Raw genomic sequence first — 57,671 nt, 5'->3', positions numbered from 1 at the left:
GATCAACACCACAAACCCCGTCACCAAAGTGGCCAACGCCCCATATGTGACAGCGGCGGCCACCTGCCCCATCAGGCCAGAGATGCGGGTGATGGCGTCCCTTACCGAAATAAGCGTGATATTCGGGAAATTCCGGCCCAGATCACGCAAGATGGCGGGCTCGGCCTCCGGCTCCGCATAGATTGTCGCAAGCCAGGTATGGGGCGCGCCGGTCAATGCAGATGGGTTCATGGTCAGAACAAACCCCATACCTGCTTGTGAAAAATCCACTTCGCGCAGGCTGGTGATCTCTCCCGTGATGTCCCGGCCCAGAATATTCATGGTCACGCTGTCTCCCAGCCCAATCCCCATCTCCTCGGCCTCCTCTGCGGCAAAGGAAATCTGCGGCGGGCCCTGATACTCCTCAGGCCACCATTCACCTGCCACAACATGGGTGCGGGTGGGTTTGGCCGAATAGGTCAGCGCACGGTCCCCCTGCACCACCCAGTGATTGCCCGCCACCTCCTGCGCGGGCTGGCCATTGATCCTGGTCATCACCCCACGCAGCATCGGCGCGGTATCGACCCGCGACACGCCTTCATCCGAATTTAGTCGTGCCAGAACGCCCTCGATCTGATCAGGCTGGATATCAACCACAAAAAAGCTTGGCGCCACGGCGGGCAAATCACGCGCAATCGCGCCACGCAGATTGTTGTCGATCTGCCCCACAGCGGCGAGCACCGAAAGCCCCAGTCCAAGGGACAGCACAACCGCACCGGCTTCTCCACCCGGCCCCCCCACGGCGCTAAGGGCCATACGCGGGATCGGGCGCCCTCGCAGGCCTGGCAGATGCCCAAGCCAGCGGGCCAGATGCCGGATCCCCAGCCCGGTCAGGGCGAGCGCCGCAAAGGCCCCGGCAACACCGACAAACGTCCAGAGCGCCAGCTCAAACATGCCTGACAGGAGTGCGGCAAGAAAGACCAGGCTCACCAGCACGGCAAAGGTCATCAGGACATACACAAGACGGGGCCAGCGCGCGCGGCCAAGGGCGGCATCGCGAAACAGAGAGGCTGGCTGCACGTCTTCTGTCTGGGCCAGCGGCCAAAGCGTGAAGAGAAGCGTTGCCAGCGCGCCATAGATGGCGGCTTCGATCAGGGGGCTGGCATAAACGGAAACGGCTGCCTCAATGGGCAAGGCCGCTGCGATAACAGGGGCAAGCACAAGCGGAATGGCCGCCCCAATTGCGAGCCCGATCATCAGCCCCAGCATGGTCAGAACCGCAATCTGCATGAAGTAGCTGAAGAAAATAACTCGCCGCGTGGCGCCCAGCGCGCGCAGAATGGCAATGGTTTCTGTCTTGCCGTCAAGATAGGCCCTGACAGCTGCTGAAATCCCGACACCTCCAACCGCCAGGCCGGCAAGCCCGACCAGAACAAGGAACGAGGAGAGGCGCTCGATGAACCGGCTGATCCCGGGCGCACCATCACGCGCATCCTGCCAGCGCGCTCCGGTTTGTCCGAGCTGCGCCATGACGCTGGATTTGACCTCTGTCAGATCGCGCCCTTCAGGCAGACGCAACCGGTATTCGCTGTCAAACAAGGTGCCCTGCGCGAGCATTCCCAGGCGCGTCAGATCCTCGCGTGCAACCAGTGTGCGTGGCCCAAGACCAAACCCCCCGGTGGCATTGTCTGGCTCGCTGACCAGCTCTGCCATCAGAACAAACCGGTTGCCCCCCAGCACAAACTCCTGACCGACCCCCAGCCCCAATCGGTTCATCAGCAGGTCATCCATCACCGCGCCGGGCAGGCCACCCTTGCCCGAAAACGCCTGCGCAAGCGGGATCGGCGGATCCAAAATAACCTGTCCATAAAGGGGATAGTTTTCATCCACGGCCTTCACCTGTGTGAGGCCACGATCCTCCTCTACCACAGCCATGGAGCGAAAGTCGGCGATCACCGAAACAGCGTCCGCTGACTGCATCAGCACCGCCTGTTCGGCCTCATCTGCAAACCGGTATGTGAAGGAAACCGACGCATCACCGCCGAGAAGCACCGCCCCCTGATCCGCCAACCCCTGTTGCAGGCTTTCACGCACTGAGCCGATGGCCGCAATCGCGGCCACTCCCAAGATCAGGCAGGCCAGAAAAATGCGAAAGCCACGCAGACCACCCCGCATATCGCGCCGGGCGATCCGAGCGGCCTGCCTCATCTCACGGATCATACCAAGACCCCGTCCTGAAGGCACAGGGTCCGGTCGCAGCGGGCCGCAAGCTCAGGTGCGTGGGTGACCATGATCAGGGTCGCCCCATGGCGGTCCCGCAATCCAAACAGCAGGTCCATGATCACATCCCCGGTGGCACCATCAAGATTTCCGGTCGGTTCATCCGCAAGCAGGATATCCGGGCGCGGGGCCGCAGCCCGCGCAAGCGCCACACGTTGCTGTTCCCCCCCGGACATCTGGCTGGGATAATGGTGCAGCCGATGGCCAAGCCCCACCGCAGACAGCTCTTCCTCGGCCCGGACAAACGCCTCTGGGACGCCTGCAAGTTCTAGGGGGGTTGCAACATTTTCCAGCGCTGTCATGGTCGGGATAAGGTGGAAAGATTGAAACACCACCCCCATATGATCCCTGCGGAACCGGGCAAGCTGATCCTCGCCCATCTGCCCCAAATTCTGCCCCAAGGCGGTGATTGTGCCCCCGGTGGCGCGTTCCAACCCGCCCATCAGCATGAGGAGAGAGCTTTTGCCAGACCCCGATGGCCCCGTCAGCCCAAGCGTTTCCCCACGCTCAACAGCCAGATCGATACCTTTGAGGATCTCTGTCCGCCCCGCATTGCGCCCCAGCGTCAACCGGGCATCGGTCAGGGTCAGGACGGCGGATTGGGCAGCATCGGGCATCGGGCACCTGTCAGGAGAAAAGCAATGAGTTCCAACGGATATGGGGTGAAAAAAGCCATGAACAAGTCCTTTCCGAAAATTGCCGGCTGGCTGGCACAGCTGTCTTTCGTCTTAGCCCTGTCTGTTCCGAATCTCAGCCATGCCGACACGCCCGTCACCCTCCTGGCCCTTGGGGACAGCCTGACTGCGGGATACGGTCTGGACCAAGGCGACGGATTTGTTCCGCAATTGCAGACATGGCTGCACTCTCAGGGGCGCAACGTGACTGTCATCAATGCCGGGGTCTCGGGTGACACAACAGCAGGAGGCAGGGCGCGGCTGGGCTGGTCCCTGACAGATGAGGTGGATCTGGTGCTGGTCAATCTGGGGGGCAATGACATGCTGCGTGGCTTGCCTGCTACGGAAACGCGCAGAAACCTCGATGCGATCCTGACCGAAATCAATACCCGCAACTTGCCCTCTGTATTGATCCGTGTGCCCGCATCCCTGAATTTCGGCGCAGACGAGAAAGCGGCGTATGATCAGGCCTTTGCCGATCTCGCGTCAAAGCATGGGAGCACATTCATCCCCAACTTTTTCGCAGCCCTGGACCAGCCTGGAACAACGCAGGAAGACCGAAAGGCCGCGCTGCGGGACTACATGCAGCCGGATGGACTTCACCCGACCCGGCAAGGCGTGAAGCTGATCGTGGATCAGATCGGCCCGACAATTCTGATGGCCCTTCCAGCAGAGACCGGCAACAGCGCAGATGGGCAGCAATAAAGCATTTCTGGACAGGTTTGAGGCATGGGTTTACCCCGAACCACGCGAAACAATGATCTCTTTTTATTCACATTGTTTCCTCTTTGTCACAGTTCAAAACCGAAACGATTTTGCGTCCACGAAACCTTCCCAAAGGTCAGTTTTGCAAAATGGTTCTATTTTTACACGAACAACCTTTGGGTGTTGTCATTTTGCAATTGGTCAAAATCGCCCCCCAAAACCACCTATACTTATTGATAGGTGTTCCACAACACACCCATATGTCAGTGTTTTTTATTGTCACCTAGCATTTCAAACACTTAGGCGCATCATTGAAAATTCTCGTAGCAGTAGAAGATCCCACGCTGTCCAACTCTCTGAACACAGCTCTGGACACGCTGCCATTCCACGAGCGGTTGCTGGTTTCCACGTCACGACAGGCGCTTGAAGCGGTGACACATGGCCCATTTGATCTGATCATCCTGGACTATCAACTGCCTGACCTGCAGGGAATGAATACGGTGTCACGATTGTCCCGTGCCTTCGCGCAGACGAAGATGGCCCTTGCATTGCGAGGGGGATCGCTTGAACTGGCGCAACGAGCCCAACAGGCCGGCGCCAACGCCGTTTTATCCCGCGAACTGGACGCAACGGATCTGGCGCGTGTATTGCCCCTCGCCCTGAGGGGGAAGTATGTGACCTTGCTGAATGACCTGTTTCACGTCAACGGGCGACGCCCGCTGTCTCATCTGTCGGAGCGTGAAATTCAGGTGCTGCGCGGGCTCTGCGACGGGCTTCAGAACAAGGAAATCGCCCATTCCTTTTCCATTCAGGAAGTGACCGTCAAAATGCACATGCGCGCCGTGGTGCGCAAACTGGGCGCCAAGAACCGCACCCATGCAGCGATGATCGCCCGTGACCTCAACCTGATCTGAGCGCTCACTCTTCGGGAGGGGTGTCGTCCCAGCGATCTGACAGGATCCGTTGGCTGTTGCCATCCGGGTCGTCATATTGCTCGCTCCTGAGGGTCCAGAAAAAGGCCGCCAGCCCTGCCCCGCCCAACAGCAGCGAAATTGGGATGAGATACACAAGCACGTTCATGACGCAGCCTTTCAAATGGAAGTCACCGATTGCTTCGGTGCAATTTTGCCTCAGACCCGCGGGAAAGGCCAGCCATTCGGACAAACCGAAACGCTCCTGTTGGCTGAACCTTGGAGAATGCTACGGGGCGAATACTACGGATCTTTGAACGTGGTCAGGCGCAGCGCGTTCACGCTGACCGTGATGGAAGACAGGGACATGGCCAGAGCCGCCGCCAGCGGTGTCGCCAGCCCCACTAACGCAATCGGAATGGCAATCGCATTATAGCCCGCCGCAATCGCAAAATTCTCAATGATCCGGCGGGTTGCGGATTTCGCCAGCACGGTTGCGCGCCCCAGGGGGGCCATGGATTGCCCCAGCAACACGATGTCGGACACCACCCGCGCGGCCTCAAGCGCCGATGAGGGCGAGATCGACACATGCGCGGCAGCAAGCGCCGCCGTGTCGTTCAATCCATCCCCGACCATCAGAACCTTCTTACCGGATTTCCCCAGACGGGCCACGAACTCGGCCTTGTCCTCGGGCAGTGTATCCGCCTTCCAGTCAGAGATTCCAACCCGCCCGGCAAGCTCACCAACAGCCGCAGGCACATCGCCGGAGATCAGCGTGATCCCAAGCCCCTGCGCCTTGAACGCAGCAATGGCGTCTTCGGCGCCTTCGCGCAGATTATCGGTAAAGGTAAAGGCAACCGGGCGTGTGCCGGAGATGGACAGGTAAGTTGCCGTCTGCCCGACCGCATTTGCCCCCAGCCACTCGGCGCGACCAAGGCGCACAGTCTTGTCATTCCACTGCCCTTCGATCCCTTTGCCCGGCACCTCACGCAGGCCACTTACCTCGGCGGGCTGGATCCCGCGCGCGCGGGCGGCCTGTGTCAGTGAGATGGCCAGCGGGTGGCTGGATCCTTCGGCCAGGGCAAGGGCCACCTGCAGATCCTGTTCGCGATGGCGTTCAATCCCATCCATGACCGGCTTGCCCTGTGTCAGGGTGCCCGTCTTGTCAAACACGACATGGTCCACCTCTGCCAAACGCTCCATCGCCGTGGCGGATTTGAGCAGCATTCCCTGCTTGAACAGCGTCCCCGAGGAGGCGGTGGTCACCGCCGGCACGGCAAGGCCAAGCGCACAGGGGCAGGTGATGATCAGGGTCGCCACCGCAATATTCATCGCCATGCGCCAGTCACCACCGGAATACCAGACCCAGAACAGAAACGCCGCAAGCGCCAGCAGATGCACCACCGGCGCATAAACTGCGGCGGCCTTGTCAGCGAGCGAGGTATAGCGGTTGCGCGCGGTTTCCGCGATCGCAACAAGGTCCGCCATACGGTGCAGCGAGCTGTCCTTTCCAGCCGCGGTCACCCGCACGGTCAGCGGGCCGGTCAGGTTGACCTCCCCCGTTGAGACGATCGTGTCGGGGCCCGCTGCAACGGGCAGGCTTTCCCCGGTCAGAAGGGCTCGGTCCAGTTCACTTTCCCCGGTCAGGACGATCCCGTCCACCGGCACGCGGGCCCCGGGCACGACACGCACGATATCACCGGGTTGAAGCTCGGACACGGCCACCTGTTCGTCACCCGTATCGGTCACACGGGCGGCACGCGGCACCTCAAGGGCGGCCAGCTCTTCCGCGGCAGAGCGCGCCACCGACCGGGTGCGATAGTCAAGGTAACGTCCGGCAAGCAGGAAGAATGTCAGTGACAGGGCGGCGTCGAAATAGGCATGTGCCCCTGAATGCATCGTTTCATAAAGCGACATGCCAAGCGCGAGCAGGATCGCCAGAGAAATCGGCACATCCATATTGAGCCGCCCCACCCGCAACGCGGTCCAGGCGGACCGGAAAAACACCTGGCTGGAGAAGCCGACGGTTGGAATGGCAATGGCGGCGGATATCCAGTGAAACAGATCTCTGGTGGCATCTGCCGCCCCCGACCAGACCGCGACACTCAGCAGCATCACGTTCATCATCGCAAACCCTGCCACGCCGAGGCGCATCAGCAGATCCTTGCCCTTCTGATCGGTTGCCGTGGAGCGTAGCTGGCCGGGGTCGAGCTCATAGGCCTCAAACCCGATACCCGTCAGATAATCCGCCAGATCCTGCGCTTCGACCTCCGGATCCGCTTCAATCGTGGCACGTTTGAGGGTGAGGTTGACCCGCGCCTGACGAACACCGGGCTGTTTTGACAACCCGGCCTCAACACCGGCGATACAGGCCGCACAATAGATCTGCGGCAGCGACAACAGAATGCGTTTGCCTATCATTCCGTTGCCTGTTTGCCCCTTCCCTGCCTGTTCCTTGGCAAGGGGGGCGGCATCACAGGCGGGACAGGCAGAAATCGGCGTCGACATGGGAAAGCCTCAGCTGGTTTTCGGGATATAGATCTGAATGCGCTGCTGGAAGGGAACATCCTCCTTGGACAGGATGTTTACCCGCAGGTTCCAGTTGCCATAATCCAGCGCCCCCACCGCAGCGGTATAGGCCCCGGAGGAGGATTGGCTGAAACTGGGTTCCTGGTCGTCACGCACATGGGTGGCCCGACCGAAAATCGCATAGATGGATTTCACCTCAACCGCGCGGCCGTCCTCATCACGGATATCCAGAACCAGAGTTTCCCCCTCGACCTTGGCAGACACATCCCAGCCAAGCCCCAGTTGCCCCTCTTTCATGCGGTCAAACTGCTGACTGGCCACATAGGAGTTGTCGGTCTCCAGTCCGGGAAACGTATTGATCGCGGAATAGGCCATGTAGATATTCACGCCGATGATCACGGCAAAAGCTGACACGGTGATCGCGAGGACATGTTTGCCCGTCAGCTCGAATTCCTTCTTTTCGGTTGGTTCACTCATCTGTTCGCGCCTTTTTCGAGTGTGCCGGAAGCGCCTCGGCGCATCCGGCGGAGTTGTAGCATGATCCGGGGTTCACTGCCCAGACATGGGATGCAGATCAGCTGCCGCGCCCGTTGAAGACCGTATCCAGATAAGCACGGTCACCGGTCACGCCATCGACAATCCACAAACGGATTTCAGTGCGGTCCTTGCGGGCTGTTTCCGACCCGCGCGGGGCAATGACATACACCCGTTGCTTGGCTTCGGTATCCGGGTCTGCAACCACCACCAACTTGTCTGACCCTTCCAGTTCAAGTTTCAGGTCAGAGCCAAGCGGCAGGGCGAAATAGTAGGGCCATTCTTCCCCATGGCGGTTGCGCACCCCAACGTCATAGGTATTGCGGATCGACCCATCAGACAGGGTCACATAGGTCGGATTGCGCACAGGCCGCACGGTCACATCCACGGCGGGACGGACAAACAGGGCCACGGTCAGACCAACGCCAACCAGCGCCCATAGGGACGTATACAAGATGGTGCGCGGCCGAAGAAGGTGCTTGATCACCGGCACTTTCGCCTGTCCGGCACGTTCGTTGGCCTCGTCTTTCCATGCGAGATAGTCAATCAGCCCGCGTTCCTTGCCAACCTTGTCCATCATCTCGTCACAGGCGTCGATACACAGGCCACAGGTGATACATTCCATCTGCTGGCCATCGCGAATGTCGATGCCCATCGGGCACACGGCAACACAGGCGTTGCAGTCGATGCAATCCCCCAGATCATCCCGTTTCTTACCACGCCCGCGCGGCTCTCCGCGCCAGTCACGATAGGCGATGGTGATGGTGTCTTCATCCATCATCGCAGCCTGAATGCGCGGCCAGGGGCAGGCATAGATACAGACCTGTTCACGGGCGATGCCGCCGAAGAAGAACGTGGTTGCGGTCAGCACCATCAGGGTGGAATAGGCCATCGGATGGGCCTGCATGGTGATCAGGTCAATCAACAAGGTCGGGGCATCTGCAAAATAGAACACCCAGGCGCCCCCCGTGGCCACGGCAATCATGATCCAGAGAACGAACTTGGTCAGGCGTTTACGGACTTTTTCCCCGTTCCATTTCTGGCGATGCAGGCGCAGGCGCGCGTTCCGATCGCCCTCGACCCAACGCTCCACCAGAATGAACAGGTCAGTCCAGACCGTTTGGGGGCAGGCATAGCCACACCAGACCCGCCCGGCCGCAGAGGTGAACAGAAACAACCCGAGCCCCGCCATGATCAGCAGACCCGCAATGAAATAGAATTCATGCGGCCAGATTTCGATCCAGAAGAAATAGAACCGGCGATCCGCCATATCTATGAGGATGGCCTGGTTCGGCAGGTTGGGCCCGCGATCCCAACGGATCCAGGGGGCAAGGTAATAAATCCCGAGTGTGATCGCCATGATCCACCACTTGAGGCTGCGGAAAGTGCCTTTTACCCGTTTGGGAAAGACTGGCTCGCGTGGTGCGTAAAGCTGTTCCGGTGCGTCTGACATCGACAGAATCCTGTCCTGAGTAATCAAAAGTGTCTGTTTCCCAAGCGTGTCGCCTGTTTTCACCTGAGGGGCAATGCGGCAAAACGCTCGTAACGAGCGAGGGGCGAGAGCAAGGGGCGGGCGTTGCAAAACCATGCCGCTGCGCGACCCGGATCTGCTCCGATCTAAGAATTATTCTACATTTAAGCCTTGATGTGGATCAAAATCTTCTCGGATAGTTCACACATTAATATCCCATAAAGCATTATTAATAAAAGGATTTCGCATTTGACGCAGCGCCATCTCGTCGCACATAGTCAAAAGGCCGCACCTAAGGCGTTTCGGTTTCTCCCGCCTCTGGTCAATGCTGAAACGCTTTGAGCGACCGCTGTGCAGGACGCCCATTTTCCAATCACGTCTGTCCAAATCTCCCAGCCTCACGCCCGGGGGCTGCAAGACTCACCCGTCAGAATTCAGCGTTTTAAAGCGTTTCGAGATTAACTTGAGTCACAAGTTGATTTCGAAACGCTTTAGGGATTGCAATCCGGGATCGGTTTGCACATTTTCATCGTTACCCATGAAAAAGGCCCGGACCCATGGCCCGGACCTTTTGAATTTGGAGGCACCGATCCCGGAGAAACGCGCGAACAGGATCAGGGATCGGTGCCGAACCGGGGAGTGAGGCCCCGGATCTCTTCTGGCCGAAGGCTTATTCGCCGCCGCCCAGCTGGTGAACGTAAACTGCAACACCCTTGATTTGAGCATCGGTCAGTTTGGCCGACCATGCCGGCATCACACCGGTACGACCTTTGGCAACAGATTCCGTAATGGTCTCTTTGTCACCGCCATAAAGCCAGATGAAGTCGGTCAGGTTCGGGCCGCCCATATCGCGATCCCCAACACCACCTTCCGCGTGGCAGGATGAACAATTGTCTTCGAACACCACGGCACCGGCTTCCACATTGGCTGCATCGGCTTCGCCACCGCTCAGCGACAGAACATAGTCAACCACCTGGGTGATTTCCTCGGCCTCCAGCAGTTCGTCATGGGCAGGCATGTCGTTCAGACGGGTGTCATCATTAGATGCATCGCGGATACCGTGCTGAATGGTGGTGTGGATGGCTTCGATGTCCCCACCCCACAGCCAGTCATCGTCCAGCAGGTTCGGATAGCCAACGGCACCGTCCGCACCCGCACCGTGACACTGCGAACACCAGGTTGCAAAGGTGGCACGACCGGATTGCGAAGCGTAGTTATACAGTTCGGTCCCCGGCTGGATCTCGGTCAGGTCCGCCGCAGCCAGCTCTGCGTTGATCGAAGCGTTCATCTCATCAAAACGCTGGATCTCGGCAGCAACTTCACCGCGGGTCGAATAGCCCAGATACCCGGCGGTGGCGCCTTTGATCAGCGGCCATGCGGGATAGGCGATGGTGTACCAGACACCCCAGACAATGGTGACATAGAAGATCCAGACCCACCAACGCGGGAGGGGGTTGTTGAACTCCTGAATCCCATCCCATTCGTGACCGGTCGTTTCGATCTCTTTCTTCTCTACAGGTTTTTTACTCATTTGCCGCAACTCCTTGAGCTGAGCGTCAGGACATCAGTCCTGATCACCGGCAGGTTTGTCTTCGTGGCGGAAGGGGATGTTCGCGATGTCTTCGTGCACTTTGTTCACTCCGGGGCGAAACACAAAAATTGCGGCCCCGATGAAAAAGGCGAACATCGCGATCAGGAACCAGCTGTCTGCGAATGCGCGCATAATGCTATAGGTGTCCATCATCCCTGCTCCTTACCGGCTTGCGTCAGGTGTAAAGGTCGAGAAGTCGACCAGGGTACCCAACATCTGCAAATAGGCGACCAGCGCGTCCATTTCCGTGACAGCCGGCTGGCCGTCAAAGTTACGGATCTGTGCCTTCGGATAGCGTGCCTCGAGGGCATCCGGATCCGAGTTGTCGCCATCCGGGTTTGCCTGGGTCAACCAGTCAGCTTCGGCATTGGCCAGCTGCTCGTCGGTGTAAGGCACACCCACCAGCCTGTTGGTCTCCATGACTTCGCGGATATACTTCGGCTCGATCGGGCGATCCAGCAGGTAAGCATATTTCGGCATCACCGATTCCGGCACAACCGATTGCGGGTCCGCCAGGTGGTCCACATGCCACTCGTCCGAGTAACGGCCACCCACGCGCGCCAGGTCAGGACCTGTCCGCTTGGAGCCCCACTGGAACGGGTGGTCATACTGGCTTTCAGCTGCCAGCGAATAGTGACCATAACGCTCTACCTCGTCACGCATCGGACGGATCATCTGCGAGTGGCAGACATAGCAGCCTTCGCGGATATAGATGTTCCGACCTTGCAGTTCGAGCGGCGAGTAGGGGCGCACGCCTTCCACATCCTCAATGGTATTTTCGAGGTAGAAGAGCGGTGCGATTTCCACGATGCCACCGACGGTCACAACCAGAAGGCTGCCAACCAGGAGGAGCGTGGCGTTCTTTTCGAGAACGACGTGTTTGTCGAGAATTCCCATAGGTCCAGCCCTCCTTATTCGGCCGGTGCCGCTGCGGTGTCGTTGGCAGTTTCTGCTGCCGGCGACGCCTTAACGGTCATCCAGAGGTTATAGCACATGATCAGTGCGCCAGAGAGGAACATCACACCACCCAGAGCACGCACAACATACATCGGGAACTTGGCGCCAACAGTGTCGGCAAACGAGTTCACGAGGAAGCCTTGTGCGTCAACTTCGCGCCACATCAGGCCTTCGAGGATCCCGGTCACCCACATCGATGCGGCGTAAAGCACGATACCGATGGTGGCGAGCCAGAAGTGCCAGCTCACGAGTTTCAGGCTGTAAAGACCTGCGCGGCCCCACAGACGGGGAACCAGGAAGTAGAGCATCCCGAAGGTGATCATACCGTTCCAGCCAAGAGCACCCGAGTGCACGTGACCAATGGTCCAGTCAGTGTAGTGCGACAGCGAGTTCACGGCGCGGATCGACATCATCGGACCTTCAAAGGTCGACATGCCGTAAAAACCGATCGACACAACCATCATACGGATCACCGGGTCGGTGCGCAGCTTGTCCCATGCACCCGACAGGGTCATCAGGCCGTTGATCATGCCACCCCAGGACGGCATCCACAGGATCACCGAGAACACCATGCCAAGGGTCGATGCCCAATCCGGCAGCGCGGTGTAGTGCAGGTGGTGCGGACCAGCCCAGATATACAGGAAGATCAGCGCCCAGAAGTGGATGATCGACAGTTTGTACGAGAAGACCGGGCGTTCAGCCTGTTTCGGCACGAAGTAGTACATCATGCCCAGGAAGCCAGCGGTCAGGAAGAAGCCCACAGCGTTGTGGCCATACCACCACTGGGTCATCGCATCTTGCACACCAGCCATCACCTGCACCGAAGCCGAGCCGAAGATCGACACCGGAACAACAAGGTTGTTCACGACGTGCAGCATGGCGATGGTTACGATGAACGCCAGGTAGAACCAGTTGGCCACGTAGATATGCGGCTCTTTGCGCTTCATCAGCGTGCCCATGAAGACCAGAAGGTAAGCCACCCACACGATGGTCAGCCAAAGGTCAGTGTACCAGTTGGGTTCAGCGTATTCTTTACCTTGGGTCGACCCCAGCACATAGCCGGTTGCCGCCAGCAGGATCACGATCTGGTAACCCCAGAACACGAACCAACCCAGGTTGCCGCCCCAAAGGCGTGCGCCCGAGGTGCGCTGCACCACGTAAAACGAGCTGGTAATCAGCGCGGTTCCACCAAACGCAAAAATAACAGCCGAGGTGTGAAGCGGACGCAAACGCCCAAAGTTCATATACCCTTCGGCCCAGGAAAAGTTCAGCGACGGGAATGCCAGCTGGAACGCGATAAACGTCCCGACCAGGAACCCGACTGCGCCCCAGAACGCAGTCAGCGCGGCGCCCACACGCACCGGCCCATCCATATATCCAGTTTCTACGACCTTCGGTTCACCCACGCGCTTAAGCGAGTAGATGAAAAGGCCGACCGCGATGAGTGTCACCAGGATGGCATGCACCTGGTAGGCTACGTCGCGGGCATAGCTAGCGGCAATGGCGGCCAAAAGTGCAACAAGGCCATACACTACCAATTTGAGGTAATCCCACATTTTGCGTCCCTTCGTCTTTGTCACGCAATGCCCCCAGATCCCGAAATTGGATTCGGGGACACTTTTCGACTGTCGTCGGTGTCGCACCTATCCCCATTTGCCTACCTTGATCCATGTCAAAACTGTCGCAGTGGGGCAGATTTCCAGCCCCTTGACCCATGTCAAAGCGTCGCAGGGGGGCAAAAAGGCAGGCTGGACGCGAAATCAGACCTTTCCAGCCCCCGGAGCAATCCATGGACTACAAGACCATTACGACTGTCTTAACCGACAAAACCCTTTGCAAATCAGCATTTGACGCGGCTGCCGCCCTGTGTCGGTCCGAGGACGCACACCTGAATGCGATCTGCCTTGGGCTCGACCATTCCCAGCAAGGATTTTACTACGCGGGCGCCTCGGCAATGGTTATTCAGGACAATTTGGCGCAGGCCCGAGAAGACGCCAGAGAGACCGAGGAGTATTGCCGCTCACAACTTGGCGGCGCCGCACATTGCTGGTCGACATCATCCGTGACCGCCCAGATGGTGGCCCTGAACGGCCTGATCGCCCACCACACCCGGTTTTCCGACCTCGTGGTCCTGCCCCGCCCATATGGCGAGGGGCGCGGACATGAAATGGAAGCCATCGTTGAAGCCGCCCTGTTCGACGGCTCCGTTCCGGTAATGGTCATGCCTGATGGGGCGGAACTGCCGGAAACCATCGGCAATGTTGTGGTCGCCTGGAATGAAAGCACCGAAGCCCTGCGGGCAATCCGCCATGCAATGCCAATCCTGAGCCAGGCGCGCAATGTGTCCATCGCAATCATTGATCCACCAACCCACGGGCCGGAGCGCTCGGATCCGGGGGGATCCCTGACCCAGATGCTTTCACGTCATGGCGTGCGCGCCGAAGTGTCGGTCATGGCCAAGACCCTGCCACGGATTTCCGACATCCTGAACCGACACGCCCGCGACAAGGATGCCGACCTGATTGTGATGGGGGCCTACGGCCACAGCCGGTTCCGCGAGAGCATCCTTGGGGGGGCCACGCGTCACATGTTGGAGGTCGCCGAGAAACCGGTCTTTCTGGCGCATTGATGCCAGCCTGAAGCACCTGAAGCAATGGAGCGAAAGGGGCGCTGCCCCTCGCGCTTCGCGCTCACCCCGGGATATTTTCAACCAGAAAATGAGGTGGGGAAGCGCGCACGCGGCGCGCGCCCCGAAACCGGTCTTGGTTACGGGGTTAGGACAGCGATGTGCTTCTTAGATCAGACCCGCCACGAGTCGTTCAGAGCGGACCACCATCCACGTCATCGCCGGTCTCTGCCAAAAGTGCTTCGATGTCCGGGATGATCACGTGGCGCTTGCCTTCCAGGGTGATAATCCCGGCCTTTTTCAGTGCCGAAATCTGACGGCTGACCGTTTCCAGGGTCAGGCCAAGGTAATCCGCCATTGCCTCACGCGTGAGCGGCAGGTCCAGGCTCATACCTGAGCTGGGGGGGATTTTGTTCAGAGACGCGTCGCGGCGGGCGAGAATGGCGAGAAGGCTGGCGATCTTTTCGCGCGCAGTTTTGCGGCCCAGCACCAGCATCCATTCGCGCGCACTGTCCAGTTCGTCCAGGGTCATCTGCAACAGACGGGTGCCAATAGACGGTGTTGACGCCATCAGCTCCTCGAACGGTTTCTTGCGGAAACAGCAAACCGTGAGATCGGACACGGCAACCACGTCGAAGGGGGCAAAATCTCTCCCCGGACGGCCGATGAAATCGGACGGCAGCAGCAGCCCGACCATTTGGGTGCGGCCATCTTCCATGGTTTGACTGAGTGTCGCGATACCGCTGACGACAGAGGCCACGAATTCCATGGGATCCCCGGCCCAAAGCACTGGCTGCCCAGCCTCGTAGGAGCGGTAAAACTTGATATTTTCCAGCGCTTCAAGTTCATCCGGTTCGCAACGTGAACACACGGCACGGTGGCGAATTGGGCAGGAGCCGCAATCGCGAAGGTTGAAGGCGGCGTCTTTTATGGCTGTTGTCATGGCTAAAAATTTCGCAGATGAAGCATCTGCTTGATCCTGATCAAGGTTATGGGCGCGTTTCACTGTACACGCTACTGGAATGCAGACACTTACGCAACTCAGACGCCTCGGACTTTTTGACGCTCGTGTCCCCCGTTACACCAGCTATCCGACGGCCCCGCATTTCAAACCCGGCTTCGGGCCGGAGGTTGTTGCCGACTGGATCAAGGCGATCCCCTCAGGTGACACGGTTTCCCTTTACGTGCATATCCCGTTTTGCCGTCGTTTGTGCTGGTTTTGCGCATGTCGCACCCAGGGCACGGCCACGGCAGAGCCGGTGCGCGCCTATCTCGATACGCTGAAACAGGAGCTTGCCACCCTGAAGGGCATTGTGGCCCCTGGCGTCAAGATCGAGCACCTGCACTGGGGCGGCGGCACGCCCACCTTGCTGCAGCCTGAGATGATCACCGAACTGACGGCAGCGATTCTCGACACCATGCCCCTGGCGGATGAGGCGCAGTTCTCGGTCGAGATCGACCCCTCAGAGGTGGATGGTGCACGTCTGGATGCGCTGGCTGAGGCGGGCATGAACCGGGCCTCGATCGGGGTGCAGGATTTCGATCCGATGATCCAGGAGGTCATTGGCCGCCCGCAAAGCTATGAAATCACGAAGGACACCGTGGATGGCCTGCGTGAGCGCGGCATCACCAGCCTGAACATGGATATCCTTTACGGCCTGCCTCATCAGAACGAGGCCCGGATCACCGACTCGGTGAACAAACTGATCAGCCTTGCCCCTGACCGGGTGGCGTTGTTTGGCTATGCCCACGTGCCCTGGATGGCGCGCCGTCAGAACCTAATCCCAACCGATGCCCTGCCAACCCCCGAGGGGCGTCTGGAGCTGTTCAACACGGCCCGCAACCTGTTCCTTGAAGCAGGATTTGACGAGATTGGCATCGACCATTTCGCCAAACCCGGCGACGGGCTGGCCACCGCTCACAAGGCAGGCACGATGCGCCGCAACTTCCAGGGCTACACCGAAGACAGCTCGGAAGTGCTGATCGGGATTGGTGCCAGCTCGATTTCGCGTTACCCGCAGGGGTATGCGCAGAACGAACCGGCCACCTCGAAATACCAGGCCGCGGCGCGGGCGGGCACGCTGACCACTGCCAAGGGGCATGCCTTCGATCACGAAGACCGGGTGCGTGGCCGGATCATTGAACTGTTGCTGTGCGATTTCGAGGTTGATTTCGCGCAGGTGGCAGAAGAGTTGAACGACGACCCTGCACGCCTTGCCGCCATGGCCGACGGGCTGGACGAAGCAATGCCGGAGACGCTTGAATTTGAGGGCAGCAAGATGCTGATCCGCAAGGAAGCCTATCCGCTGGCCCGGATCATTGCGCGCTACTTCGATGCCTATGAGATGAACGAGGCGGGCCACAGTCAGGCGGTCTGAGGCCACTCATCCCGAAACATTTTAGGGCGCTCCTGCATCAGGGAGCGCCCTTTTCATTTGGCGTTTTCATTTGGCGAGTGCCATGGGCGCGGCCTACCCCATCAATCGGGCTTTCCCTCTTCCAGCACGATCGGGGTCAGTCGATGTAGCCGGACTCTCGGGCCACCTGTTCGATCACGGCCCCAAGGGTCAGACCATGCGCGAATGTGCCCTCTTTCAGGAACGCGAGCACCTGTGCAATCACCAGTGGATTGGTCATCATGAACGTATGGGTCACCGGCATGACGATGTGATCCGTCATGCCCTCTACCTTGGTGTTTTCAACCGACACTTTGCCATCATCTTCACCCGTGATCAGCGACGAATAAATCGGGTTGAGCGAGCGGTTGCCGGCAATGATCCCCAGCTCAAAATCCGGGGGGGCAGTCTGATTGGGTATTGAGCCCCGATCTGTCCCCAGTTCAAGCCCCGCCGGACCGTTGATCCACTCAAACGGTTCGAGATCCGCAAAGGCATCCACCAGTTCCGATCCCTGATTGGGAGGGGCCAGCATCACGACGCGCCCCAGATTGTCTGGGTGATTGTCCTGCAACCAGACCCGCACCAGAATGCCGCCCATGGAATGGGTTACGAAATTGATCTTCTGCGCTCCACAGGCCTGCACCGCCGGAGGGATCGCTTGCGCGACAAGGGTTTCAATTTTGGCCTCGGTCGACGGATAGCCCAAGTTGACCACCTGATACCCCTCAAGCTCCAGCGCCTCTTCCATCACCCAGAGGGAGGACGGACCGCGGGCAAGCCCATGCAACAGCACAACACACTCCGCACGTGCGGGCGGGGCAAAGGCGGTGAGAGCCATCAGGGACAGGGTCAGAACAGGTAGAAACGAACCAGACATGCTCACTATTTAGGGAGGAGGCGGCGTGATTGCGAGGGCGGGATGCGCAACTGCGCCAATTTGCGCCGCCAAACCTCAGAGGCCCCCCAGTTGGTTTCGGACGTCCTGTCTCCAGGGTGAGAACGAAATCAATTGGGGGGCCTTTCATCGCATTTGAGAAGGGCGCCGTGGGCCAGCGGCTCAGACTTCCGTGTAGAAGCCCGGCGCCACCCAGCGGATTACAAGGGCCCCTGCCCCGGCCAGCGTCACCGCCAGCACCAGCGGCCACCCGATCACCGGGATCATCGCCAGAATGGTGGTGACAGCCGCACCGGAAAGGGCCGCCACCGCGCGTTCTGCAAATGTCACCGGCAGAGGCTGGCCCGCCAGTTTGACCACCCAGACCCCCAGCAGGTAGGCGCCGATGACATAGCCAGCGGCGGCAAGCAGGCCCGCAGCAAGCAGCGTGAACGGCGCCAACAGGATCCCGTACCCTGTTGCCCCCAGCACAAACACGGTCCCGGTCAGGGCCGACACTGCCAAAAGCCCCATCCACATCGCGCGAAACGGGCTTTCAATTGTTCTGTCGCGCAGGGCCATCAGGAACCCAGGCGCGAAATAGGCCACGATGCCGGCCAGCACGGCCAGCACGAGGATGGACCCGACCGTGTTCATGACAGAAGCAAACCAGCCTGACCCGGAAGCGGGCTTTGCCTTGGCCCCACCTTTTGGATCTGCAGACCCATCAAACTCGGCTTCGGCATGGCGCTCAACGCGGTCGGCGGCAACCACATGCTCCGGCACCTGGATCACATCCGGATCTTCTGAAAAAAGGTAAAGCGTGCCATCAATCCGGGCACCTTCCCCGAAGGAGATATTGTCGGTGGCAAAGCTTGCATCCCCCGAGATCACCCCTGTGAGCAGGATGTTCTCCGCTGCGACAAGCGCGCTGTCGCCCACATTTGCGGTGATTTCGGCCCGCTGTGCTGCCACCCGCAGATCCCCGGCAACCGGGGCCGCAACGAGGACGGTATCCCCGGCAAGCTGTGCATCCCGACCAACCTCAGCCGAGACATTCACATTGATCCCGGCGGCATAGACATTCTGGCCAACCGGTGCCGAAATTGAGACGGAGCGCCCTCCGGCATGGGCCGAGCCCTGCACCGGGGCGGAAATAAGCACGGTGTTGCCGACGACAAAGGCATCGTCCACCGCCTCCCCCGACAGGGCTACATTGTCACCTGCAATATAGGCGTCATCTCCAAAGCGATAGACCTCCTGCGCGCGCGAGGGCAGTGCCGTGATCACGAGCAGTGAGGAAAGAAGGGTTATCAGAAAAGGTCGAAACATGGCTGTCCCCGCCAAAGTTGGATGTTATGCGCATTAACATAGGCTGCTAATAAGAAACTTGTAAGAGGGAATGTGAAATTTCTTGCCCGCTGAAACGCAAAAGAAAATGGCGGCCAAAAGACCGCCATTTCCCTATTTTTCTTGGCTCGGCAAACTGGCCTGACGACCACTTGCCTGCGGCACCTGAATTTCCAGAGGAAATTCAGATTACATCATGCCGCCCATGCCGCCCATGCCGCCCATATCGGGCATGCCAGCACCGGCGCCACCGTCTTTGGCCGGCTTGTCAGCAACCATGGCTTCGGTGGTGATCAGGAGGCCGGCAACCGATGCCGCATCTTCCAGAGCGGTCCGGGTCACTTTGGCCGGGTCGATCACGCCGAACGAGAACATGTCGCCATATTCTTCGGTCTGAGCGTTAAAGCCGAACGAGGTGTCATCCGACTCGCGCACTTTGCCAGCCACAACAGCGCCGTCGACGCCTGCGTTTTCAGCGATCTGACGCAGCGGGGCTTCGATAGCCTTGCGCACGATCACGATACCGGCGTTCTGGTCCGAGTTCGCGCCTTCCAGCCCTTCCAGAGCCTTACCAGCCTGAACCAGAGCAACACCGCCACCAACGATCACGCCTTCCTGCACAGCAGCGCGGGTTGCGTTCAGGGCATCGTCCACACGGTCTTTGCGCTCTTTCACTTCCACTTCGGTCATGCCGCCAACGCGGATCACGGCAACACCGCCAGCCAGTTTGGCCACGCGCTCTTGCAGTTTCTCACGGTCGTAATCCGACGAGGTTTCTTCAGCTTGAGCGCGGATCTGGGCAACGCGTGCTTCGATCTCGGCTTTCTCGCCGGCACCGTCAACGATGGTGGTTTCGTCTTTGGTGATTTCGATCTTCTTGGCGGTGCCCAGCATGTCCATGGTGACGGACTCAAGTTTCATGCCCAGATCTTCCGAGATCACCTGACCACCGGTCAGGATCGCGATGTCCTGCAGCATGGCTTTGCGACGATCGCCGAAGCCCGGAGCCTTAACGGCTGCGATTTTCAGGCCGCCACGCAGTTTGTTCACAACCAGAGTGGCCAGCGCTTCGCCTTCCACGTCTTCTGCAATGATCAGCAGCGGTTTTTGCGACTGGATCACTTGCTCCAGCAGCGGAACCATCGGCTGCAGCGACGAGAGTTTCTTCTCGTGCAGCAGGATCAGACAGTCGTCCAGATCAGCAATCATTTTGTCCGGGTTGGTCACGAAGTAGGGCGACAGGTAGCCGCGGTCGAACTGCATGCCTTCCACAACGGTGGTCTCGGTTTCCAGACCTTTGTTTTCTTCGACGGTGATCACGCCTTCGTTGCCAACTTTTTGCATCGCGTCTGCGATTTGCTGGCCGATTTCGGCTTCGCCGTTGGCCGAGATGGTGCCAACCTGCGCAACTTCGTCGCTGTCTTTCACGTCACGAGCCGAAGCTTTGATTGCTTCAACAACCTTGGCCGTCGCCAGATCGATGCCGCGCTTCAGGTCCATCGGGTTCAGGCCAGCTGCAACCTGCTTCAGGCCTTCGCGAACAATCGCCTGGGCCAGAACGGTTGCGGTGGTGGTGCCGTCGCCAGCTTCGTCATTGGTGCGCGAGGCGACTTCTTTCACCATTTGCGCGCCCATGTTTTCGAACTTGTCTTCCAGCTCGATTTCCTTGGCAACCGACACACCGTCTTTGGTGATGCGCGGGGCACCGAAGGATTTGTCCAGAACCACGTTGCGGCCTTTCGGGCCGAGGGTCACTTTTACAGCATCAGCGAGAATGTTCACGCCGCGCAGCATTGCGTTGCGGGCATCGGTATCGAACTTTACGTCCTTAGCAGCCATTATGCTTGCTCCTAGAATTCTTGGTAAATCTGGTCAGACGATCAGGACAGAATGCCCATGATGTCGTTTTCTTTCATGATCAGCAGTTCTTCACCATCGATGGTGATTTCGGTGCCGGACCATTTGCCGAACAGGACCTTGTCGCCAGCTTTCACGGCGGGTGCGATCAGCTCGCCGCTGTCCTTGCGTGCACCTTCACCCACGGCGATCACTTCACCTTCTGCGGGTTTTTCTTTGGCGCTGTCGGGGATGATCAGACCACCAGCGGTTTTTTCGTCGCTTTCAACACGGCGGACCAGAACGCGGTCATGCAGCGGAGTAAATGCCATTTCTGAGGCTCCCTAAGCTCAGTTTCGTTTCCGTTTTGCGCGCGGCCCATTATGACCGGCGCTTTGGCACTCACCTTCGGAGAGTGCTAACGGCGAAACAGTTAGGCATGGATATCCGGGCTGTCAACAGGGGGTCGCAAGAAAATTCAAGGTCACGCCGCCGCTGGCTTCAGAATGAAGCTTGGACATCCGGAGGGTCAGATATAGGGACGCGGCCCTCACTCTTCCAGAAGGGGCTCATACCTCTTATCCGTTAATGTTTTCAGGAAGGCCACCAAGGCATCAATGCGCTTGTCATCCAGTGCCGGCCCATCGGTCAGGATATCATTGGCCAGGTTCATCGGGATTTCCGGATTGCCAAAGGGTTTGCCGGTTTCCGGGTTGATCTGACGCGCGGGATCGGTGGTGTTGTAGCGATTGTAAAACAGCACCACGGTGCGCAGATCTTCAAACACGCTGTTATGCATGTAAGGTCCGGTGACAGCCACATTGCGCAGGGTTGGTGTTTTGAACCGGCCCGAGGCTTTGCCATCCACCACATCAGGGTTCTGGATCAACCCGCCATCGACACCGGTTGGCCCCAACAACCCCTTCAGGGCCGGGTTCTTTGGCGTGCCGATATTGTGGTATTCATAGTTCGAAAAGGTCTCATCCGCCGCAATCGGGGACGGGCGCAGCTGGTGGCATTGGTTGCAATTGGTAAATTGCTGCGAAAAGAACAAAACCCGTCCGAGTTCTTCCTGATCGGTCAATTTGGCCTCACCTCGCAGGAAACGATCATATTTGCTGTCGAACGGGGCGAACAGATCGGTCTTTTCAAACGCCGCGATGGATTGGGTCATCGCCCCATAGGCGGCGGCGTCATCAGCAAAGATTTCCTCGCCGAAGAGCGCCTTGAAGCTGCTGACGTAGGCGGCGTTTTCCCGTAGGCGCGCCACAACAGACGCCTTGTCGGGCATTCCCATTTCAATCGGGTTCAGCGGCGGGCCACCGGCCTGCTCGGCCAAATCCGCAGCCCGCCCATCCCAGAACATGCCACCAACCCAGGCCCCTTCGTCGAGCTGACTAAATTCTGGTGTCATCATCGCATAAGCCGCTGTCGGCGCGGTGCGCCCGCCCAGGCTTTCCCCATCATCGCCCAGCGACACCGGGCCGCGCGGATCGACAAATCCAACCTCGGGGTCATGGCAGGTGGCGCAGCTTTGCGTGCGGTTCTTCGACAGGTTAACGTCAAAAAACAACGCCTCCCCCAACGCTTCCAGCGTATCAAAGGCGGCGGCAGGTGTGGCGGCGATCAGACTGATCAGAAAGGCAAGGCGGCGCATGGAAAACTCCTGTTACATTCCTGTTCCCTACCTTGGAAACGGTAGGGAGGGAATTGATCCTGATCAAAATAGTCAACTTAATGCAACCCGCCCCGCATCGCTCAGCCCATAAACGCCCCGCTCAACCCGTTCAAACCAGCCATAATGGTTCGCCGCCATCATGGTCGTTGCTTTTTCCACGCCTGTCGCCTTGGCCAGATCCGCCCCTTTCATCGGCCCATGCTCAGCCAGATGAGCCGCTAGTTTCTCGGCATCCTGACGATAGGCCGTGACAATCTTGCCATTGGTCCCCCCCATATTGGGGTCCCCTTCACGACGGACAAATTCCCCCAACAGCCGCGCCGATTTCACTTTGGATTTACGGGGAAGAAAGGGCGCGGGATCACAATGAAGTTGCACAAACCCATCTGTCAGGCGCACCGAAAGAACCCCCAGCCCAAGTCGGCGGCACAGACCGATATTTCCCTTGAAAGCGCGCCACCCAGACCGCCCAGACCAGCGCGGCACCGCCACATAAACATGATCACTGATAGCCTGACGCGCCACAGCCTGCTGCAGAAGGGTCAGGGAAAACCCGGCTTTCAGCTCCACCACCATCGGGTCACTGCCATCGCGCAGCGCAACCACATCCGCCCCGGCAACTTCGGACTTCACCCCATATCCCATCCCTTCAAGCCAGGCCTTGACCGGCAGATAAAGATCGGTTTCGGATATCCTGCCCACCTGCCTTCCACCCCCAACAAAACCAGAAAACTAGTTTTCTGGTTTTCTAGGAAATGCCCATCCGGCCCAATCGTCAACCAAAATCACAATCCCTCGCCCTGTCAGCGCCAACACGGGTGACAAGCCCAGACAACGCCCGTATAAGGCCCGCAAATCCCTTATTGCAAAGACGGAATGAACACATGACCACGCTTGTTTTCGGCCACAAATCCCCCGACACCGACTCCACCGGTTCGCCCATCATCTGGTCTTGGTACCTGAACGAAGTGAAAGGCGTTGAGGCCAAACCCGTTCTTCTTGGCACCCCCAATACCGAAGCCCAGTTCATGGTTGAACGCTGGGGATTTGACCTGCCAGAGATCATCGAAGACGTGGCCGACGGCCAGCCCTGTGTGGTGGTTGATACCAACAACCCCGCCGAATTGCCCGCCAACATCAACGGCGCGGATGTGCAGGCCATTATCGACCACCACAAGCTGGTCGGCGGCCTGGAGACCAAAGGTCCGATCGACATCACCATCCGTCCGCTGGCCTGCACCGCCACCATCATGATCGACCTGATGGGCGATGACGCCGCCAAGATGCCCGACAATATCAAGGGCGCCGCGCTGACCTGCATCCTGTCGGACACGCTCGAATTCCGCTCCCCCACCACCACCGATCACGACCGTGAAGTGACCGAAAAACTGGCCGCCGATCTGGGCATCGACATCTCGGCCTATGCGTCTGAAATGTTCGAAGCGAAATCGGACGTCTCCGCCTTCACCGCAGCCGAGCTTTGCCGCCTCGATTCGAAAGAATACGAAGTGGACGGGGTGAAGTTCCGCGTAGGTGTGCTGGAAACAACCGCGCCGAAAATGATCCTCGACCGCAAAGAGGAACTGGTCGCCGCCATGCCGGAGGTCGCCAAGCAAGACGGGCTGGATCAGGTGCTGCTGTTTGTCGTCGACATCCTGAACGAAGAGGCCACCCTGTTCGTGCCGAACGACCTGGTGAAAGGCGTGGCCGAGAAAAGCTTTGGCGCCACCGTCGAGGGCGACACCGTGGTCCTGCCCGGCATCATGAGCCGCAAGAAACAGATCATCCCGAACCTGGCTGTGTAATCACTGCCCGTCGGAACACTCAAAAGGCCCGCGCCTGTCGCGGGCCTTTTTCTTTTGGGCCAGATCCGTTCGATCACCGCCCTGCCTTGATCCGTTCCACCTCGGCCAGAACGGTTTCCACGCGGCGACGATCTGCGGGGTGGGTGGACCAAAACCCTCCCTGCCCCTGAGCGCCCTGTGCTGAAGCGCGGGTAAAGAACTGCAGCCCTTTGACCGGGTCATAGCCCGCCGCATAGGCAATACGCGCGCCAAGGACGTCACTCTCCAGCTCATAATCCTGCGAATAGGCCCGCCCACCAATGGCGGCGCCAAGATCCATGCTGGCCTCAATCGCTGTGACATCTGCACCCACCGCAGCCGTCAGCGCACCCAGGATCAACGCGCCAGCCTGCGCCTGCTGCACCGACTTCTGGATATGTTGGCCGAGCATATGCCCATATTCATGCCCCAGCACAAAGGCGACTTCATCATCCGACCCGCTTTCCTGCAGCAGCGGCACAGACACACGCACAATGGGTCGCCCGTTGTCGAAAGTGAAATAGGCGTTGGGGTCTTTCAGCGTTGCATCAATCCCGAAATCAACATTGCAAAAGGCGGTGTTTCCGCCCGGGCGCACCTTCTGACAATATCGCACCCCCGCATGGCGCACCCGCGGCATCACCCGCTTGAACCGGGCCAGCGCGGCACTGCGTGACAGTTTGCCCACGTTTTCATATTGCGCCGCATGATAAAGCTCCTGCGCCTGCGTTTGATCGCTCTGCCGCGTCTTTGGGACTTCGGTTGTCGTCGTGCAACCCGCCAGAACCACCGCTGACACGATCACCAGTTTGCGCAGACAACACCCGAATGCAAAGCTGGACACCATGGCCACTCCCCTCTCAAAACTCAACGCAATGCACCAAACTCTGATATGATTTAGCGATTATTCATGGTCAAACCAGCTTTGTTTTGGCATATCCCGCCCATAAGCGAAAAGGATCCCCATGCCCCGTATCATCACCGCCCTGTCCGAGATTTCTGCAAACTACGACGCGATGTTCGTTGACCTCTGGGGGTGTGTGCATAATGGCATCACGGCCTTTGACGAGGCGGTGGCCGCGCTGCGCGCCTATCGTGCGGGCGGCGGTTTTGTGGTGCTGGTGACCAACTCTCCCAAACCGCGTGCGGGCGTCGCAGCACAATTGCCGGAATTCGGAGTGCCTTCGGATTGCTACGACACGATCGCCACCTCGGGCGACAGCGCGCGCGCCGCGATGTTCACCGGGGCTGTGGGCAACAAGGTGTTTTTCATGGGCGAATGGGAACGCGATGCCGGGTTCTTTGAGCCGATGCAGGTGATTGACACCCCGGTTGAGATCACCCGCGTTCCGGTGGCAGAGGCAGAGGGCATCGTCTGCTGTGGGCCGTTCGACCCGATGGCAGATCCGGACACATGGCGCGCGGATCTGATGATGGCGAAACAGATGGGGGCGAAGCTGCTTTGCGCCAACCCGGACATTATCGTCGACCGTGGCGAGGCGCGGGAATGGTGCGCGGGCGCCGTGGCGCGCATGTATACGGAAATGGGGGGGGAGAGCCTCTATTTCGGGAAACCCCACCCGCCCATCTACGACCTCGCCCGCCGCCGCATGCTGGCCGAAGGGCACGACATCTCCAATGCGCGCATTCTGGCCATTGGCGACGGCATCCACACCGATATTCGTGGTGCATTGGGAGAGGATATCGACTCTCTGTTCATCACCGGCGGGCTGGCCCGCGAGGAAACCGGCACCTTGACGCAGCCTGACCCGGTGAAGCTGGCGCAATTTGTTGCAGATGAACAAATCAGCCCCAGCTTTGCCATCGGGTATTTGCGCTGACAAAAATTCCCCCCTTGCTTTCTGCGGTCGCAAAGTAATATTGTTGCGCGCAGGGCGCAGGGCGCGTCCTTTTGTTACTCGCCGAATGGCAATCAAAGGACAGCAAAGGGAATTCCATGTCAGACACGATCACCCGTGGCACCATCCACGCAGACGAGCTTGAAGTCGGCATGTGCCGCACCCTCACCAAAGAAGTGACCGATCGCGATATCGAGCTATTTGCCGAAGTGTCCACCGACCGCAATCCGGTGCATCTGGATGACGACTATGCCAAGGACACCATGTTCAAGGGCCGCATTGCCCACGGGATGCTGACCGCCGGATTGATTTCGGCTGTGATTGGTGAGCAACTGCCCGGTCATGGCACAATTTACCTTGGTCAGAACCTTGCCTTCAAAGCGCCGGTGCGTCCCGGTGATGTGGTCACTGCAGAGGTAACGGTGATGGAGGTGGACCCGGCAAAAGGTCGTGCCACCCTCAAGACCGAATGCCTGGTGGACGGAAAGCCGGTTCTGACCGGCGAGGCCAAAGTGCTTGCCCCGAAGCGTGGATGACAGCAGGACCAACATCCGGAAAGCCCGGCAAAGAGGGGCTCTGCCCCTCGCCTCTCTGAGGCTCACCCCGGAGTATTTGCACCAAGAAGAAGCAGTGGTGCAGATTTGCTGACATCCGAGCTGATCACCGGGGTTGCACAGGCGCGGCGGGAGCGGTAATGCAGCCTCATGCGCATCGTTCGAGACTATCAGTTTATTGCCCCTGAAGACCGTGGTGCTTCCGCGGTGATTGGCAATTTTGATGGCGTCCATCTGGGCCATCAATATGTGATCGACATTGCCCGCAAGGCGGCAGCCCAGTCTGGTGCTCCGCTTGGGGTCATGACCTTTGAACCCCATCCGCGCGAGTATTTTGCCCCCAAGGCCCCGCCATTTCGGCTGATGGGATCGGAGGCGCGTGCGCACCGGCTGGAAAAGCTGGGGGTCGAGCGGCTTTATGAGCTCAGCTTCAACGACACGCTGTCCGCCCTCACACCGCGTGAATTTGCACAGGACGTGATTGTTGACGGTCTGGGGCTGGCCCATGTGGTTGTTGGCGCGGATTTCTGCTTTGGTCAGGGGCGCGCGGGTCATGCTGATGATCTGGTGGCCCTTGGGCAGGAGCTTGGCTTTGGTGTCACCATTGCGCCTTTGATGGAGGATGCCGGTCGGGAGGTCAGCTCCACCGCGATCCGTCAGGCACTGAGCGAGGGCCGCCCGCAGGATGCGGCACGGATGCTGGGACATTTGCACCGGATCGAGGGTGAGGTGATCCGGGGCGATCAGCGCGGTCGGGATCTGGGATATCCGACTGCAAACATGTCTATTGCGGGGCTACATCCGCCGAAATTCGGTGTCTACGTGGTTGAGGTCGATATTCTCACCGGTCCGCATCAGGGCACTTACGGGGGCGCCGCCTCAATGGGCACCCGCCCGATGTTCGGGGAAAACCTGCCCAATATCGAAAGTTTCCTGTTTGATTTCAAAGGCGACATCTATGGTGAGCACCTGTCGGTGGCGCTGATCGAATATCTGCGCCCGGAGCGGGTCTTTGACAATCTGGACGCGCTGATCACCCAGATGAACGCCGATTGTGATACCGCGCGTGACATTCTGGCTGCGCGCAAACGGAGGGATACATGATCCGGCATGTCGTGTTCTTCACTGCGCGCGAGGCGAAATATCGCGATCAGATCTTTGACGGGTTGAACCTGTTGCAGGGCATCCCGCACAAGCGCTTTCTTGAAGTCGGACGTAATCTGGCCACGGACCCGATCCCCGGCACACACCCGGACTTCGTGGTCTATGGCGAATTTGACAATGAAACGCAGCTGGCCGCCTTCAAGGCCCATCCCCTTTATCAGGCCAGCATCGACAAGGTCCGCCCGTTGCGGGATCTGCGCATGTCGGCTGATTTCCTGACCGGTCAGAGCTGACCGGATGGCTGCCGCTTTGCGCAAGAAATTCTGGGAGCGCCCGCTGCAGGATCTTACCCCTGACGAGTGGGAAGCCCTGTGTGACGGATGTGGGAAATGCTGCCTGAACAAGCTGGAAGATGAGGAAAGTGGCGAAGTGGTCTTTACCCGCATTGCCTGCCGCCTTCTGGACAATGACACCTGCCGTTGCGCCCAATATGACATCCGGTTGAATTTCGTTCCGGAATGCATTGTGCTGAGCCGCCGGAACATCGCCGAAATTGCCTATTTCATGCCCGCGTCCTGCGCCTATCGCTTGCGCCATGAAGGCAAGCCCCTTGCCGACTGGCATCCGCTGATTGCGGGCGGGGCGGAACGGATGCACGCGGAGGGCCGCTCGGTCAAAGGCTGGACCATCCCGGAATTCGACGTCCCGGAAGAAGAATGGGAAGATCACCTGATCGAGGAGCCACACTGATGTTTTTTGCCTCTGACAACACCGGCCCGGTTCATCCGGACATCCTTGCAGCCCTGACCGCCGCCAATGATGGCTACGCCATGCCCTATGGCGCGGATGACCTGAATGCACAGGTTACTGCGCGTATTCGTGACCTGTTCGAAGCCCCCGAGGCGGCCGTTTATCTGGTTGCCACCGGCACCGCGGCGAACTCATTGGCGCTGGCCACCCTGGCCCAGCCTTTTGAGACCATTTTCTGCACTGGTGAGGCGCATATCCACGAAGACGAATGCAACGCCCCAGAGTTCTATTCCGGTGGCGCGAAACTCACCCTTGTGCCCTCTGTGGACGCGAAAATGACGCCGGACAGCCTGCGCACCAGCATCGCCAAGGAAGAAACCCGTGGCGTGCATGGCCCGCAGCGCGGCCCGGTATCGCTGACCAATGTGACCGAGCGTGGCACCGTTTACTCCGTGGCCCAGATCGCGGCGCTGACATCCGTCGCAAAAGACTACGGCCTCGCCACCCACCTGGACGGTGCACGGTTTGCCAATGCGCTGGTGGCACTCGGCTGTTCACCCGCTGACATGACCTGGAAAGCAGGCATTGACGCAGTCAGCTTCGGCGGCACCAAGAACGGCTGCATGGGGGCGGAAGCGGTGATCTTCTTCGACCCCAAACATGCCTGGGAATTTGAATTGCGCCGCAAACGCGGAGCACATCTTTTCTCAAAACACCGGTTCCTGTCGGCACAGATGCTGGCCTATCTCGAAGACAATCTCTGGCTGGATCTGGCGGCGCACGCAAACGCTGCCAATGCGCGTCTGGCACGGGGGTTAAAACAGATCGACGGCACGTCCTACATCTATGAGCCTGAGGCAAATATCAGCTTTGCGCGCTGGTCACGCCGCGCCCACCAGACACTGCACAAGGCAGGGGCAGCCTACTATGTCTGGAATGACGACCTTGCCGGGGATGACCCAGATGAGGCGCTGGAGGCGCGCCTTGTCACCAACTGGGCCACAACGGATGAAAATGTCGACCAGTTTCTGTCGCTGATCCGGGGATAACACCCCCGGCGGACACGTCCTGATGGGGGATCAGCCCCCAACTGACGCACGCTCAAGATGTCGCCTGATCTCCTCAGAAACCTGTTGCGGGTGGGAAATTGGTGCCATATGCCCTGCCCCCTCGACAACGATCCGCCGAACGTCCGGCAGGCGGGCCTCGAAGACGTCGTGAATGGCTGCGACAATCGGCGGGGATTGCGCGCCTTCGATCAGCAGGCACGGCATTGTCAGCGCCTCAAGCGCACCGGGTGCTGCCTGACCATAAAGGTCGTCCCCGGTCACCGGGGCGCAGGCGACAATCAGATGGATCCGCGCCGCCATATCGTCGCGCAGAATGGTCGGCAGCCGCTCCCACGGGGTGCCACCACCCCAAAGCCCGTGGAACAGACGCGCCGCTTCGATCCGGTCTCCTGCATGGAACGCCGAGGCAAAAGCCCCGTTCATGAAGCCATCCAGCGTGTCAAACACCTCCTGTCCCCTTGCGGCCGCAAACAGGACCGGTTCGATCAGGGTCAGGCTGCGCACCTTTGCGGGGGCAATCTGTGCCACGCGCAACGCAATCACTGCGCCAAAGCTGTGCCCAACCAGATCAACGGGACCGGTGGCCGCACGGTCCAGAAGCGCCAGAACCGCATCTACCGCCTGCGCGGTATAGTCCCGCTGCGGATCCCAATCCCCGCTTTGCCCATGGCCCGGCAGATCCGGTGCCAGCATCGACAGGTCATCATCCAGCAGGCGGGCCACACCACGCCATGCGCCGGAATGGGCCAGCGAACAATGCAGCAAAAGCGCCTCGCGACTGCCCTGCCCCATGCGTGTCCAAAATGTTTGTGTGCCCGAAAAACTCTCTTTGCTCATGCCTCGCTTATGAGCGGGCGGCGAGATGGGCGTCAAGCTGGACCAGACGGTCCTGCCCCCAGAACCTTGCGTCATCATCGGTGACATAGAAGGGCGACCCGAACACGCCCGCTTTCACCGCATCCTCGGTGTTGGAGGCATAGGTTTCGGCCCCGTCAAGCATCCCGGTCATGGTCAACATGCGTGAAAAGCCATGGGCCTCCAGCGCATCCCCAATCACCTCATCTTGAGCGATGTCCTTTTCCTCGGCCCAGGTGGCCCGTAAAATGGCCTGCACCAGCGCCCCCACATCACCACCGCCCGCTTTCGCAGCCGCAATGATCGCGTAGGAGGCGGGGGCGGGATTGGTTGGCCAGAAAGCGGGCGTGTGGTTCATCTCCATCCCCAGCTCTGCCGACCAGCGTTTCAGCTCCTGCATCCGATAGTCCATTCGGCTGGGATGGCGGTCTGCCGGTTTCTGCCCGCCCATCCGCTCGAAAATCGCCATAATGTCCATCGGTTTGTAGGTGATGCCCGCCCCGTGCCGTGCTGCAATCTCCTCCAGCCGCGCCCCGGCCAGATAGGCCCAGGGTGACAGAACCGTGAAATAATAGTCGATATGGGCCAAAATAATCCCTCCTCTTTCCTGCAACCTGTTTAAAGGAATCTGTGCGGGTGGTAAGGGAGATCATCGTCACGATTCTGTCATACGGGCCACTTGGGGAAGCTACCATGCCGTCGATCACCGAACCGAAACTCATCTCTGGCAATGCCAACCAACCGCTGGCCAAGGCTGTTGCCAAACGCATGTCGCTTCATCGCGGCGAACGTGTGGGGCTGGTGGATGCCCGCGTCGAACGTTTCAACGATCAGGAGGTCTTTGTCGAGATCTACGAAAACGTTCGCGGCGAGGATATGTTCATCATCCAGCCGACCTCGAACCCGGCCAATGACAACCTGATGGAACTCTTGATCATCTCGGACACGCTGCGCCGCTCCTCCGCCGCCCGCATCACCGCCGTGATCCCCTATTTCGGCTATGCCCGTCAGGACCGCCGCACCAAGGCCCGCACACCGATTTCGGCCAAGCTGGTGGCAAACCTGATCGCCCAGTCGGGCATCGAGCGGGTGCTGACCATGGACCTGCACGCCACCCAGATCCAGGGTTTCTTTGATATTCCGGTGGACAACCTTTACGCCAGCCCGGTCTTTGCCCTCGACGTGAAACACCATTTCAAGGATTGCCTCGACGAGGTGATGGTCATCTCACCCGACGTGGGCGGTGTGGCCCGCGCCCGCGAATTGGCAAAACGCATCAACGCCCCGCTTGCCATCGTGGACAAGCGCCGCGAAAAGGCCGGGGAAGTGGCTGAAATGACCGTGATCGGGGATGTGACCGGCAAACGCTGCATCATTGTCGACGACATCTGTGACACCGCAGGCACCCTGTGCAAGGCGGCCGAGGTTCTGATCGAACAGGGCGCCAGCGAAGTGCATGCCTATATCACCCATGGCGTCATGTCCGGGCCGGCGGTGGAACGCGTGACCAAATCGGTAATGAAATCACTGGTGATCACGGATTCGATCCAACCCACCGAGGCCGTGCAGAACGCACCGAATATCCGCATCGTGCCCACCGCACCGATCTTTGCGCAAGCCATCCAGAACATCTGGGGCGGCATGTCGGTTTCGTCACTCTTTGACCATGACACGCTGGAACCGCTTTACGAAGGCATGTATACCTGAGCGTTTTCAAGGCGTTGAAAGAGTTTTGTTCAAACAGAAGGGCCCGTCAGGGCCCTTTTTTCATTCCACCGAAAGCCTTTCGTTTTCCCCCCACAAAGGGAAAATCGAATTGCGGCACGAGCTATCAATGATGCGGGCGTGTCGGGAATACCCTGTGTCTCCGGCTGGTCCCGTAATGCTTTACGCGGCAGGGGGCTACTCGACATCCCAATTGTCCGGATCCGGCATCGGCCCCATCGCCAGCCAGTCGGCACGGATGCGGGCGACCTTCGTGTCCCCCCAGGTCCGGAACACGATCTCAAACCCTTCATGGGTGACGTTTTCAGCACAGATATCCGCCCGGAGATTGGTGTTGCAGGACATGTCCCACATGGACATGCTCACCTGCACGATCGGCACTTCGGCAAAACGCCCATTGAAGCTGACCGACGCGCGGAACTCTCGCGGTCCCTCTCCGGTCCACATGTCGCCGTCATGTTCAAAATCGGAAAACAGAACGCGACTGCCCTGTTCGACGCCCAATAAGTTGCGATCAAATGTCCTCATGGTTGAACCTGAAAATTTCCTTTTCATGCCAATAAGCCAAAGAATTCAGGCGTTTTCAAGGCATTCTGCGCAATCTGAAGAAGAGGGGGAAGATTACGATCACAATCAGGCCCGAGAACAGAAACGGCGCACCGGGCAGGTAAAAAACCGCCTCTTCGGTGGCGAAAAACTGGAACATGCCGGTCATGACCATAGGGGCAATCACGGCGGAAATCGAGCCCAGAGAGGCGATGACCCCTTGCAGCAATCCCTGCCGGTCCTCGGCCACGCGATTGGCCATCAGCGCCGTCATGGTCGGTGGCGCCATATCCGAAAGGGCCGCGACCAGAAGGAAGGAAAACATCACCATCACACTTGCTGTCAGGCCAAAGGCAACAAAGGCAGTTATTGCACAACTTATTGAAAAGATGAGTGTTTTAAACTCCCCAAAGCGTGGAATCATGAACCGCATCACCACGCCCTGGGTAAAGGTGATCCCGATCCCATAGGCCGCCAGTGTCAGGCCGATCAGCGCCGTGCCCCAACCAAATACCTCGCGGGTCCAGAATGCCCAGAGGGTGGGATAGACCATATTGGCAAACTCAAACAGGAACAGAAGGATCAGCGGAAGCCCCAGCCCCGGCAGGCGGAACGCATCCAGAATAGAGCTGAACGGATTGAGGTCCCGGCGCACAAAGCTGCGTCGTTTTTCCTTGCTAAGGCTTTCTGGCAAAACGAAAATTCCAAACAGGACATTGATGCCAGCCATGGCCGCAGACAGCCAGAACGGGGCGGTGATATGCCAGCTGGCCACCACCCCACCGATGGCGGGCCCGATGACAAAACCGATGCCGAACGCTGCGCCAATCAGACCAAAATTCGCCGCGCGCTCCTCGGGTTTCGAAATGTCCGAAAGATAGGCCGTGGCGGTGATATAGGTCCCCCCGGCAATCCCCGCCATGGCACGACCAATCAAGAGCCAGATAAACGTGGTCGACAGCGCCATGATGACATAGTCCACACATAGGGCCACAAGGGCCAGCAGCAGCACCGGACGCCGCCCGTAACTGTCTGACAAACCACCGATAATCGGCGCAAACAGGAACTGCATCCCGGCATAGGACGCCATCAGAATGCCGCCCCAGAACGCCCCGTCCGCAGTGCTGCCCGCCCCCACCTTTTCCATCAGGTCCGGCATGATCGGAAACACGATCCCGACCCCGATCGCATCAAGGAACAGGGTGGCGAGGATAAACCAGAGGGCAGCGCGACTTTTCATTTGAGGGTCCAGCGGGAAATCTTAACCAATGGGTCAAGTTCTGACCGGAAGCCGCGCGGGTTGCAATCTTTAAAGTTTTGAGGGGCCGGGAAGGCGAAACTTTAAAGTTTTTAGGGGGGTGGAAGGGGAAAGTTTAAAGTTTTGCAGGGGGGCAAAATAGAAAAACTGTGACTCCGCCCAGTGTTTTTATAACCTCGCTCACCCTGCTTTGATCAAACGCTTGCCGGAGGTGTAATGTAATGCGACCCCATGCTCCCCATCCCAAGCACATTCAGCAAACAACGACACAATTGTCCCGGAAAAAGGCGCAGGGTCCGTTGATATTTCCACTTGAATGGTCGTAAATCTGACGAGCTTCCAAATGTCACGCCGCCTTCTAGGCACTTTCGGTGCATCAAATGCAGCCGTTTGTTCCGCCTCCCAATCCAACTGCTTCTGGGGCGTTTCAAAGTCTTCCTCGCAATCCTCAAACGACTGCATGCATAACCGAAACAGGGCTTTTTCTGCTTCTTTTTGCCGCCCGATACGGCGCGCAGAAATTGCACCAACGGCATCCGCTACTTCATTGATTGAGATATTGGATGGGTCAAACTGAACACTCATCTGTGAGCCGGGTATGAATGGTAGTTTTACTTGTCCATTGGTTCTGAGATGGACAAATTCCTGCCGGGTATCATTAAGCAGGTGCATAATTTCTTGCTTGTTCAAAATCAGGATCCTCACCTCAAAACGTGATCGATATTCAACTTAGCTTAAAGCCGAGATATCCGACGAACTGGGCCAATATATGGCGCGGAGAAAATGGAGTAGATTTCACGGGTGCGGCGTAAAATACACATTCGTGTAGGCCGCCCAACAAAAAACCCCGCCACTTGGGCGGGGTTTCTTTGTCTTTGCCGGGGTCTCCGGGGGCCGTTTGGCTTAGCGGGCGGAAAGGCCCAGTTCGCTGGCCATGGCGGCGATGTCGACGGTGCGTTTGGCCAGTTCGTCGAGGTTCTCGGCGGTGGCGTTTTCCGTCGCGTTGGCGGCGTCCTGCACAAAGCTGTCAACAACCTCTTGGGTCATTTCAGCCACCGGCACGGCGCGTTCGGCCAGAACCGAGGTGCCTTCTGCGGTGATTTCCGCAAAGCCGCCGGTCACGGCATATTCGGCGTTGCCCTCGGGGCTTTCCACCTTGACGATGCCGGGACGCAGCGTGGTGATGGTCGGCGCGTGCATCGGCATGGCCGTCATGTCGCCATCTGCCCCGGGCAGCTGAACGGCGGTTGCCTTGAGCGAAGCCAGGCTGCGCTCGGGCGACACCAGATCAAATTGCATCGTATCTGCCATTTAGGGTCTCCTTTCAGGATGGTCGGGGGTGGGTTGCCCCACCCCGTCGCGCATCCGATTAAGCGGCGTCAGCGGCCATTTTCTCGGCTTTGGCGATCACTTCGTCGATGCCGCCAACCATGTAGAAGGCGCCTTCGGGCAGGTGGTCATATTCGCCAGCCACAACAGCCTTGAACGAGCTGATCGTGTCTTCGAGCGGAACCTGCACACCGTCCGAGCCGGTGAACACTTTTGCCACGTCGAAGGGTTGCGAGAGGAAACGCTGGATCTTACGGGCACGGGCCACGGTCAGCTTGTCCTCTTCCGACAGTTCGTCCATGCCGAGGATGGCGATGATGTCCTGCAGCGACTTGTAGCGCTGGAGGATCTGCTGAACGTCGTTTGCAACCTTGTAGTGCTCTTCACCAACGATCTGCGGGTCGAGGATCCGCGACGACGAGTCGAGCGGGTCCACAGCCGGGTAGATGCCGAGCTCAGAGATCGCACGCGACAGAACGGTCGTGGCGTCGAGGTGAGCAAAGGTGGTGGCCGGAGCCGGGTCGGTAAGGTCATCCGCGGGAACGTAGACGGCCTGGATCGAGGTAATCGAGCCTTGCTTGGTCGAGGTAATGCGTTCCTGCATCGCACCCATGTCGGTGGCCAGCGTCGGCTGGTAACCCACAGCGGAGGGGATACGGCCGAGAAGGGCCGACACCTCGGAACCCGCCTGGGTAAAGCGGAAGATGTTGTCGACGAAGAACAGAACGTCGGTCCCGGACTGGTCGCGGAACTGCTCAGCCAGGGTCAGACCGGTCAGAGCAACACGGGCACGTGCCCCCGGAGGTTCGTTCATCTGACCGTAAACCAGGGCCACTTGGCTTTCTTCCAGGTTGTCCGGCTTGATAACGTTCGATTCGATCATCTCCCAGTAAAGGTCGTTGCCTTCACGGGTCCGTTCGCCAACACCCGCAAACACCGAGTAACCCGAGTGCACTTTTGCGATGTTGTTGATGAGTTCCATGATCAGAACGGTTTTGCCCACGCCGGCGCCGCCGAACAGACCAATTTTACCACCCTTGGAGTAGGGGGCGAGCAGGTCGATCACCTTGATGCCGGTGACGAGGATTTCCGATTCCGTGGCTTGCTCGTCAAATTCAGGAGCAGGCTGGTGGATGGCGCGGTATTCTTTGGCTTCAACCGGACCTTTTTCGTCCACGGGTTCGCCAACCACGTTCAGGATGCGGCCCAGGGTGGCGTTGCCAACCGGAACCGAGATCGGTGCGCCGGTGTCTTCCACGGCGGCGCCGCGAACCAGACCTTCGGTGGCGTCCATAGCGATACAGCGCACGGTGTTTTCACCGAGGTGCTGCGACACTTCCAGAACCAGTTTGTTGCCATTGTTGTCGGTGTTGAGTGCGTTCAGAATTTCGGGAAGGGCATCCTCGAACTGAACGTCTACAACGGCGCCGATCACCTGGGTGATCTTACCTTTTGCATTTGCCATTGTCGTTTCTCCGATTTCTTAGAGCGCCTCGGCGCCCGAAATGATTTCGATAAGTTCGTTGGTGATCACAGCCTGACGCGAGCGGTTGAACTCGATGGTCAGCTTGTCGATCATTTCGCCAGCGTTGCGGGTTGCGTTGTCCATGGCGGACATCCGCGCGCCCTGTTCTGACGCCGCGTTTTCCAGAAGCGCCGAGAAGATCTGGGTGGCCACGCCCGAGGGCAGCAGCGTTTTCAGAATGCCTTCTTCCGACGGTTCGTAATCATAGACCACCGATGCATCCGCACCCTCTTCAGGCGCGTCGAAGCTGGCCGGGATGACCTGCGTCGCGGTCGGGATCTGGCTGATCACGCTTTCGAACTTGTTGTAGAAGATCGTCGCCACGTCGAACTCACCTTCGTTGAAACGATGGATGAGGTCATGGGCGATGGATTGTGCGTTGGCATAGCCGACGTTGCGCACAGCCGAGAGATCCACATGGTCTACCATCTGGTCTTCGAAATCACGCTTCATCTGCTCGCGGCCTTTTTTGCCGACCGTCAGGATTTTCACCGTCTTGCCGTTGGCCGTCAGCTCAGCTGCCTTTGCACGCGCCATCTTTACGATCGACGAGTTGAAGCCACCGCAGAGGCCGCGTTCGGCGGTCATGACCACAAGCATGTGGACTTGATCGGAACCCGAGCCTGCCAGAAGCGCAGGGGCATTGCCCCCGGCCGAGGCGGCCGCCAGGCTACCCAGAACGGCGTTGAACCGTTCTGCATAGGGACGACCTGCTTCGGCAGCTTCCTGTGCCCGCCGCAGTTTTGCGGCGGCCACCATCTGCATGGCCTTCGTGATCTTCCGCGTGGATTTCACGCTTTCGATCCGGTTTTTGAGGTCCTTAAGGTTGGGCATCGTTTGAGCCCCCCTTAAGCGAAGTCAGCGGCGAACGCGTCCAGCGCAGCTTTGACTTTGTCTTCCAGCTCACCTTTAACCTTGCGGTCATTGTTGGTGATATCTGCCAGCAGGTCTGCGTGGTTCGAACGCAGGTGGTTCAGAAGACCAGCTTCGAAACGACCCACTTCCGACACGTCGATCTTGTCGAGGTAACCGTTGGTCCCGGCAAAGATCACGCAGACAATCTCTGCGTTGGTCAGCGGCGAGTACTGGGCCTGCTTCATCAGCTCGGTCAGGCGTGCACCACGGTTCAGGAGCTGCTGGGTTGCGGCATCGAGGTCCGAGCCGAACTGGGCAAAGGCTGCCATCTCGCGATACTGAGCCAGCGACAGTTTCACCGGGCCGGCAACCGAAGACATCGCTTTGGTCTGGGCCGAGGAGCCAACGCGCGACACCGACAGACCGGTGTTCACAGCGGGACGGATCCCCTGGTAGAACAGTTCGGTTTCCAGGAAGATCTGACCGTCGGTGATCGAGATCACGTTGGTCGGAATAAACGCGGACACGTCGCCGCCCTGGGTTTCGATGATCGGCAGAGCGGTCAGCGAACCGGCGCCGAAATCTTCGTTCAGCTTGGCCGAACGTTCCAGCAGGCGCGAGTGAAGGTAGAAAACGTCACCCGGATAGGCTTCACGTCCCGGCGGACGGCGCAGAAGCAGCGACATCTGACGATAGGACACAGCCTGTTTCGACAGGTCATCATAGATGATCAGCGCGTGGCGGCCATTGTCACGGAAGTGCTCGGCCATGGCGGTTGCGGCATAGGGTGCCAGGAACTGCATGGGGGCCGGGTCGGATGCGGTTGCAGCCACGACAATCGAATATTCAATCGCGCCGGTTTCTTCCAGTTTCTTCACCAGCTGGGCAACGGTCGACCGCTTTTGGCCAACGGCCACGTACACACAGTACAGCTTTTTCGATTCATCGTCGCCAGCGGCGTCGTTGTAGGATTTCTGGTTCAGGATCGCGTCCAGAGCAACGGCGGTTTTACCGGTCTGACGGTCACCAATGATCAGCTCGCGCTGGCCACGGCCGATCGGGATCATCGCGTCAACCGATTTCAGGCCGGTTGCCATCGGTTCATGAACCGATTTACGCGGGATGATGCCCGGTGCTTTCACGTCCGCCACGCCACGCTTTTTCGCGTTCAGCGGGCCTTTGCCGTCGATCGGGTTGCCCAGACCGTCCACAACGCGACCCAGAAGTTCGTCACCGGTGGGCACGTCCACAATGGCGTTCGTGCGTTTGACGGTGTCGCCTTCTTTAATGTCGCGGTCCGAACCGAAGATAACAACACCAACGTTGTCGGCTTCGAGGTTCAGGGCCATCCCGCGGATACCACCGGGGAATTCGACCATTTCACCGGCCTGGATGTTGTCCAGACCGTGCACGCGGGCAATACCGTCACCGACGGAGAGCACACGACCAACTTCAGCAACTTCGGCGTCTTGGCCAAAGTTCTTGATCTGGTCCTTAAGGATCGCAGAGATTTCTGCTGCTTGGATACCCATTATCCGACCTCTTTCATGGAATTCTGCAATGCATTGAGCTTGGCTTTGATCGACGTATCGATCATGCGCGAGCCCACTTTCACGACGAGGCCGCCGATGAGGCTTTCATCAACGGCCACATTCACTTTCACATCCTTGCCGATGGAGCCCGTGAGCGCCTTGGCAAGCTTGTCTTGTTGCGCCTTGGTCATGGCCTTGGCCGAAGTCACCTCAGCGGTCACCTCACCCTTGTCCTCGGCGATCAGCGCGCGCAGCGCGGCGACCAGTTGAGGCACAGCAAACAAACGACGCTTCTGGGCCATCAGACCCAGCGTGTTTGCCACCATTGGCGAAAGTTTCATTTTCTTGGCGATGGCGGCGATTGCGGCGCCCTGTTCTTCGCGGGTTACAACCGGCGAAGTGATCAGGTTGCGGAAATCGGCACTATCGGCGAGAGCTGCGTCCAGGGCGTCGATATCCCCTTCCACAGCTTTCAGGTCTTTGCCTTCCTTAGCCAGTTCGAAAACGGCCGTGGCATATCGCTGGGCAATTCCAGCAGAGATCGCGACTGGTTCGGACACGTCCACCCTTCCGATGTCTTGAGCCCCTTTGTGACGTGCCGTTAAGCACATCGGGGCGGCCTACAGATGCCGCGGTTTTCGCGTGTCATCTAAATCGGGTCGGGATGTAGCAAGGAATTCCCAATCTCGCAACAGGCTTGCACGGGTTTAACGCCAACATAATACCGTTCTGACGCCCTTAAACGCAATCTGTCGCGGTCAGACCCCTATGGGCATGGGGAAATCTGGAAAAACCGGGAAAAAGTCATAACGAGTCGTTTTCGGTATGCGATTGCATTCCGAAAAGCATTTCACAGGTTAAATCGTTCCCCAATTGCCACAGTAAGACCCCTCCACACCCTATTCCGGCGACTGTTCAGCATGTGATTCTCGCCATTTTCAGGACGATTTGCGACCCCCACACAGAGCTGCCCCACCAACCGGAGGCCTGAACTCCTGCCCCATCCAACAGGTGCCGCGCAGTGAGTTTTGTCCAAAGATCATCCGGAATTCACCCGGAGGTCGTCGGCGCCGTGGGTTCCGGCACCCCCATCCCTTCCAGCACCTTCAGCGGCTTGCGCACCCGCTGCGCCAGGCCCGGACGGCGCGGGGCGGGGATCTGTTTGGACACCTCCACCATCAACACCCCCCCGCCCATCACAATCGGCAACTGCTGCCCGGCGCGTTCCCAGAAATTCCCGGTCTTGAGCCAGAATCGGCGCGACGAGGGGGGCTGGTAAAGCGCCGACAGATGCCGCTCTACGTTAAAGCCATATGTCTTGAGCTGCCCCTCAAGCTGACCCGCCGAATAGGGCCGGCCATAACCAAAGGGCGTCTTGTCAGAGCGTGCCCAAAGCCCGGCCCGGTTCGGCACCACAAACAGCGCGCGACCACCGGGGCCCAGCACCCGATAACATTCATCCAGCAGGAAGGCCGGGTTTTCGCTTGTCTCCAGCCCGTGCATCAGGACCAGCCGATCCACCACCCCGTTCTCGAGCGGCCAGATCGTATCCTCAACCAGCGCGGCCACATTGGCCATCCCCGCAGGCCAGGGCATCACCCCCTGCGGGGCAGGCATCAACCCCATCACCCGGCGCGCGGTCTTCAGATAGGGGCGCAGCAACGGCACCGCAAAACCGAACCCCGCCACGGTCTGCCCCTTGCAGCGTTCGGGTGGCCACAACGCCACCACCTTGTCACGCACCGCCTTCTGCGCCGAACGGCCCAGCGTGCTGCGGTAATAAAAATTGCGAAGGTCTTGCACATCAAGATGCATGGGCGGCCTTTGACTGGCGGATCTTCCCCGCACGATAGCGCACCCGGCGAGAAATGCCAGCACTCACAATCCGTTCGACAAAAGCTGTGTCGGTAAAACCGATCTGCCCCGCCCCCGCCCCGGCTTGGAAACCCAAAGACCGGCTCAGCTTATTTTCTTGTCAGAAATATCCCGGGGTGAGGACGAAGTCCGAGGGGCAGCGCCCCTTTTCCAACCGCCCTTTTCCAACCGCCCAGCCTCAGGACCGCCCAACCTCAGGACTGGCGAGGGGGGGGGCAGTTCACGCCGTCTTCTCGAACACACAAAGGAGGTTGTTGGCCGGCATTTCGATCAGGGCAAGCTGCGTGAGGCCGCCCCGCTCAGCCAGCCGGGTCACATCTTCGACGGCCTTATAGCCAATCGCGGCATCGCTGCCACGCAGGCGGGCGTCAAAGGTGCGATCCCCGTCGGACCGGAACTGTCCACCCATCCGAAACGGGCCATAAAGGCACCACCGCCCGCCTTTTTCCAACGAGCGCGCCACCCCGGCCACCACTTCGCGCAGGGCGTCCTCGCTGATCAGGTGCAACAGGTTTACCGTCATCAGCACGTCAAACCCCTCCACCTTCCAGCCCGGTGCGCTGGCATCCAGAAACTGCGCGATCCGCATATTGCGATGGCCCGCCCGGGCCCGCCAGGCGTCGATACTGTCAAGCCGCTCTGGCGCGATATCGGTGGGTTGCCAGACGATGCCGGGAAAGGCCCCGGCATAGGCGATGGCATGTTCACCGGTCCCGGAGGCCAGTTCCAGCCCATAGCCACGTTCCGGCAGATAGGGGGCAATGGCGTCAAGGATCGGGGGGATATTGCGTGCCGCAGACGGGGCTGACAGGCGCACATCATCGCGCGCCGCTGCCCCTTCCGGGCCAACGGGATGGGCCGTGGAATGGGGCACCTCTCCGACCATGCGCCGCTCCGTTCTGCATCCTGTCACATATTGTCCTGTGTCTCAGTATTGTGTCCCGGCGGCAATTGCGCAAGACTGGTTGTCCACGTGATGAAAGGCCCTCCATGCTGACCCTTGTGACCTTGCCCTGCCTGACCGACAATTACGCCTATCTTTTGCATGATGATGAAACCGGAGCGACCGCGGCGATTGATGTGCCGGAGGCGGCCCCGATCCTGCGCGAACTGAAAATGCGCGGCTGGCACCTGAGCGAGATCTGGCTGACCCATCACCACTGGGACCACATTGATGGCGTGGCTGAACTTGTGGCCGCCACCGGTGCCCCGGTTCTGGGGGCGGCTGCGGACGCCCACCGCCTGCCCCCGCTGGCCCGGGCTGTCTCGCCCGGTGAGACGTTCTTTTTCGGGTCCCATACGGTCGACATCCTTGACGTGCCCGGCCATACGATTGGTCATATCGCCTTTCACGTCCCGGCCGCCCGCGCCGCCTTTACCGGCGACAGCCTGATGGTGATGGGCTGTGGTCGCCTGTTCGAAGGCAGCCCCGAGCAGATGTGGCACAGCCTGTCTGCCCTTGCAAAACTGCCCGCCGATACCAATATCTGTTCCGGCCATGAATACACGGCCTCCAACGCCGCCTTCGCGGTCACCATCGAACCAGACAACGCCGCCCTTGCCGCCCGCCGGCAGGATATCGACAAGGCGCGCGCGCAGCGCCTGCCCACCGTTCCGGCCCCGCTGTCGCTTGAACTCGCCACCAACCCGTTCCTGCGTGCCCATCTGCCCGAGGTGAAAGCCGCCCTTGGCATGACAGGTGCCGCTGATGTCGATGTGTTTGCCGAAATTCGGCACCGAAAAGACACGTTTTGACGTTTTCAACAATTCACGAGTTCAGTTTTCCCAAAAAATCGCGTATCATATCAATGTCTTGAGCAGCTTGCGCAGCACTTGGGATGAGGGGTTTCGCTGTTGCCTCCGCCTGTCGGGGCCAATAGAAGACCGTTAATCTTCACGGTAAATTCCCAGAAAATTGACATAAAACCCCTTGAAGAAGCGCCGGGAAAACCGAAACTTAAACATATGAGGCCAATCTGGGGGAAATTGACCCCAAGCAGGGAAGCCTGTGCAGATTACGAGGAGAATGCCACGTGCCGTCCTTTTCTAAACCGCTGGAAGACGCCATTCACCACGCGCTTGCGCTTGCCAATGAGCGAAAACATGAACTGGCCACGCTGGAGCATCTGCTGCTGGCCCTGATTGACGAACCTGACGCCGCACGGGTGATGCAGGCCTGTTCGGTCGATCTGAACGCCCTGCGCAAAGATCTGCTGGAATTCATCGAAACCGAGCTTGCGACCCTGATCACCGATGTCGACGGCAATGAGGCCGTGCCGACCGCCGCCTTCCAGCGGGTGATCCAGCGGGCCGCCATCCATGTGCAAAGCTCGGGCCGCACCGAAGTGACCGGGGCAAATGTGCTGGTTGCGATCTTTGCCGAACGCGAATCCAACGCCGCCTTCTTCCTGCAAGAACAGGACATGACCCGCTATGACGCGGTGAATTACATCGCCCATGGCGTGGCAAAAGATCCCGAATTCGGAGAGCCCCGGCCAATCACCGGCACCCCCGATTTCGACGAAGAAATGTCCGAAGCGCAGCCGGTCGAGGAAAAGGAAACCGCCCTGGGCAAATATTGTGTCGATCTCAATGCAAAGGCCCGCGAAGGCGAGATTGACCCGCTGATCGGGCGCGACCACGAAGTCGAACGTGCCATTCAGGTCCTGTGTCGCCGCCGCAAGAACAACCCGCTTCTGGTGGGCGATCCCGGCGTGGGCAAGACCGCCATTGCCGAAGGGCTGGCCACCAAGATCGTTGGCGGGCAAACCCCTGAAATCCTGTCAGAAACCACGATCTACTCGCTCGACATGGGCGCGCTTCTGGCAGGCACCCGCTATCGCGGCGACTTTGAAGAGCGGCTGAAGGCGGTGATGAAAGAGCTGGAAGACCATCCCGACGCGGTGCTGTTCATCGACGAGATCCATACGGTGATCGGTGCCGGTGCCACCTCGGGTGGGGCGATGGATGCCTCGAACCTGCTCAAACCCGCCCTTCAGGGCGGCAAGCTGCGCTGCATGGGCTCCACCACCTACAAGGAATTCCGCCAGCATTTCGAAAAAGACCGCGCCCTGTCGCGCCGGTTCCAGAAAATCGACGTGAACGAACCGTCGGTCGAAGATGCGGTGAAGATCCTCAAAGGGCTGAAACCCTATTTCGAAGAACATCACGGCGTCAGCTTCACCGCGGATGCCATCAAATCAGCCGTGGAACTGTCCGACCGCTATGTGAATGACCGCAAATTGCCGGACAAGGCGATTGATGTGATTGACGAAGCTGGCGCGGCCCAGCACCTCCTGCCCAAGGACAAGCGCAAGACCTCGATCGGCGTGACCGAAATTGAAGCCGTGGTCGCCAAGATCGCCCGGATCCCGCCGAAAACCGTGTCCAAGGATGATGCGGAAACCCTGCGTGATCTGGAAAAATCGCTCAAGCGGGTGGTGTTTGGACAGGACAAGGCGATTGAGGCGCTGTCCTCGGCCATCAAACTGGCCCGTGCCGGGCTGCGCGAGCCGGAAAAACCCATCGGCAACTACCTGTTTGCCGGCCCCACCGGCGTCGGCAAGACCGAGGTCGCCAAACAGCTTGCCGACAATCTCGGCGTGGAGCTTCTGCGCTTCGACATGTCGGAATATATGGAAAAACACGCCGTTTCCCGCCTGATCGGGGCCCCTCCCGGCTATGTCGGGTTTGATCAGGGCGGCCTTCTGACCGATGGCGTGGATCAGCATCCGCATTGCGTGCTACTTCTGGATGAGATGGAAAAGGCCCATCCGGATGTCTACAACATTCTGCTGCAGGTCATGGACAATGGCGAACTGACCGATCACAACGGCCGCACCGTCAGCTTCCGCAACGTGGTGCTGATCATGACCTCAAACGCGGGGGCGTCGGAACAGGCCAAGGCGGCCGTGGGCTTTGGCCGTGAGCGGCGCGAAGGCGAAGACACCGCCGCGATTGAACGCACCTTCACGCCGGAATTCCGCAACCGTCTGGACGCGGTGATCAGCTTTGCGCCGCTGGGCAAAGAAGTGATCCTGCAAGTGGTCGAGAAATTCGTGCTGCAACTGGAGGCCCAGCTTCTGGATCGCGGTGTGACCATCGAACTGACCCGCGCGGCGGCAGAATGGATCGCCGACAAGGGTTATGACGACCGAATGGGCGCCCGCCCGCTGGGTCGGGTGATCCAGGAACATATCAAGAAGCCGCTGGCGGAAGAGCTTCTGTTCGGCAAGCTGTCCAAGGGCGGCATGGTGCAGGTCGGCATCAAGGGCGGCGAATTGGAGCTGCGTATCGAGAAGCCGAAAAAGCCGCAGCTGGGATCCCGTAAAAAGCCCCCGCTGCTCACCGCGGACTGATGCGGAAAACCGGATGTCTAATGATCCTTGCCCTGGCCGCAGCCCCCGCTGCGGCCTTTGCAGATATAGGGGGCACAGATATCGGGCGCACAGATATCGGGCGGACGGAGCTAAGAGGACCAAAATTTGCCCAGCCGGTTGATTGTGTTCTGGGCGAAAGCTGTTTCATCCTGAACCTCACAGACGCGGACCCCGGCAAGGGTGTGGCCGATTACACCTGCGGCCCGCACAGCTACGACGGGCATAATGGCACGGATTTCGCCCTGCCCTCTTACGCGGCAATGCGAAGGGGTGTGACTGTGCTGGCCACGGCGCCCGGCCGGGTCAAGGGGCGGCGGGACGGCATGAAGGATGCGCTTTACGGATCCGAAGGCGCCCCAGATGTGAGCGGGCGGGACTGCGGCAACGGGGTTGTGATCGACCATGGCGGTGGTTGGGAAAGCCAATATTGCCATATGGCCCGGGGCTCGGTGACTGTGCAAATCGGCGACAAGGTCCGGATGGGTCAGGAGCTCGGCCGGGTTGGCCTGTCCGGCAAGACGCAATATCCACATCTGCACCTGTCCCTGCGCAAGGATGGGAAAGTGCTGGATCCGTTTCACCCCGACGCAGCTTTTGCAGCACCGACCAAATGCCTCTCACCTGACCTGTCAGACGGGCAGCTCTGGCTGACCCCGATCCCCTACCCGAGCGGCGGCATTGCCAGCACCGGGTTTGCCACCGATATCCCCCAATTTGACGAGATCAAGCAGGGCAACACACCTATCCCCCCTCTTCCCGCAGACGGCCCAGCTTTGGTGGGTTGGAGCATGATTTACGGCCCACGTCAGGGGGACATTCTGCACCTGCGCATTGAAGGTCCCACGGGGATGGTGGGCGAGCAGAAGATCGAGATCACCAAATCGCAGGTTCTGGCCTTTCACGCCTTTGGCAAAAAGACCCGCATGGCATGGCCGGAGGGGATGTATCGGCTGGACAGCTGGATGATCCGGGCGGGCAAGGTGATTGATGCCACCTCAACCGAGGTTGCTGTCCGCTGAAACGGGCAGACCAGACGCGACGGGACGCGTCATGATCGTGGGGGCGGCATAAGGTGAGCCGCGAAATAAACGAAGGCCGCCCCCTTCCGAAACACCATCGCAAGCCCCCCAAAACCACTGGCGGCGGACCCTCTTACCGCTCTGTCAGTTTCAGCTCAATCCGCCGGTTCTGCGCGCGCGCGGCATCGGTATCTGCGGGGTTCACCGGGCGGTATTCCCCAAAACCGGTGGCGGCCAGCCGGTTCGGCGGGAAGCCCAGATCGTCAATCATGTATTCCACCACCGACAGGGCACGGGCCTGGCTGAGCGCCCAGTTATTGCGAAACTCCCCCGTCCCGGACAAGGGCTGATTGTCGGTATGCCCATCAACGCGGATCACCCAATCCACTTCGGGCGGGATCAGATCCGCCACCTCGGACAACAGCGCAGCCACCTTGGCCACCTGCGCCTGTCCCGCAGGTTTCAGCACCGCATCACCCGACGAAAACAGCACTTCAGAGGAGAACACAAATCGGTCCCCAACAATCTGCACCCCTTCCCGATCCCCAAGAACCTGACGCAGTTTTCCAAAGAATTCAGATCGATAGGCGGCAAGCTCCTTGGCTTCCTCTTCCAAACGTCGACGTTCCGCCTCTTCCAACGCGGCCCGTTTGCGCTCCTCGGCGGCGACCCGCGCCAGTGCCGCATTCAGCTCGGTGCCCAGTTTCTGGATCTGCACCTGCGCGCGTTCATCGCGTTCATTTCCCGCATCCAGTATCGCCTGCAAGGAGCCAAGCTGCGCGCGCAATGCCGCCACCTGTTCATTGAGCAGGGCCACCTGACGCTGCGCCTCGGCAGAGCTGGCCTCTTCTTCGGACAGGGCCAAATTGGCCACCGCCAGCAGGCGCTTTTGCGCATCCGCTTCCGACAGGGCCACCTCGGCGCGGGTTTCTGCGGCGAGCCGCTCGGCAAGGGCTGCGCGCAGTTCTTCGCCCAGCCGTTTGGCGTCCGCCCCTTCGGATTTCAGCGCCTCAAGCTCCAGCATCGCGGCCGCCAGACGGGCATCCAGATCCACCCCGGCCGCTTTTGCCGCCGCCAGCAGCGTCAGCGTTTCCTCGGCCTCTTTGCGGCTTGCTTCCAGCGCGAGGGTCATCGCGGTCAGCTCCGCATCGGCATTTTCAAGCTGCGCGCGAAGCGCCTCGGCGGCGGCGGCTTCGGCAAGGCGCCCGGCCTCTTCTTCGCTTAACGCCTTTTGCCCCTCTGCCACATCAGCCTCAAGGCGGGCCACCAGCGCCTCCAGTGCTTCGCGCTTGGCCGCTGCCAGCCGTGCGGCTTCGACGCCGGCGTCAATCTCATCGCGGGCCTGGGCCAGCGCGAGTTGCAACGCCTCCTGATCTGAAATCAGCGCGGCTTTGGCGGCCTCAAGATCTTCAATCGTTGCGGCCATTTGCGTGCCCGCGGCAAGGGCCTCATCGCGTTGCGACAGGAGGGCGGCGACCTGCGCCTCGAAGCTGGTGATCTGGGCGGACTGGGCGGCGATCTGCTCTTCCTGTGCGGTGGTCTGCGCGGTGAGCTGGGCAATCAGCGCGGTCTGGGCATCGGCAATATTGCGCGCCTCGGACAAGGTCGCGCTGAGCCGCCCGACCTGCCCTTCCAGATCCGCAGACCGGGTGCGTTCCAGCCCCAGCGCATCAGCAAGTTCGGCCACCTGAAGGCTCAGCTCATCCAGTTCATGCGCCTGACCTGAGATGGTTTCGCGCAGGACAAACTGCACCACCATAAAGATGGTCAGCACAAAAAACAGCACCAGAAGCAGCGCGGTCATCGCGTCGACAAAGCCGGGCCAGATTGACCCGCTGACCCGATTGGTGGAGCGCCGCGACATGGCCATGGGTTACACCTGACCCTCTGTTTCGTCCTGCCCTGCCGCCACGCGGATCACCTGGATCAGGGTCCCCAGATCCTGGCGCAGTTCCGCCATGCTTTCCTGACGCCCGGCCTGCATTTCCTCAAGCAGGCGCAGCATCTGCACGTCGATCGAGCGCAGGCGCATCCGGCTTTCAGCGTCGGGATGGGTGCCCACTTCGCCCTGCCCTTCGAGCGCGTTGATCACCCGGCTCTGCCCGTCGATCATCTGTTTCATGGCAAGGTTGAGGTCGGTCAACTGTGCAAGATGCGGGGTCAGGTCGGGGGCGGGCATCGGGGCGGGTTCATGCTGTGTGGCGTCGATTTTTTCCGTCAACGCATGGACCTGGCCCGCAAGATCCCCCAGCCGCGCATCCAGTTTCGCCCGGTTCACATCGGTCTGCAGGAACATTGCCTGCATTGCCTCGACCTGTTCGGCCATGGCGGAAAGATAGGCAACCGCGGCGCTGTCCCCGTCCCCCTCTGCGGGGGCGATGGACAATTTGGTGATGGTGGACAGCCATTCCTCAAGCTCGCGGTAAAACCGGTTCTGACCATGGCCTGCAAACAGCTCCATCAGCCCCACAACCAGCGACCCGGCCAGGCCGAGAAGGGAGGAGGAAAAGGCCGTTCCCATGCCGCCCAGCTGCTCTTCCAGCCCGCTCATCAGGCGGTTGAACACCTCAACCCCGCCTTCATCGCCAGACGGCGCGAGCGAGCCGATGGTCTTCACAACCGCGGGCACGGTGGTGGCGAGGCCGAAAAATGTCCCCAGAAGTCCAAGGAAAATCAGCAGGTTGACAATGTAACGCGTGATATCACGGGCCTCGTCAATGCGGGTGGCCACACTGTCGAGGATGGAGCGCGATGACGAGGCCCCGATCTGCAGCCGCGCCCCTCGGGTCGACAGCAGCTTGGCCAGGGCCGCGAGCAGACGTGGCGCGCGATCCGGGTTGGTCCCTTCACGCTCGCCCACAAATCCTTCGATCCAGATCACCGAGGCCGCCACCTGCCAGACCTGCCAGAAACAGGCCAGAAGGCCAACCACGAAGACCAGAGCGATAAAGGCGTTGAGATAAAGATTGGCAAGGAAGACCGGCAGCACCTGCGGCAGGGCGACAAAGCCCCCGAAGCCCACAAGGCCCAACACCACCAGCATCACAAAGATCTGGCGGAAAGGTTGAGAAAATTGCGGCTCGGCCCCTTTGCGGCGCGTCACGGACGGCCTGCTATCTGGCTCTTTCATCGGGTATTTTCCCTATCGCCTGAATGTTTTGCGGTCAGGATAGGGGGGATTGGGCGCCCTGCCAAGCGCGAATGCGGTTCGGGAAAACAGGGGGCCGATCAGGGGGCAGATGCGGTCAGAGGGCTTCGGTGATTTCGCGCACGCGGGCCGCAAGCCAGCTGAGATCCGGGTCTTCGATCCCCAGCGTCGCCAGATGGTCAGCGGTGTTGTAAAGATAATCGGTATTGGGGCCGCGCCCACCAACGGCAGTGGCGATGATATGGGCCTGCTCCAACAGGTCGATATGGCAATATTGCACATGATCGGGGTCGATCACATAGGTCACGGCCTCGACCTCGCGCCCATCAGCCAGGGTGATTTTCAGGTTTTTTTCAAGATAGGCAGAGGAGACCAGCTCGCGCTCGCGCAACTCTGCCATGGTCTTGTCCTCGCATCCGGGGGTGACGCGAAAGGCCACGCCCTGGCAGGACGCCCCCGCCTCCTCGTCAAGCGCCAGCACAAGACCGGGCTTTTCCTCGGTGCCGCGATGATGGATCGAGCGCATGCAGAAAGACCGGTGATACCCCGCAAGGGTCGCGATCACGGTTTCATCATGATCAAAACCCGGATGCCAGATCAGAGATCCGTAACCAAAGACCCACAATTCGGAATTGCCCATGCCCATACCCTTTCCGTCCAGCGCGCGCTCCCCATATAAGGGGGCAGGTGTTAAGAGGGAAGCGGTATGCGCAAACTGATTGTGATTGCAGTGGTTCTGGCTGGGCTCTGGTCCGGGTATTGGTGGGTTGGGGCCGGAGCGGCCGAGCGCGCCTATCAGGGCTGGTTTGCCGAACGGCGGGCTGATGGCTGGGTGTCCGACTACGAGGCATTGCGCGTGCAGGGGTTTCCGAACCGGTTCGATATGGTGGCTGAAGGCGTTCATCTCGCAGACCCGGAGACCGGGCTGGCGTGGTCGGCAGATCTGTTCCAGCTTCTCACCCTCAGCTACAAGCCCAACCACCTGATCGCGGTCTGGCCCGGCACCCAGCGCCTGTCGACCCCGTTGCAGAATATCGACATCACAGCGCAGGATTTCAAAGCGTCACTTGTCGTGGATCCCGCGCCCTCCCTGCCCCTGAACCGCTCCTCATTCGTGATCGAAGACATGTCCCTGACCTCCTCTCTGGGTTGGACCGCCACGCTGGGGTCCGCCAATATCGCCACCCGGCAAGTGGACGGGAAATCGACCGAACATGAAGTCCATCTGGAGGTAAAGGAGTTCATCCCCCCCTCTGAACTTGTGCAAAGTTTTGATACCAACAGCCTGCTGCCCCCGTCTTTTGAAGGCGTTACAGTGCAGGGCAAAGTGGCGTTTGACGCCCCCTGGGATCTGGCCGCCCTGGAACAGGAACGCCCGCAACCCACCGAGATCAAACTGGACATGCTGCGGGCCAAATGGGGCGAAATGGTATTGCAGGCCGCGGGCACCCTCACCGTGAACAGCGCCGGTCAGCCCAATGGGAAAATCACCGTGAAAGCGCGGAACTGGCGCGAAATGGTGGCGCTGGCCAAAGCCTCAGGGCTGATTGATCCCGCCTTTGAAAGCACTGTCATTGGCGCGCTTCAGCTCTTGTCCAGCCTCTCGGGGGACCCTGACACGCTGGATGTGCCTTTGGGATTTTCTGGCGGTTTCATGTCCCTGGGGCCGCTCCCAATTGGCCGCGCGCCAAGCTTTCATCTGCGCTGACGCAGCGGGACGGCGGCCCGCCCAAAGGGCCGTATCTCCATCCTCATGTCTCATTTTTCTTGCCGAAAATACCTCGGGGTGAGGACGCAGTCCGAGGGGCAGCGCCCCTGCCCCGCCCTCGACACTGCGCAAACTAGAAAACTAGAAAACTAGAAAACTAGAAAACTAGAAAACTAGAAAACTAGAAAACTAGAAAACTAGAATCCTGCCCCTCCCGGCCGTCAAACCCTCAATAGCCGCGCGTTTTGTCCACCAGATGTAACAGCGCCTCTCCCGCCTCGGATCTGCGTATATTCTCCGCAATCACCTGGCTGGCCGTGTCTGGTCGGGTTTCAGAGGCGATATGCGGGGTCACGGTTACATTGGGGTGCGCCCAGTAGGGGTGATCTTTGGGCAGGGGCTCCACCCGGAACACGTCCAGCGTGGCATGGCCCACCTGCCCGCTGTCGAGCGCTGCGAGCAGGGCGTTATCCTCAATCAACGGCCCACGCCCGGGGTTCAGGATCCGCGCGCCTTTGGGCAGCAGTGCCAGCGTGTCAGCGTTGAGGGTGTTTTCCGTGGCCAGTGTGTCGGGCAGAAGCAGCACAAGGATCTCTGCCTGGGTCAGGACATCGCGCAACCCGTCTTCCGCACTATGACAGCTCACCCCCGGCAGGGATTTTGCGCTCCGGCTCCACCCATGCACGTTGAAATTCAGCGCCGACAGGGCCTGCGCACAGGCAGCACCCAAATTCCCCAATCCCAGCACCCCCACGGTCCGGTGCCGTGCAAGCGGCGGGATATGGACCTCCCACGCTTGATCCTGCCGACAGATATCCAGATCCATATCAAGGTGATAGCGCAGGGTATGGCCCACCACCCATTCCACCATCCCTTCGGTCAACCCCCGGTCCACCATCCTGGTATAAGGCTGGGTCAGGGTCGGGTTGGTGACGATGCTTTCCACCCCGGCCCAGAGACCCAGCACGGCCTTGCACCGGGTATAGGGGCTGAGGTCAGACAGGGGACCAAACGGGGCGTAGATGATGTAATCCACCTCCTCCGGAGCAAAGGCCTGACGCAGATCCGCCACCACGCCCGCCTCGCAAAAAGCGGCTTCCAGCGCGGGCTTATACACTGGCCAAAGCGCATCACGCCCGGCAAACAGCACATTGACACTCCTGTGGGCAGCGGTCGGGGCAACAATCGAGACTGGGGTCATCAGGGATCCTTTTCACATTCTCAGACGCGCCGCAGATGCCTAACGCTTCTGTCGCGCCCTGTGCACATGGGCAGACTGCACCAGACCAAAGCCGATGAGAAGCACCAGCATGGACGAGCCCCCATAACTGACCATCGGCAGCGGCACGCCCACCACCGGCGCCATCCCCATCACCATCGACATATTCACCGCAAAAAACAGGAAAAAGGTGACCGCGATCCCAAGGATCAGAAGGGACGAGAACCGGTCCCGGTTCTGCACGGCGGAAATCACGCAGAACACAAGGATCAGCACGTAAAGCCCAAGCAGGCCCGCTCCGCCAAGAAAGCCAAACTCCTCAGCCAGCGTGGTAAAGATGAAATCCGTATGCTTTTCCGGCAGGAAGTTCAGCCGCGACTGCGTGCCCTGCATGAACCCCCGCCCGGTCCAGCCACCGGACCCCAATGCAATCTTTGACTGGGTGATGTGATAACCCGCCCCAAGCGGGTCCGAAGAGGGGTCAAGGAAGGTGTCGATGCGGCGATACTGATAGTCTTTCAGAAGCTGCCAGGGCGTGCCGCGCGACAGGAACACACCGGTAACCAGCCCCACGCCGCTCAGGATCACCGCCGCAAAATACCACAGGCTGACCCCGGCCAGAAACATCACCACCCCACCACCGGTCACCAGCAGGATCGACGTGCCCAGATCCGGCTGTTTCAGCACCAGCATGGTCGGCAGGGCAATCAACACCAGCGGCAAAAGCACCCAAAGCGGGCGCGAAACCTTTTTCACATCCAGCCAGTCATAATAGGCGGCGAGGATCATGATCAGGCTGATCTTCATCAGCTCCGAAGGCTGCAGCCGCATGAAGCCAAGGTCAATCCAACGCTGTGCCCCCATGCCGGTTGTGCCGATCAGCTCCACCAGCACCAAAAGCACCAGAGAGACGAGATAGCCAAGCCCCGCCATATTGCGCCAGAACCAGATCGGCACCATTGCCGTGATGAACATCAGGACCATCCCCAGCGCAAACCGTTTCATCTGCGCCGCCGACCAGGGATCAAGGCTGCCTCCGGCCACGGAATACAGCATCAGGAACCCAACCCCGGCCACCGCGCTCAGCAGCAGCACCAGAAACCAGTTCAGATACAGCACCTTGCGCAGCCCGGTGGGCACGTATTTGACGTTGTATTCAAGATAGCTCATGCGCGCCCACTCCCCTGCGCACCGTCGTCAGAGGGCAGTTGCATCATGTCCTCGATCTCTTTTTGCCGCGACCGGATGGTGCCGCGCTGCGAGGACGGGTAGGCACTCAGCGGGGGGGTGCCGCCGTAAAGCGTCTGCAACATGATGTCCCGCGCAATCGGGGCCGCAGCTTTTGAGCCGCCGCCGCCATGCTCCACCACAACCGACACCGCATAGCGCGGGTTTTCCGCAGGCGCATAGGCAACAAACAGCGCGTGGTCACGCCGCTCCCAGGGCAGGTCTTCGTTGCGGGTCACGCCGCGTGCGCGCTCTGCCTTGGTGATGTTGCGCACCTGGCTGGTGCCGGTCTTGCCCGCCATCCGAAACTCATCCCCGGTGATTTTCGACCGGCCCGCCGTGCCACGGCGTGCATTGACCACCGCATACATGCCCTGGCGCACCGCGGCGAGGTTCGATGAACTGATCCCAAGCGGCGCCTGCTCTGCAATCGGCTGATCCACCCCGTTGATGGAGCGCACCAAGCGCGGCACCACCGCACGCCCGGTGGCGAGCCGGGAGGTCATCACCGCCAGTTGCAGCGGAGAGGCCAGCACAAAGCCCTGCCCGATGCCCGCATTCAGGCTGTCCCCGACAACCCAATCCGCACCGCGGTTTTCCAGCTTCCACGCCTTGTTCGGGATCAACCCCTGCGCCACCGCAGACAATGGCAGGTCGTGTTTTTCCCCAAGCCCAAGGCGGCGCGCCATCTCGGCAATCTTGTCGATCCCAACCCGCTGGGCGATCTCATAATAATAGATGTCACAGCTCTGCTCGAGGCTCTTGAGCAGATCAACCTTGCCGTGGCCCGCCCGTTTCCAGCAATGGAAATTGCGGTTATAGACCTCGATCTTGCCCCAGCAGGTCACGGTTTCGCCGGGGCCGATCACCCCTTCTTCCAACGCCGCCAGCGCCGTGACCATCTTGAAGGTTGACCCCGGCGGATAGGTGCCCTGCGCCGTTTTTGCCGCCAATGGACGATAGGGGTCTTCCAACAGCGCCTTGTAATCCGCGCTGGAGATCCCGTGCACAAATTTATTGGCATCAAAGGTGGGGGCCGATCCCAGCGCGAGGATATCCCCGCTTACCGTGTCCATCACCACCGCAGCCGCACTTTCCCCCGCCATGCGCGCCTGCACATAGCTTTGCAGCTTGGCATCAATGGTCAGCTGCACCGCCGCCCCGGCCTGCCCTTCTTCGCGCGACAGTTCGCGCATCTCACGGCCCACCGCGTTCACCTCGATCTCGCGGGACCCGGCAGAGCCGCGCAACGCATGCTCCATCTTCGCCTCGACGCCGGATTTGCCGATCTGGAACCGGGGGATCTGCAACAGGGGATCCGGGTCTTCAAGCTTGGACAGGTCGTAATCCGAAACAGGCCCCACATAGCCCAGGATATGGGCGAAATCGCCGCGTTGCGGATAGATCCGCGACAGGCCCACCTCGGGGGTGATGCCGGGCAGGGCCGGCGCATTCACCGCCACTTCGGCCACCTCGTCCCAACTGACCCGATCCGCGACGGCAACCGGGACAAAGGGACTGCGCCGCTTGATTTCTTTCAGCGCGTTGGCGATGTCCTCCTCCGACATCCAGACAATATGGGACAGTTTGCGCAGCACCGCTTCGGGGTCGCCTGCGTCCTCGCGCACCAAAACGATGCGGTAATTCTGTTCATTGCCGGCGATCAGCACGCCATTGCGGTCATGGATCAAGCCGCGTGAGGGGGGGATCAGTCGGATATTGATACGGTTTTCTTCGGCCAGCAGGCGGTATTCGTCGCCCTGATCCACCTGCATATAGCGCATCCGCCCAACCAGAAGGGCCGCAAAAGACACTTGCAACCCACCCAGAAACAGGCCCCGCCGGGTGATTATGCGGGCGCTTTTATCCGTATCCACACCGGTGCGTTTCATGCGTAATGCCCCGAAATCTCGTCCTCACCCGGCTGCAATTTATGGATGCCGAACCCATAGACCGTGACCAGCGCGGCCAGCGGATAGGCGGCGATCGTGGCCAGAAGGTAAAGGATCTCGCGCCCGAACGAAACCTGCTCAACCAGGAACACGCCCAGCAGCAATCTTTGGCCGATCAGCATGGCCACAAGCGTGGCGGCCACCAACCCGAACTCGATCAGAAAGCTTTGTTCGCGCAGGCGCGTTTCGCGACGGCGCAGGAATTCCGTGCCAAACACCACCATCAGGGTCCAGACCGCAGGAGGTTTCAAAAGCAGCATGTCGGTCAGGAAGAACACCGGCGCGATCAGGAAGACCGGCGCATAATCCGGTCGGCGCACCACCCAGGCCATCACCAGAACCAGCAAAAGATCCGGGCCGGGAAGGCGCCCGGCGCCAAGCTCCAGCGGCAACAGGCGCCCGAACAGAAGCACGATGGCAACCACCACCAGCAACAGGCGATAATATCCACGGCTGAGGGCGATGCGGTCAATCATTGCCCGCTCTCCGCGCTGGCCCCGGACGTCGCGGTCGCTTCGCCTTCACGAAGGATGTCTTCCACCGGCGGCTGCGCCGGGGTCGAGACAATCAGCGCATCACTGTCCAGCACCCGTTCGCCGGGATGGCTGCGCAGCACACGCAGGAATTCAAGCCGCTCGTAATCCGCCGAGAGGCGCACGCGCAACCGGCGATCCGTGCCCATGGCCACATGCCCAACCAGCAACCCCGCCGGGAACACCCCGCCGTCACCGGATGAAATCACCCGATCCCCCGGGCGCACCTTGTCCGGGCTTTCCAGAAATTCCAGCGGCGGTGACGCCGTGTTGTCGCCATGCAAAAGTGCGGTCTGCCCCGAGGGCTGCACCGTAATCGGAATGCGCGAGTTGCTGTCGGTCAAAAGCATCACGCGGCTGGTCTGACGCCCCACACCAGAGATCCGCCCCACCAGCCCCAGCCCGTCCGTGGCCGCCCAGCCATCAACGATGCCATCGCGGGTGCCGACATTCAGCAGGACCGACTGGCGAAACGGCGAGCCGCTATCGGCCAGCACGACCCCGGTCACATAGCTGAGCTGCGCATCCAGCCGCACATTGTTCAGGTTCAGAAGCCGTGCGTTTTCCTGTTCCAGCTGCAGCGCGGCTTCTTTCCAGGCTTTCATCTGGCGCAGCTCGCGGCGCAGTTCCTGGTTTTGCTGGTAGATCCGCTGGTAGCTTTGGAAATCTTCGACCATGCCCACCACATGGGTGACCGGCACCAGGGCCCATTCGAAACTGGGCACCACCGTATCAATCAACTGGGCACGGAACCGTTCCACCCGCGGGCTGTCGATCCGCCAGATCAGGAACACCAGCGCCAGAAACAGCACAAGCATCGCCATGAAGAGCCGCCGCAGCGGCCCCGCATATTCGACATTTTGCTGTTTGTTTGTCGCCAATTTGGCCTCCGATCACTTTGGCCTCAGATCACACCGGCGGGCCCCGGTCCGGACCCCGTCAGGTCAGGTCCAGAACAGGCTACGCGCGATCAGCTATCGTAATCAATCACGTGGCGTAGCTGCTTTTCATATTCCAGCGCCTTGCCGGTGCCCAGCGCCACGCAGTTCAGGCTTTCATCTGCAACCGAAATGGACAGGCCGGTCTGTTCGCGCAGCGCCAGATCCAGATCCCCCAGCAGCGCGCCGCCCCCGGTGAGCATCACGCCGCGGTCGACAATATCCGCGGCCAGATCCGGCGGGGTGGCTTCCAGCGCGGTCATCACCGCTTCGCAGATCTGCTGCACCGGCTCTGCCAGCGCCTCGGCAACCTGCGCCTGGTTGATCTCGGTCTCTTTCGGCACCCCGTTCAGAAGGTCACGCCCCCGGATCTGCAGCGACGCGCCACGCCCGTCATCGGGCATCCGGGCGGTGCCGATCTCGGTCTTGATGCGTTCGGCGGTGCTTTCGCCGACAAGAATATTCTGGTTGCGGCGCAGGTAGGAAATGATTGC

General features: G+C 59.8%; 56 protein-coding genes (2 of these 56 running past the window's edge). 16 read left to right on the top strand and 40 right to left on the bottom strand.

From position 1 onward, the window contains the following. Positions 1-2,187 carry the 5' portion of an ABC transporter permease gene (locus tag K3J57_RS02750; RefSeq protein WP_259797727.1) on the bottom strand. It extends 327 nt beyond the left edge of the window, so the window shows 2,187 of its 2,514 coding nt (coding positions 1-2,187); it begins with the start codon at positions 2,185-2,187; its stop codon lies off the left edge, out of view. 8 nt (positions 2,188-2,195) lie between these two features. Then, the gene (locus K3J57_RS02745; RefSeq protein WP_259776696.1) at positions 2,196-2,876 is read right to left on the bottom strand and encodes an ABC transporter ATP-binding protein; all 681 of its coding nucleotides are present in this window, start codon (positions 2,874-2,876) and stop codon (positions 2,196-2,198) included. 24 nt (positions 2,877-2,900) lie between these two features. Here K3J57_RS02745 and K3J57_RS02740 point away from each other — a divergent pair, with 24 nt between their 5' ends. Further along, positions 2,901-3,638 (top strand): arylesterase, encoded by a 738-nt coding sequence (locus K3J57_RS02740; RefSeq protein WP_259796979.1) that lies wholly within the window; start codon positions 2,901-2,903, stop codon positions 3,636-3,638. 311 nt (positions 3,639-3,949) lie between these two features. Next, positions 3,950-4,552, top strand: coding sequence for a response regulator transcription factor (locus K3J57_RS02735; RefSeq protein WP_259793924.1), 603 nt, complete (start codon positions 3,950-3,952; stop codon positions 4,550-4,552). Positions 4,553-4,556: 4 nt separating this feature from the next. Here the strand turns inward: K3J57_RS02735 and ccoS are convergent, their stop codons facing one another. From ccoS to ccoN, 8 genes are all read right to left on the bottom strand, one after another. Further along, entirely contained in the window at positions 4,557-4,718 is a 162-nt protein-coding gene (gene ccoS, locus K3J57_RS02730; RefSeq protein ID WP_173485308.1) for a cbb3-type cytochrome oxidase assembly protein CcoS, read from the bottom strand. 134 nt (positions 4,719-4,852) lie between these two features. Beyond that, the gene (locus K3J57_RS02725) at positions 4,853-7,057 is read right to left on the bottom strand and encodes a heavy metal translocating P-type ATPase (protein WP_259796977.1); all 2,205 of its coding nucleotides are present in this window, start codon (positions 7,055-7,057) and stop codon (positions 4,853-4,855) included. A 9-nt stretch (positions 7,058-7,066) separates the two neighbouring features. Next, positions 7,067-7,555: a FixH family protein gene (locus K3J57_RS02720; protein WP_259776692.1), complete on the bottom strand. Its 489-nt coding sequence runs from the start codon at positions 7,553-7,555 to the stop codon at positions 7,067-7,069. Positions 7,556-7,652: 97 nt separating this feature from the next. Then, positions 7,653-9,065: a cytochrome c oxidase accessory protein CcoG gene (ccoG, locus tag K3J57_RS02715; protein ID WP_259793917.1), complete on the bottom strand. Its 1,413-nt coding sequence runs from the start codon at positions 9,063-9,065 to the stop codon at positions 7,653-7,655. A 688-nt stretch (positions 9,066-9,753) separates the two neighbouring features. Beyond that, the gene (ccoP, locus tag K3J57_RS02710) at positions 9,754-10,614 is read right to left on the bottom strand and encodes a cytochrome-c oxidase, cbb3-type subunit III (protein WP_173485304.1); all 861 of its coding nucleotides are present in this window, start codon (positions 10,612-10,614) and stop codon (positions 9,754-9,756) included. Positions 10,615-10,647: 33 nt separating this feature from the next. Beyond that, positions 10,648-10,827 carry a cbb3-type cytochrome c oxidase subunit 3 gene (locus K3J57_RS02705; protein WP_375542820.1) on the bottom strand — a complete coding sequence of 60 codons (180 nt, stop codon included), beginning with the start codon at positions 10,825-10,827 and terminating at the stop codon, positions 10,648-10,650. A 9-nt stretch (positions 10,828-10,836) separates the two neighbouring features. Next, entirely contained in the window at positions 10,837-11,571 is a 735-nt protein-coding gene (gene ccoO / locus K3J57_RS02700; RefSeq protein ID WP_259793914.1) for a cytochrome-c oxidase, cbb3-type subunit II, read from the bottom strand. Between the two features lie 14 nt (positions 11,572-11,585). Then, entirely contained in the window at positions 11,586-13,187 is a 1,602-nt protein-coding gene (gene ccoN, locus K3J57_RS02695) for a cytochrome-c oxidase, cbb3-type subunit I (protein ID WP_173485607.1), read from the bottom strand. Positions 13,188-13,420: 233 nt separating this feature from the next. Here ccoN and K3J57_RS02690 point away from each other — a divergent pair, with 233 nt between their 5' ends. After that, on the top strand, positions 13,421-14,260 hold the full coding sequence (locus K3J57_RS02690) for a universal stress protein (protein WP_173485302.1): 840 nt from the start codon (positions 13,421-13,423) through the stop codon (positions 14,258-14,260). Positions 14,261-14,450: 190 nt separating this feature from the next. Here the strand turns inward: K3J57_RS02690 and fnrL are convergent, their stop codons facing one another. Next, positions 14,451-15,200: a transcriptional regulator FnrL gene (gene fnrL / locus K3J57_RS02685; protein ID WP_259772887.1), complete on the bottom strand. Its 750-nt coding sequence runs from the start codon at positions 15,198-15,200 to the stop codon at positions 14,451-14,453. 79 nt (positions 15,201-15,279) lie between these two features. Between fnrL and hemN the strand changes: the two genes are divergently transcribed. Then, the gene (hemN, locus tag K3J57_RS02680; protein WP_259796975.1) at positions 15,280-16,635 is read left to right on the top strand and encodes an oxygen-independent coproporphyrinogen III oxidase; all 1,356 of its coding nucleotides are present in this window, start codon (positions 15,280-15,282) and stop codon (positions 16,633-16,635) included. Positions 16,636-16,771: 136 nt separating this feature from the next. Here the strand turns inward: hemN and K3J57_RS02675 are convergent, their stop codons facing one another. From K3J57_RS02675 to K3J57_RS02650, 6 genes are all read right to left on the bottom strand, one after another. Then, the gene (locus K3J57_RS02675; protein ID WP_259793913.1) at positions 16,772-17,533 is read right to left on the bottom strand and encodes an alpha/beta fold hydrolase; all 762 of its coding nucleotides are present in this window, start codon (positions 17,531-17,533) and stop codon (positions 16,772-16,774) included. Positions 17,534-17,713: 180 nt separating this feature from the next. Then, the gene (locus K3J57_RS02670; protein WP_259796974.1) at positions 17,714-18,820 is read right to left on the bottom strand and encodes a DUF8173 domain-containing protein; all 1,107 of its coding nucleotides are present in this window, start codon (positions 18,818-18,820) and stop codon (positions 17,714-17,716) included. 249 nt (positions 18,821-19,069) lie between these two features. Beyond that, entirely contained in the window at positions 19,070-20,719 is a 1,650-nt protein-coding gene (gene groL, locus K3J57_RS02665) for a chaperonin GroEL (protein ID WP_259793908.1), read from the bottom strand. Positions 20,720-20,760: 41 nt separating this feature from the next. Continuing rightward, positions 20,761-21,048 (bottom strand): co-chaperone GroES, encoded by a 288-nt coding sequence (locus K3J57_RS02660; protein WP_173485296.1) that lies wholly within the window; start codon positions 21,046-21,048, stop codon positions 20,761-20,763. 218 nt (positions 21,049-21,266) lie between these two features. Beyond that, the gene (locus tag K3J57_RS02655; protein ID WP_259793898.1) at positions 21,267-22,373 is read right to left on the bottom strand and encodes a cytochrome-c peroxidase; all 1,107 of its coding nucleotides are present in this window, start codon (positions 22,371-22,373) and stop codon (positions 21,267-21,269) included. A 72-nt stretch (positions 22,374-22,445) separates the two neighbouring features. Beyond that, positions 22,446-23,039 carry a DUF2161 domain-containing phosphodiesterase gene (locus K3J57_RS02650; protein ID WP_375542829.1) on the bottom strand — a complete coding sequence of 198 codons (594 nt, stop codon included), beginning with the start codon at positions 23,037-23,039 and terminating at the stop codon, positions 22,446-22,448. A 239-nt stretch (positions 23,040-23,278) separates the two neighbouring features. Between K3J57_RS02650 and K3J57_RS02645 the strand changes: the two genes are divergently transcribed. Beyond that, entirely contained in the window at positions 23,279-24,199 is a 921-nt protein-coding gene (locus K3J57_RS02645; RefSeq protein WP_259786242.1) for a manganese-dependent inorganic pyrophosphatase, read from the top strand. A gap of 73 nt (positions 24,200-24,272) precedes the next feature. Here K3J57_RS02645 and K3J57_RS02640 read toward each other — a convergent pair whose 3' ends face one another. Further along, positions 24,273-25,064 (bottom strand): M48 family metallopeptidase, encoded by a 792-nt coding sequence (locus K3J57_RS02640; RefSeq protein ID WP_259786241.1) that lies wholly within the window; start codon positions 25,062-25,064, stop codon positions 24,273-24,275. Positions 25,065-25,182: 118 nt separating this feature from the next. Here K3J57_RS02640 and K3J57_RS02635 point away from each other — a divergent pair, with 118 nt between their 5' ends. The 6 genes from K3J57_RS02635 (at position 25,183) to K3J57_RS02610 (ending at position 29,533) form a co-directional block, all read left to right on the top strand. Further along, positions 25,183-26,058 carry a TIGR01459 family HAD-type hydrolase gene (locus tag K3J57_RS02635; protein WP_259796973.1) on the top strand — a complete coding sequence of 292 codons (876 nt, stop codon included), beginning with the start codon at positions 25,183-25,185 and terminating at the stop codon, positions 26,056-26,058. A gap of 116 nt (positions 26,059-26,174) precedes the next feature. Next, entirely contained in the window at positions 26,175-26,612 is a 438-nt protein-coding gene (locus tag K3J57_RS02630; RefSeq protein WP_173485290.1) for a MaoC family dehydratase, read from the top strand. A 168-nt stretch (positions 26,613-26,780) separates the two neighbouring features. Beyond that, positions 26,781-27,734 carry a bifunctional riboflavin kinase/FAD synthetase gene (locus tag K3J57_RS02625; protein WP_259793876.1) on the top strand — a complete coding sequence of 318 codons (954 nt, stop codon included), beginning with the start codon at positions 26,781-26,783 and terminating at the stop codon, positions 27,732-27,734. Next, complete coding sequence (locus tag K3J57_RS02620; RefSeq protein WP_055188455.1) at positions 27,731-28,027, top strand: Dabb family protein; 297 nt, start codon at positions 27,731-27,733, stop codon at positions 28,025-28,027. Before K3J57_RS02625 ends, K3J57_RS02620 begins: the two co-directional genes overlap by 4 nt. Before the next feature lie 4 nt (positions 28,028-28,031). Further along, positions 28,032-28,484 carry a YcgN family cysteine cluster protein gene (locus tag K3J57_RS02615; protein ID WP_259796972.1) on the top strand — a complete coding sequence of 151 codons (453 nt, stop codon included), beginning with the start codon at positions 28,032-28,034 and terminating at the stop codon, positions 28,482-28,484. Further along, positions 28,484-29,533 (top strand): threonine aldolase family protein, encoded by a 1,050-nt coding sequence (locus K3J57_RS02610; protein ID WP_259796971.1) that lies wholly within the window; start codon positions 28,484-28,486, stop codon positions 29,531-29,533. The genes K3J57_RS02615 and K3J57_RS02610 overlap by 1 nt, the downstream gene beginning before the upstream one ends. A gap of 30 nt (positions 29,534-29,563) precedes the next feature. On the opposite strand, the gene K3J57_RS02605 is transcribed toward K3J57_RS02610, so the two are convergent. Together K3J57_RS02605 and K3J57_RS02600 are read right to left on the bottom strand one after the other, a co-directional pair. Next, positions 29,564-30,391 (bottom strand): alpha/beta fold hydrolase, encoded by an 828-nt coding sequence (locus K3J57_RS02605; protein ID WP_259796970.1) that lies wholly within the window; start codon positions 30,389-30,391, stop codon positions 29,564-29,566. 7 nt (positions 30,392-30,398) lie between these two features. Further along, the gene (locus K3J57_RS02600) at positions 30,399-30,998 is read right to left on the bottom strand and encodes a 2-hydroxychromene-2-carboxylate isomerase (RefSeq protein ID WP_259776677.1); all 600 of its coding nucleotides are present in this window, start codon (positions 30,996-30,998) and stop codon (positions 30,399-30,401) included. A 104-nt stretch (positions 30,999-31,102) separates the two neighbouring features. Here K3J57_RS02600 and K3J57_RS02595 point away from each other — a divergent pair, with 104 nt between their 5' ends. Next, positions 31,103-32,116 (top strand): ribose-phosphate pyrophosphokinase, encoded by a 1,014-nt coding sequence (locus K3J57_RS02595; RefSeq protein WP_055188444.1) that lies wholly within the window; start codon positions 31,103-31,105, stop codon positions 32,114-32,116. Positions 32,117-32,311: 195 nt separating this feature from the next. Here K3J57_RS02595 and K3J57_RS02590 read toward each other — a convergent pair whose 3' ends face one another. From K3J57_RS02590 to K3J57_RS02540, 11 genes are all read right to left on the bottom strand, one after another. Next, positions 32,312-32,662, bottom strand: a complete 351-nt coding sequence (locus K3J57_RS02590; RefSeq protein ID WP_259786234.1) for an H-type lectin domain-containing protein — start codon at positions 32,660-32,662, stop codon at positions 32,312-32,314. Between the two features lie 55 nt (positions 32,663-32,717). Next, positions 32,718-33,920: an MFS transporter gene (locus K3J57_RS02585; protein ID WP_259796968.1), complete on the bottom strand. Its 1,203-nt coding sequence runs from the start codon at positions 33,918-33,920 to the stop codon at positions 32,718-32,720. A 198-nt stretch (positions 33,921-34,118) separates the two neighbouring features. Next, positions 34,119-34,628, bottom strand: coding sequence for a DUF6985 domain-containing protein (locus tag K3J57_RS02580; RefSeq protein WP_259793867.1), 510 nt, complete (start codon positions 34,626-34,628; stop codon positions 34,119-34,121). Positions 34,629-34,841: 213 nt separating this feature from the next. Beyond that, entirely contained in the window at positions 34,842-35,249 is a 408-nt protein-coding gene (locus K3J57_RS02575) for a F0F1 ATP synthase subunit epsilon (protein WP_055188438.1), read from the bottom strand. A gap of 58 nt (positions 35,250-35,307) precedes the next feature. Then, the gene (gene atpD / locus K3J57_RS02570; protein ID WP_259776674.1) at positions 35,308-36,732 is read right to left on the bottom strand and encodes a F0F1 ATP synthase subunit beta; all 1,425 of its coding nucleotides are present in this window, start codon (positions 36,730-36,732) and stop codon (positions 35,308-35,310) included. Positions 36,733-36,750: 18 nt separating this feature from the next. After that, positions 36,751-37,626, bottom strand: a complete 876-nt coding sequence (locus tag K3J57_RS02565; RefSeq protein ID WP_173485280.1) for a F0F1 ATP synthase subunit gamma — start codon at positions 37,624-37,626, stop codon at positions 36,751-36,753. Between the two features lie 14 nt (positions 37,627-37,640). Continuing rightward, a complete protein-coding gene (gene atpA, locus K3J57_RS02560; protein WP_173485279.1) occupies positions 37,641-39,179 on the bottom strand; it encodes a F0F1 ATP synthase subunit alpha in 1,539 nt (512 codons plus the stop codon). Next, complete coding sequence (locus K3J57_RS02555; RefSeq protein WP_259772907.1) at positions 39,179-39,739, bottom strand: F0F1 ATP synthase subunit delta; 561 nt, start codon at positions 39,737-39,739, stop codon at positions 39,179-39,181. Before K3J57_RS02555 ends, atpA begins: the two co-directional genes overlap by 1 nt. Before the next feature lie 490 nt (positions 39,740-40,229). Continuing rightward, a complete protein-coding gene (locus K3J57_RS02550; protein WP_173485277.1) occupies positions 40,230-40,994 on the bottom strand; it encodes a methyltransferase domain-containing protein in 765 nt (254 codons plus the stop codon). Further along, entirely contained in the window at positions 40,984-41,130 is a 147-nt protein-coding gene (locus K3J57_RS02545; protein ID WP_259793864.1) for a hypothetical protein, read from the bottom strand. Before K3J57_RS02545 ends, K3J57_RS02550 begins: the two co-directional genes overlap by 11 nt. A 144-nt stretch (positions 41,131-41,274) precedes the next feature. Continuing rightward, a complete protein-coding gene (locus tag K3J57_RS02540; protein ID WP_259796966.1) occupies positions 41,275-41,967 on the bottom strand; it encodes a DUF938 domain-containing protein in 693 nt (230 codons plus the stop codon). A 77-nt stretch (positions 41,968-42,044) separates the two neighbouring features. Between K3J57_RS02540 and gloB the strand changes: the two genes are divergently transcribed. The 3 genes from gloB (at position 42,045) to K3J57_RS02525 (ending at position 46,452) form a co-directional block, all read left to right on the top strand. Continuing rightward, positions 42,045-42,809 (top strand): hydroxyacylglutathione hydrolase, encoded by a 765-nt coding sequence (gene gloB / locus K3J57_RS02535; protein ID WP_259793861.1) that lies wholly within the window; start codon positions 42,045-42,047, stop codon positions 42,807-42,809. A 278-nt stretch (positions 42,810-43,087) separates the two neighbouring features. Continuing rightward, positions 43,088-45,412 (top strand): ATP-dependent Clp protease ATP-binding subunit ClpA, encoded by a 2,325-nt coding sequence (gene clpA / locus K3J57_RS02530; protein ID WP_259793858.1) that lies wholly within the window; start codon positions 43,088-43,090, stop codon positions 45,410-45,412. A gap of 20 nt (positions 45,413-45,432) precedes the next feature. Further along, on the top strand, positions 45,433-46,452 hold the full coding sequence (locus tag K3J57_RS02525; RefSeq protein ID WP_259796962.1) for a M23 family metallopeptidase: 1,020 nt from the start codon (positions 45,433-45,435) through the stop codon (positions 46,450-46,452). Between the two features lie 133 nt (positions 46,453-46,585). Here K3J57_RS02525 and K3J57_RS02520 read toward each other — a convergent pair whose 3' ends face one another. The 3 genes from K3J57_RS02520 to K3J57_RS02510 all read right to left on the bottom strand — a co-directional run bounded on the left by K3J57_RS02520 (position 46,586) and on the right by K3J57_RS02510 (position 50,240). Then, a complete protein-coding gene (locus tag K3J57_RS02520) occupies positions 46,586-48,322 on the bottom strand; it encodes a peptidoglycan -binding protein (RefSeq protein WP_259793851.1) in 1,737 nt (578 codons plus the stop codon). Positions 48,323-48,325: 3 nt separating this feature from the next. Further along, the gene (locus K3J57_RS02515) at positions 48,326-49,582 is read right to left on the bottom strand and encodes a biopolymer transporter ExbB (RefSeq protein ID WP_259793849.1); all 1,257 of its coding nucleotides are present in this window, start codon (positions 49,580-49,582) and stop codon (positions 48,326-48,328) included. A 115-nt stretch (positions 49,583-49,697) separates the two neighbouring features. Next, positions 49,698-50,240 carry a gamma-glutamylcyclotransferase gene (locus K3J57_RS02510; protein WP_259796958.1) on the bottom strand — a complete coding sequence of 181 codons (543 nt, stop codon included), beginning with the start codon at positions 50,238-50,240 and terminating at the stop codon, positions 49,698-49,700. 66 nt (positions 50,241-50,306) lie between these two features. Here K3J57_RS02510 and K3J57_RS02505 point away from each other — a divergent pair, with 66 nt between their 5' ends. Beyond that, the gene (locus K3J57_RS02505) at positions 50,307-51,308 is read left to right on the top strand and encodes a DUF2125 domain-containing protein (protein WP_259796952.1); all 1,002 of its coding nucleotides are present in this window, start codon (positions 50,307-50,309) and stop codon (positions 51,306-51,308) included. A gap of 229 nt (positions 51,309-51,537) precedes the next feature. On the opposite strand, the gene K3J57_RS02500 is transcribed toward K3J57_RS02505, so the two are convergent. The 6 genes from K3J57_RS02500 to K3J57_RS02475 all read right to left on the bottom strand — a co-directional run. Continuing rightward, entirely contained in the window at positions 51,538-52,509 is a 972-nt protein-coding gene (locus K3J57_RS02500; RefSeq protein ID WP_259796950.1) for a 2-hydroxyacid dehydrogenase, read from the bottom strand. A gap of 39 nt (positions 52,510-52,548) precedes the next feature. Further along, the gene (gene rodA, locus K3J57_RS02495) at positions 52,549-53,697 is read right to left on the bottom strand and encodes a rod shape-determining protein RodA (protein WP_259776662.1); all 1,149 of its coding nucleotides are present in this window, start codon (positions 53,695-53,697) and stop codon (positions 52,549-52,551) included. Further along, complete coding sequence (gene mrdA, locus K3J57_RS02490) at positions 53,694-55,646, bottom strand: penicillin-binding protein 2 (protein WP_259786221.1); 1,953 nt, start codon at positions 55,644-55,646, stop codon at positions 53,694-53,696. Before mrdA ends, rodA begins: the two co-directional genes overlap by 4 nt. Further along, complete coding sequence (locus K3J57_RS02485) at positions 55,643-56,182, bottom strand: hypothetical protein (RefSeq protein WP_055188406.1); 540 nt, start codon at positions 56,180-56,182, stop codon at positions 55,643-55,645. The genes mrdA and K3J57_RS02485 overlap by 4 nt, the downstream gene beginning before the upstream one ends. Continuing rightward, complete coding sequence (gene mreC, locus K3J57_RS02480; RefSeq protein ID WP_259786220.1) at positions 56,179-57,120, bottom strand: rod shape-determining protein MreC; 942 nt, start codon at positions 57,118-57,120, stop codon at positions 56,179-56,181. The genes K3J57_RS02485 and mreC overlap by 4 nt, the downstream gene beginning before the upstream one ends. 89 nt (positions 57,121-57,209) lie before the next feature. Beyond that, positions 57,210-57,671 carry the end of a rod shape-determining protein gene (locus tag K3J57_RS02475; protein WP_173485264.1) on the bottom strand. The gene runs 576 nt beyond the window's last position, so the window shows 462 of its 1,038 coding nt (coding positions 577-1,038); its start codon lies beyond the right edge, outside the window; the stop codon is at positions 57,210-57,212.

The organism is Aliiroseovarius crassostreae, assembly GCF_025137635.1.
Taxonomy (GTDB): Bacteria; Pseudomonadota; Alphaproteobacteria; order Rhodobacterales; family Rhodobacteraceae; genus Aliiroseovarius; species Aliiroseovarius crassostreae.
The sequence above is the reverse complement of the archived record's forward strand: the minus strand, read 5'-3'. Positions and strand labels throughout refer to the sequence as shown.

Coding starts and splice junctions, on each gene's coding strand:
- K3J57_RS02745 (WP_259776696.1), bottom strand. CDS start 2,876: ATGCCCGATGCTGCCCAATCCGCCGTCCTGACCCTGACCGATGCCCGG.
- K3J57_RS02740 (WP_259796979.1), top strand. CDS start 2,901: ATGAGTTCCAACGGATATGGGGTGAAAAAAGCCATGAACAAGTCCTTT.
- ccoS (WP_173485308.1), bottom strand. CDS start 4,718: ATGAACGTGCTTGTGTATCTCATCCCAATTTCGCTGCTGTTGGGCGGG.
- K3J57_RS02725 (WP_259796977.1), bottom strand. CDS start 7,057: ATGTCGACGCCGATTTCTGCCTGTCCCGCCTGTGATGCCGCCCCCCTT.
- K3J57_RS02720 (WP_259776692.1), bottom strand. CDS start 7,555: ATGAGTGAACCAACCGAAAAGAAGGAATTCGAGCTGACGGGCAAACAT.
- ccoG (WP_259793917.1), bottom strand. CDS start 9,065: ATGTCAGACGCACCGGAACAGCTTTACGCACCACGCGAGCCAGTCTTT.
- ccoP (WP_173485304.1), bottom strand. CDS start 10,614: ATGAGTAAAAAACCTGTAGAGAAGAAAGAGATCGAAACGACCGGTCAC.
- K3J57_RS02705 (WP_375542820.1), bottom strand. CDS start 10,827: ATGATGGACACCTATAGCATTATGCGCGCATTCGCAGACAGCTGGTTC.
- ccoO (WP_259793914.1), bottom strand. CDS start 11,571: ATGGGAATTCTCGACAAACACGTCGTTCTCGAAAAGAACGCCACGCTC.
- ccoN (WP_173485607.1), bottom strand. CDS start 13,187: ATGTGGGATTACCTCAAATTGGTAGTGTATGGCCTTGTTGCACTTTTG.
- K3J57_RS02690 (WP_173485302.1), top strand. CDS start 13,421: ATGGACTACAAGACCATTACGACTGTCTTAACCGACAAAACCCTTTGC.
- fnrL (WP_259772887.1), bottom strand. CDS start 15,200: ATGACAACAGCCATAAAAGACGCCGCCTTCAACCTTCGCGATTGCGGC.
- hemN (WP_259796975.1), top strand. CDS start 15,280: ATGCAGACACTTACGCAACTCAGACGCCTCGGACTTTTTGACGCTCGT.
- K3J57_RS02675 (WP_259793913.1), bottom strand. CDS start 17,533: ATGTCTGGTTCGTTTCTACCTGTTCTGACCCTGTCCCTGATGGCTCTC.
- groL (WP_259793908.1), bottom strand. CDS start 20,719: ATGGCTGCTAAGGACGTAAAGTTCGATACCGATGCCCGCAACGCAATG.
- K3J57_RS02660 (WP_173485296.1), bottom strand. CDS start 21,048: ATGGCATTTACTCCGCTGCATGACCGCGTTCTGGTCCGCCGTGTTGAA.
- K3J57_RS02655 (WP_259793898.1), bottom strand. CDS start 22,373: ATGCGCCGCCTTGCCTTTCTGATCAGTCTGATCGCCGCCACACCTGCC.
- K3J57_RS02650 (WP_375542829.1), bottom strand. CDS start 23,039: ATGGGATATGGGGTGAAGTCCGAAGTTGCCGGGGCGGATGTGGTTGCG.
- K3J57_RS02645 (WP_259786242.1), top strand. CDS start 23,279: ATGACCACGCTTGTTTTCGGCCACAAATCCCCCGACACCGACTCCACC.
- K3J57_RS02640 (WP_259786241.1), bottom strand. CDS start 25,064: ATGGTGTCCAGCTTTGCATTCGGGTGTTGTCTGCGCAAACTGGTGATC.
- K3J57_RS02635 (WP_259796973.1), top strand. CDS start 25,183: ATGCCCCGTATCATCACCGCCCTGTCCGAGATTTCTGCAAACTACGAC.
- K3J57_RS02630 (WP_173485290.1), top strand. CDS start 26,175: ATGTCAGACACGATCACCCGTGGCACCATCCACGCAGACGAGCTTGAA.
- K3J57_RS02625 (WP_259793876.1), top strand. CDS start 26,781: ATGCGCATCGTTCGAGACTATCAGTTTATTGCCCCTGAAGACCGTGGT.
- K3J57_RS02620 (WP_055188455.1), top strand. CDS start 27,731: ATGATCCGGCATGTCGTGTTCTTCACTGCGCGCGAGGCGAAATATCGC.
- K3J57_RS02615 (WP_259796972.1), top strand. CDS start 28,032: ATGGCTGCCGCTTTGCGCAAGAAATTCTGGGAGCGCCCGCTGCAGGAT.
- K3J57_RS02610 (WP_259796971.1), top strand. CDS start 28,484: ATGTTTTTTGCCTCTGACAACACCGGCCCGGTTCATCCGGACATCCTT.
- K3J57_RS02605 (WP_259796970.1), bottom strand. CDS start 30,391: ATGAGCAAAGAGAGTTTTTCGGGCACACAAACATTTTGGACACGCATG.
- K3J57_RS02595 (WP_055188444.1), top strand. CDS start 31,103: ATGCCGTCGATCACCGAACCGAAACTCATCTCTGGCAATGCCAACCAA.
- K3J57_RS02590 (WP_259786234.1), bottom strand. CDS start 32,662: ATGAGGACATTTGATCGCAACTTATTGGGCGTCGAACAGGGCAGTCGC.
- K3J57_RS02585 (WP_259796968.1), bottom strand. CDS start 33,920: ATGAAAAGTCGCGCTGCCCTCTGGTTTATCCTCGCCACCCTGTTCCTT.
- K3J57_RS02575 (WP_055188438.1), bottom strand. CDS start 35,249: ATGGCAGATACGATGCAATTTGATCTGGTGTCGCCCGAGCGCAGCCTG.
- atpD (WP_259776674.1), bottom strand. CDS start 36,732: ATGGCAAATGCAAAAGGTAAGATCACCCAGGTGATCGGCGCCGTTGTA.
- K3J57_RS02565 (WP_173485280.1), bottom strand. CDS start 37,626: ATGCCCAACCTTAAGGACCTCAAAAACCGGATCGAAAGCGTGAAATCC.
- atpA (WP_173485279.1), bottom strand. CDS start 39,179: ATGGGTATCCAAGCAGCAGAAATCTCTGCGATCCTTAAGGACCAGATC.
- K3J57_RS02550 (WP_173485277.1), bottom strand. CDS start 40,994: ATGCATCTTGATGTGCAAGACCTTCGCAATTTTTATTACCGCAGCACG.
- gloB (WP_259793861.1), top strand. CDS start 42,045: ATGCTGACCCTTGTGACCTTGCCCTGCCTGACCGACAATTACGCCTAT.
- K3J57_RS02525 (WP_259796962.1), top strand. CDS start 45,433: ATGATCCTTGCCCTGGCCGCAGCCCCCGCTGCGGCCTTTGCAGATATA.
- K3J57_RS02520 (WP_259793851.1), bottom strand. CDS start 48,322: ATGGCCATGTCGCGGCGCTCCACCAATCGGGTCAGCGGGTCAATCTGG.
- K3J57_RS02515 (WP_259793849.1), bottom strand. CDS start 49,582: ATGAAAGAGCCAGATAGCAGGCCGTCCGTGACGCGCCGCAAAGGGGCC.
- K3J57_RS02510 (WP_259796958.1), bottom strand. CDS start 50,240: ATGGGCAATTCCGAATTGTGGGTCTTTGGTTACGGATCTCTGATCTGG.
- K3J57_RS02505 (WP_259796952.1), top strand. CDS start 50,307: ATGCGCAAACTGATTGTGATTGCAGTGGTTCTGGCTGGGCTCTGGTCC.
- K3J57_RS02500 (WP_259796950.1), bottom strand. CDS start 52,509: ATGACCCCAGTCTCGATTGTTGCCCCGACCGCTGCCCACAGGAGTGTC.
- rodA (WP_259776662.1), bottom strand. CDS start 53,697: ATGAGCTATCTTGAATACAACGTCAAATACGTGCCCACCGGGCTGCGC.
- mrdA (WP_259786221.1), bottom strand. CDS start 55,646: ATGAAACGCACCGGTGTGGATACGGATAAAAGCGCCCGCATAATCACC.
- K3J57_RS02485 (WP_055188406.1), bottom strand. CDS start 56,182: ATGATTGACCGCATCGCCCTCAGCCGTGGATATTATCGCCTGTTGCTG.